The sequence below is a fragment of the Streptomyces sp. AM25 genome (assembly GCF_058146165.1).
Genome location: NZ_JBKIWN010000001.1, coordinates 55544 through 113214, shown reverse-complemented (window position 1 = coordinate 113214; position 57671 = coordinate 55544). Strand labels below are relative to the sequence as shown.

Sequence of the window (57671 nt, the reverse complement as noted above, 5' to 3'; positions counted from 1 at the left end):
ACTCGAACCCTGGCCCGCCACCGACCGGGTGCGCCGCGCAGCCGTCTCCTCCTTCGGCATCAGCGGCACCAACGCCCACGTCGTCCTCGAACAGGCACCCCCGCGCGAGACCGAGCCGGCCCCCGCAGCGCCGGCCGCCCCGCCCGGCGCCCTGCCCTGGATCCTGTCCGCGCGCACCGGTACGGCCCTGCAGGCCCAGGCCGCGCGGCTCGCCGGCCACGTCCGCACCCGTGCCGGCCTCGAACCGGCCGACGTCGCCCGCTCCCTCGCGGCCACCAGGTCCCTCATGGAGCACCGCGCCGCCCTCGTCGCCGACGACCGCGACACGTTCCTCGCGGGTCTGGACGCCCTCGCCGAAGGCCGCACCGCAGCCGGCCTCGTGACCGGCGCCGCCGCCAAGGCGACCACCGCCTTCCTCTTCACCGGACAGGGCTCCCAGCGCCCCGGCATGGGACGCGAACTCCACGAGACCCACCCCGAGTTCGCCAAGGCCTTCGACGCGGCCTGCGCCGAACTCGACCCCCACCTCGAACTCCCCGTCCGCGACGTCGTCTTCGCCGAGGAGGGCACGCCCGAGTCCGCCCTGCTCGACCGCACCGTCTACACCCAGGCCGCGCTCTTCGCCTTCGAGACCGCCCTGTACCGGCTCGTCGAATCCTGGGGCATGACACCGCAGTTCGTCGCCGGCCACTCCATCGGCGAGCTCGCCGCGGCCCACGTGGCCGGAGTCCTCTCCCTCCAGGACGCCGCACGGCTCGTCGCCGCACGCGGCACCCTCATGCAGGCGCTGCCCGCCTGCGGCGCCATGCTCGCCGTCGAGGCCACCGAGGACGAGGCCCGCGCCGCCCTGGCCGACCACGCCGACCGCGTCGCCGTCGCCGCCGTCAACGGCCCCCGCTCCACGGTCCTCTCCGGCGACGAGGACGCCGTCTCCCGCATCGCCGCCCACTGGGAGGAGCAAGGACGCCGCACCAAGCGGCTGCGGGTGAGCCACGCCTTCCACTCCCCGCACATGGACGGCATGCTGGAGGACTTCCGGCGCGTCGCCGAGAGCCTGGAGTACCAGGCCCCCCGCATCCCCGTGGTGTCCACCGTCACCGGCGAGACCGCCACCGGCGAGGAACTCCGCTCGCCCGAGTACTGGGTGCGGCAGGTCCGGGACACCGTCCGCTTCTGCGCAGGCGTGCGCACCCTCGAAACCGAGGGCGTCACCGCCTTCGTGGAGATCGGCCCCGGCAGCGTGCTCACCCCCATGGTCCACGACTCCCTCGCCGGCCCCGAACAGCCCGTCCTCGTCAGCCTGCTGCGCACCGGCCGCCCCGAGACGCACGCCCTCGCCGAAGGCATCGCCACCGCCTTCGTGCACGGTGCCGCCGTCGACCGCGCCGTCTGGCTCGGCACGCCCGGCACCGCCCGCGTCGAACTGCCCACCTACGCCTTCCAGCGCCAGTGGTACTGGCTGGAACCGGACGGGCCGGCTGCCGACGGACCGGCCGCCACCGAGGCCTTCGAATCCGGATTCTGGGAAGCCGTCGAACGAGAGGACCTCGAAGGACTCTCGGCCGTCCTCGCCATCGACGGCAGCGACGCCGACTCGCTCGGCAGCCTCCTGCCCACCCTCTCCGCATGGCACAGGAAGCGCAGGACCCAGGCCACCGCGGACAGCTGGGGCTACCGCACGCACTGGACCCCCCTCCCGGCCCCCAACACCCTGATGACCAGCGGGAACTGGCTCGTCGTACTCCCCGAGAGCGCCGCCGGCGACCCCTGGACCACCCGGCTCCTCGACACCCTCCGCGAACAGGGCCTGCGCACCGAACAGTTCGTCCTGCCCGCCACCGACGAGACCGCCGCCACCCTCCCGCAGCCCGGCACACCTGTCGACGGCGTCCTCTCCCTGCTGGCCCTCGACGAACAGCCGCACCCCCACCACCCCTCCGTACCGCGCGGCGTGACCGCCACCGCGGCCCTGCTGCGCGCCCTGGAGACCTCCGGCATCCAGGCCCCGCTGTGGTGCGCCACCCGCGGCGCCGTCGCCGTCGACCGGCGCGAGACGGTCACCAGCCTCGCGCAGGCCCAGGTGTGGGGCCTCGGACGGGTGGCCGCACTGGAATCCCCGCACAGCTGGGGCGGGCTCGTCGACCTCCCCGAGGACATCGACGCCCGGATCGCCGCCGGCCTCCTGGGCACCCTCGCCGCACGCGAGGACCAGGTCGCCGTCCGCCCGGCCGGCCGCTTCGCCCGCCGCCTGGCACGCATCGCCCCCGGCGGCGACACCGGAACCGAATGGACCGCCCACGGCACCGTCCTGGTCACCGGCGGCACCGGCGCACTGGGCGCACACGTCGCACGCTGGCTCGCCGACGCCGGAGCCGAACACCTGGTGCTCACCGGCCGCCGCGGCCCCGATGCCCCCGGCGCCCGGGAACTCGCCGCCGAACTCACCGAACGCGGCACCCGCGTCACCGTCGCCGCCTGCGACGCCGCCGACCGCGACGCCCTGGCCGCCGTCCTCGCCGCCATCCCCGCCGACCTGCCCCTGACCGGAGTCGTGCACGCCGCCGGCGTCCTGGACGACGGCGTCCTGGACGCCCTCACCCCCGAACGGTTCGAAACCGTCCTGCGCCCCAAGGCCACCGCCGCACTGCACCTGCACGAACTCACCAGCGACCTCGGCCTGGACATGTTCGTCCTGTTCTCCTCGGTCACCGGCGTCCTGGGCAACCGCGGACAGGCCAACTACGCCGCCGCCAACGCCCTCCTGGACGCCCTCGCCGAACAGCGCCACCGCCAGGGACTGCCCGCCACCTCCGTGGCCTGGGGCCCCTGGGCCGACCACGGCATGGCCACCGGCGACCTGGCCGACCGGCTCAGCCGCGACGGACTCGTCCCCATGGCCGCCGTCCCCGCACTCGCCGCCCTCCGCCAGGCCCTCGCCCAGGACACGCCGAACGTCACGGTGGCCGACATCGACTGGGCCGCCTACGCCCCCGCCCTCACCGCCGTCCGCCCCAGCCCCCTCATCGGCGACCTGCCCGAAGCACGCCGCGCCCTCGACACCGGCGACGGCCCGCGCGCCGCACGCTCCCCGCTGAGCGAGCGGATCGGCGCCCTCCCGGCCGCCGAGCAGGAACGGGCCCTGCTGGACCTGGTCCGGGAAGAGGCCGCCAAGACCCTCGGCCACAGCTCACCGGACACCATCGACGCCCAACGCCCCTTCCACGCCCTGGGCTTCGACTCGATGATGGCGATCGACCTGCGCAACCGCCTGTCCGCCACGACGGACCTGCTGCTGCCCGCCACCCTGCTGTTCGACCACCCCACGCCCACCGCGATCGCCGCGTACCTGCACGCCGAGGTCCTGGGCACGGCCGCCACCGCAGTCGCCGTGCAGCAGGCCGCCGTCGTCCTCGACGAACCGGTGGCCATCGTGGGCATGGCCTGCCGCTTCCCCGGCGGGGTGAGCTCGCCCGAGACCCTCTGGCAACTGCTGGCCGACGGCACCGACGGCGTCTCCGACTTCCCCGGCGACCGCGGCTGGAACCTCGACCGTCTCTACCACCCCGACCCCGACCACCACGGCATGAGCTACGCCCGCACGGGCGGCTTCCTCGCCGACGTGGCCGGCTTCGACGCGGACTTCTTCGGCATCTCCCCGCGCGAGGCCCTGGCCATGGACCCCCAGCAGCGGCTGCTGCTGGAGACCGCCTGGGAGGTCCTCGAACGGGCCGGCATCGCCCCCGCCTCCCTGCGCGGCAGCAGCACGGGCGTCTTCGCCGGCACCAACTCCCAGGACTACCGCACCGTCCTGGACGCCGCACAGGACGAGGTCGCCGGCCACGCACTCATCGGCAACGCACTGAGCGTGGTCTCCGGCCGGGTGTCCTACACCTTCGGCTTCGAGGGCCCCGCGGTGACGGTGGACACCGCATGCTCGTCGTCACTGGTGGCCCTCCACATGGCCGTGCAGTCGCTGCGCTCGGGCGAGTGCTCGCTGGCGATGGCCGGCGGCGTGACCGTGATGGCCACCCCCTCTTCCTTCGTGGAGTTCTCCCGGCAGCGCGGCCTGGCCCCCGACGGCCGCTGCAAGCCGTTCGCGGCCGGCGCGGACGGCACCGGCTGGAGCGAAGGCGTCGGCCTGCTTCTCGTGGAACGGCTGTCGGACGCCCGCCGCAACGGCCATCAGATCCTCGCGGTCGTCCGCGGCTCGGCCGTCAATCAGGACGGCGCCTCCAACGGCCTCTCCGCCCCCAACGGCCCCTCGCAGCAGCGCGTCATCCGCCAGGCGCTGGCCAACGCAGGCCTGTCGGCGTCCGACGTGGACGCCGTCGAGGCCCACGGCACGGGCACCGCGCTCGGCGACCCCATCGAGGCGCAGGCCCTGCTGGCCACCTACGGCCAGGACCGCGACCCCGCACGTCCGCTGCTGCTCGGATCGGTGAAGTCCAACCTCGGGCACACGCAGGCCGCCGCGGGCGTGGCCGGCGTGATGAAGATGGTCCTGGCCATGCAGCACGGAGAGCTGCCCGAGAGCCTGCACGTCGACGAGCCCACCCCGCACGTCGACTGGACCGCGGGCGCGGTCGAACTGCTCACCGAACGGACCGGCTGGCCCGAAGCGGACCGGCCGCGCCGCGCCGCCGTCTCCGCCTTCGGCATCAGCGGCACCAACGCGCACGTCATCCTCGAACAGCCCGAGCCCACGGCCTCCGAGGCCCCGGCCGCACCGGTCGACGGCACGCTGCCCCTCCTGCTCTCCGGCAGGAGCACGAACGCCCTGCAGGACCAGGCCGCCCGGCTGCTGACCCGCCTCCAGGACGACCCCACCACCCGGCTCGCCGACCTCGCGTACACGCTGGCGACGCGCACGGCCTTCGATCACCGCGCGGTCGTCCCGGCCGACAGCCACGCTGCCGCGGTGCGCGCCCTGACCGCCCTGGCCGAGGGCGAGAGCGACGCTTTCACGGCCACGGGCACCGCCCACGAGGGCAAGGACGCCGTCCTCTTCACGGGTCAGGGGTCGCAGCGGCTGGGCATGGGCCGCGAACTGCACGCCCGCTACCCGGTGTTCGCGGAGACGTTCGATGCGGTGTGCGCGGCCTTGGACGAGCACCTGGAGCGTCCGCTGCGGGACGTGGTCTGGGGCGAGGACGCCGAGCTGCTGAACCAGACCCTGTACGCACAGACCTCGCTGTTCGTCATCGAGGTCGCCCTGTTCCGACTGGTCGAGTCCTGGGGCATGCGCCCGCAGTACGTCGCCGGCCACTCGGTCGGAGAGATCGCCGCCGCGTACGTGGCCGGTGTGTTCTCGCTGGGGGATGCGTGTGCGCTGGTGGCGGCGCGTGGCCGGCTGATGCAGGCTCTGCCTGCGGGTGGCGCGATGGTGGCCGTGCAGGCCACTGAGGAAGAAGTGCTGCCGCACCTGACCGACGACGTTGCGATTGCTGCAGTCAACGGTCCGCAGTCGGTGGTGGTTTCCGGCACGGAGACCACGGTCGAGGCGGTGCGCGCCCACTTCGCGGCTGAGGGGAGGAAGACGAACCGGCTGCGGGTCTCGCACGCCTTCCATTCACCGCTGATGGAACCGATGCTCGAAGACTTCCGCGCCGTCGCCGAGCGCGTGTCCTACGCCGAGCCGGAACGCACCGTCGTCTCGAACGTGACCGGCCGCCCCGCCACCCTGGGCCTGTTGTGCACCGCCGCATACTGGGTGACCCATGTCCGCGAAGCCGTACGCTTCGCCGACGGCGTACGGGCCCTGCACGAGGAAGGCGTCACACGTTTTCTGGAACTGGGCCCCGACGGCACGCTCTCGGCCATGGCCCGCGAGTCGGCACCGGAAGAGATGCTGTTCGCCCCCGCGTTGCGCAAGGACCGCCCCGAAGAGACGACACTGCTCGCCGCCATGGGTCAACTGCACGTACACGGAACCGTGTTCGACTGGCCCGGCTTCTTCGCCGGCACGGGCACGCACCTCGTGGACCTGCCGACGTACGCCTTCCAGCACGAGCGGTACTGGCCGACCCCCGACCCCGCCGGCGCCGGGGACATCGGCGCCGCCGGCCTCGACGCGGCCGGACACCCGCTGCTGAGCACCGCCGTGGAACTCGCCGACGACGAGGGTCTGTTGTTCACCTCGCGCCTGTCCCTCCACTCGCACCCCTGGCTGGCCGACCACGTGGTGATGGGCTCGGTCCTGCTGCCGGGCACGGCATTCGCCGAACTCGCCGTCCGCGCCGCCGACGAGGTCGGCTGCGACCGGATCGACGAACTGACCCTGGCCGCCCCGCTCGTCCTGCCCGACCACGGCGGTGTGCAGCTCCAGTTGCGCGTCGGCCCCGCCGACGAATCCGGCAACCGCACCCTCACCGCCCGCTCCCGCCCGGAGGGCGAGGGCGACCGGCCGTGGGTCCGGCACGCCACCGGCATCCTCGCGACGGGCGACCGGCCGGCCGGCCCCGGCCACGACTTCCACACCGAGGCCTGGCCGCCCGCCGACGCCGACCCCGTCGACCTGACCGGCATCTACCCGGACCTGGCCGAGAGCGGCCTCGCCTACGGACCGCACTTCCAGGGCCTGCGGGCCGCGTGGCGCCGTGGCGACGAGGTGTTCGCCGAGGTCGCCCTGCCCGAAGCCGCCGAGGACGACGCGTCCTCCTACGGCCTGCACCCGGCACTGCTGGACGCGGCCCTGCACGTCTGCGGCTTCAATGGAGTGGACCGGGGCGCCGTCCCGTTCTCCTGGGAAGACGTCTCGCTGCACGCATCCGGCGCCTCGGCCATACGGGTCCGGGTCGTCCGGCACAGCGCCGACACCATCTCCGTCGATGTCGCGGACACCACCGGCGAGCCGGTCGCGACCGTGGGCACCCTGGTCCTGCGATCGGTCTCCGCCGAGCAACTGGCGGGCGGCACGGGCCCGGCCGGGCGCGACTCCCTCTTCCGCCTGGACTGGACGCCCGTACGCCTGCCGTCGGCCGCTGCGGCCGAGACCGTCGTGACACTGGATACCCATACAGACCTCGCCTCGCTGGCCGAGGACCGGCCCCTGCCGGGCGCGGTGCTGGTGCCGGTCGACGCCGACCGGGGCGAGGGCACGGTGGAGTCCGTGCATGCTGCTGCTGCCTGGGCGTTGGAGCTGGTGCAGTCGTGGCTGGCGGAGGAGCGGTTCGCGGATGCGCGTCTGGTGTTTGTGACGCGGGGTGCGGTGGACGGTACGGACCTTGCCGCCGCTGCGGTGTGGGGGCTGGTGCGGTCGGCGCAGTCGGAGAACCCGGGCCGGTTCGCCCTGGTCGATCTGGGCGGTGACGCCGATGTGAGCGTGCTGCCGCGGGCGCTGGCCACGGACGAGCCGCAGTTGCTGGTCCGTGGTGGCGAGGCGCTGGCGGCGCGGCTGGCACGTACCCGGGCGCAGGGTGCTGTTGCCTGGGGCGAGTCGGGCACGGTGCTGATCACTGGTGGTACGGGTGGTCTGGGCCGTGTGGTGGCGCGGCATCTGGTGGCCGAGCACGGGGTGCGGAGTGTGCTGCTGGTCAGCCGTCGTGGCTCGGAGGCCGAGGGCGCCGCGGAGTTGGTGGCCGAGCTGGCGGAGCATGGTGCCGAGGCGGTCGTCGAGGCGTGCGATGTGACCGACAGTGCGGCGGTGGCGGACCTCATGTCGTGGCACGAGATCACTGCCGTCGTTCACACGGCAGGCGTTCTCGACGACGGTGTTGTGGGTTCGCTGACGCCGGAGCGGCTCGCTGCCGTCCTGCGCCCGAAGGTGGATGCGGCCTGGAACCTGCACGAGGCCACCAAGGACCTGGACCTCGACGCGTTCGTCGTGTTCTCCTCCGTGGCGGGCACGCTGGGGAGCGCGGGCCAGGCCAACTACGCAGCCGGGAACGCCTTCCTGGACGCCCTGGCGCAACACCGACGCGCGCAGGATCTCCCTGCGGTGTCGCTGGCGTGGGGTCCGTGGTCGCAGGACGGCGGCATGACCGGCACCCTCACCGAGGCCGACCTCCAGCGCATCGCGCGCATGGGCATGCCCGAACTCACCCCCGCAGAAGGCGTCGCGCTCTTCGACGCGGCGTTGGCCGCCGACGAAGCACGTGTTCTCCCCGTGCGCTTCGACCTGGCCGCGCTGCGCGAGCAGGGGGACGTCCCCGCACTGATGCGCGGACTGATCAGGACCCGTGCCCGACGCTCCGCGGTCGCCGGTTCGGCCGTGGCGGCGGGCCTGGTGGGACGTCTGTCCGGGCTCGGGGCGGTCGAACGACGCGAAGTGCTGCTCGACCTGGTCCGGGCCCAGATCGCGGTCGTCCTGGGCCACGCGAGCCCGGACGGCGTCGACCCGACCCGGGCGTTCCAGGAACTCGGCTTCGACTCCCTGACAGCAGTGGAACTGCGCAACCGGATCAACAAGGCGACGGGGCTGCGCCTTTCGGCGACCGCCGTCTTCGACTACCCGACGGCGGGCGCACTGGTCGACTTCTTGCTGGACGAGCTGTTCGGCGGGGAGGCGGAGACCGATGAAGCGGTGCCGGTTCCGGTGTCGGTGGCGGACGATCCGGTGGTGATCGTCGGGATGAGCTGCCGCTACCCGGGTGGTGTGGCGTCGCCGGAGGACTTGTGGCGGTTGGTGTCGGACGGCGTGGACGCGGTCTCGGACTTCCCGGCCGACCGTGGCTGGGACGTGGAGTCGCTCTACAGCTCCGACCCCGATGCGCTCGGCACCTCGTACACCCGCAGCGGTGGGTTCCTCCACGACGCGGGGGACTTCGACCCCGAGTTCTTCGGGATGAGCCCCCGGGAGGCGCTGGCGACGGACTCGCAGCAGCGCCTGCTGCTGGAGACCACGTGGGAGGCGATCGAACGGGCCGGCATCGACCCGGCCGCGCTGCGCGGCAGCCGGACGGGCGTCTTCGCCGGCGTGATGTACACCGACTACAGCGAGATCCTGGTCGGTGACCAGTTCGAGGGCTATCGCAGCAACGGCAGCGCGGCCAGCATCGCGTCGGGCCGGGTGTCGTACACCTTCGGCTTCGAAGGCCCTGCGGTCACGGTGGACACGGCGTGCTCGTCGTCGCTGGTCGCCCTGCACTGGGCGACGCAGGCGCTGCGCTCGGGGGAGTGCTCGCTCGCTCTGGCCGGCGGTGTGACGGTGATGTCGACGCCGACCACGTTCGTGGAGTTCTCGCGGCAGCGCGGGCTGTCGGCGGACGGACGGTGCAAGGCGTTCTCGGATGCGGCCGACGGTGTCGGCTGGGGCGAGGGCGTGGGCATGCTGGTGCTGGAGCGCCTGTCGGACGCGCGCCGGAACGGTCACCGGGTGCTGGCCGTCGTACGTGGCAGTGCGGTCAACCAGGACGGTGCGTCGAACGGTCTGACCGCGCCGAATGGTCCGTCGCAGCAGCGGGTGATCCGGCAGGCGCTGGCCAGTGCCGGGCTCTCGGCTGCGGATGTGGATGCGGTGGAGGCGCACGGTACGGGTACGACGCTGGGTGACCCGATCGAGGCGCAGGCCTTGTTGGCCACCTACGGCCAGGACCGTCCGGAGGACCGTCCGCTGCTGCTGGGCACTGTGAAGTCCAACATCGGCCACGCACAGGCCGCCTCGGGCGTTGCCGGTGTCATCAAGATGGTCATGGCGATGCAGCACGGTGTCCTGCCGAAGACCCTGCACGTCGACGCGCCCTCGACGCACGTCGACTGGAGCGCCGGCGCCGTCGAGCTCCTCACCGAGTCGGCCGAGTGGCCGGTGTCCGAGCGCCGCCGTGCGGGTGTCTCGTCCTTCGGCGTGAGCGGGACGAACGCGCACGTCATCCTTGAACAGCCGGACCGCGAGCCGGTGGCCGCCGCCGAGCCCGAAGCGGCTGCCTTCGACGGCCTGGTGCCGCTGCTGCTCTCCGGCCGGAGCGAGGAGGCCCTGCGGGCCCAGGCGGCCCGCCTGCTGTCGCACGTCCAGGACAAGCCCGGGCAGCGGCTCGTGGACGTCGCGTACTCGCTGGCGACGGGCCGTTCAGGGTTCCAGCACCGCGCGGTCGTCCTGGCCGCCGAGCGGGACGGTCTGCTCGGGTCCCTGTCGGCGCTGGCCGAGGGCCGGAGCGATGCGGGGATCGCGGGGGAGGGGCAGGTCGGTTCGGGCCGGCGTGCGTTCTTGTTCTCGGGGCAGGGTTCGCAGCGGCTGGGTATGGGCCGGGAGTTGCATGCTCGCTATCCGGTGTTTGCGGAGGCGTTCGATGCGGTGTGTGCGGCGCTGGATGAGTATGTGGCGCGTCCGTTGCGGGGTGTGGTCTGGGGTGAGGATGCGGAGTTGCTGAATCAGACCGTGTATGCGCAGGCTGCGCTGTTTGCGGTCGAGGTGGCGTTGTTCCGGCTGGTGGAGTCGTGGGGTGTGCGTCCGGACTTTGTGGCGGGGCATTCGATCGGCGAGGTCGCGGCTGCGCATGTGGCGGGTGTGTTCTCGCTGGGGGATGCGTGTGCGTTGGTGGCGGCGCGTGGTCGGCTGATGCAGGCTCTGCCTGCGGGTGGTGCCATGGTGGCTGTCCAGGCCACTGAGGATGAAGTGCTGCCGTTGTTGACCGGCGATGTTGCGGTTGCGGCGGTCAACGGGCCGCGGTCGGTGGTGGTTTCCGGTACGGAGGCTGCTGTCGAGGCGGTGCGGGTGCACTTCGAGGGTGAGGGGAGGAAGACGAACCGGCTGCGGGTCTCGCATGCCTTCCACTCGCCGCTGATGGAACCGATGCTCGACGACTTCCGCGCCGTGGTGGAAGGCCTGTCGTTCGGTGCGCCGGTGGTACCGGTCGTGTCGAACCTGACGGGCCGGCCGGCCACCGGGGAGCTGCTCTGCTCGGCCGATTACTGGGTGCGCCATGTCCGCGAGGCGGTCCGCTTCGCCGACGGGATACGTGCGCTGCGGGCAGAGGGCGTGACACGGTTCCTGGAGCTCGGCCCGGACGGCGTGCTGTCGGCCATGGCCCGCGAGTCGGCACCGGAAGAGACACTGTTCGCCCCCGTGCTGCGCAAGGACCGGCCGGAGGAGACGACCGTACTGAGTGCCCTGGCACACCTGCACGTCCATGGCGTGTTGGTGGACTGGGCAGCGGTCTTTGCGGGTTCCGGTGTCCGACGGGTGGATCTGCCGACGTATGCGTTCCAACACGAGCGGTTCTGGCCGTCCGGTGGGCCGGTACGTGCGGGGGACGTGCGGTTCGCGGGTCTGGGCTCTGCGGAGCACCCGTTGCTCGGTGCTGCGGTGGAACTGGCCGGGTCCGGTGGTCTGTTGTTCACTGGTCGGCTGTCGACTGCGTCGCATGCGTGGCTGGCGGACCATGTGGTGCTGGATTCGGTCCTGGTGCCGGGTACGGCATTGGTCGAGTTGGTGCTGCGGGCGGCCGATGAGGTCGGCTGCGACGTGCTCGAAGAGCTCACGCTCGCCACGCCGTTGGTGCTTCCTGCCTCTGGGGCGGGTGTGCAGGTGCAGGTGTGGGTCGGTGAACCCGATGCATCGGGTCGCCGGTCCGTGGCGGTGCACTCGCGTGAGGGGGAAGAACCGTGGACCCTGCACGCGAGCGGTGCCGTGACCACGGGCGCGGAGCCGCCGGTGTCCGACGCGTTGGTGTGGCCCCCGCAGGGTGCTGAAACCCTTGATGTGGCGGGCTGCTACGAGCAGTTCGCAGCGGCCGGGTTCGCGTACGGGCCGGCGTTCCAGGGCCTGCAAGCAGCCTGGACGTCCGGCGAGGACATCTTCGCCGAGGTCCGGCTGCCGGAGGGCATGGACGGTGCTGCCTACGGTCTGCACCCGGCGCTCTTCGATGCCGCACTGCACGCGGCGCGATTGCGAGACTTTGACGAGACGGGCGTCCCGTTCTCGTGGAACGGTGTCTCCCTGCACGCCTCCGGTGCCTCGCGCGTCCGCGTCCGTATCCGCCCCGTCGACAGCGGCCTGGCGATCGCCATCACCGACCCGGCCGGCACGCTCGTGGCTTCGGTGGATTCGCTCGCTGTACGTCCCATCTCCGCCGACCAGTTGCAGGCCGGCAACCGCGACTCGTTGTTCAAGCTGGACTGGACTCCCGTCCCGCTCACGAACGAGAGCGTCGACCTTGCCGCAGGCGCGGACGGGGGGCCGTTCCGGATCGGCTCGGACGTGGAGTTCCCGACCGGAGCCGATGTCCGCGAGACCGTGCTGGTCGCGCCGCCGACCGGTTCCTCCGACGTGGTCGAGTCCGTGCATGCTGCTGCTGCCTGGGCGTTGGAGCTGGTGCAGTCGTGGCTGGCGGAGGAGCGGTTCGCGGATGCGCGCCTGGTGTTCGTGACGCGCGGTGCGATTTCCGGCGGCGATCTGGCCGGTGCTGCGGTGTGGGGACTGGTCCGTTCCGCACAGTCGGAGAGCCCGGGCCGGTTCGTCCTCGTGGACCTGGACGGTGACGCCGATGTGAGCGTGCTGCCGCGGGCGCTGGCCACGGATGAGCCGCAGTTGCTGGTGCGTGGTGGCGAGGTGCTGGCGGCGCGGCTGGCACGTACTGAGGCGCAGGGTGTTGTTGCCTGGAGTGAGTCGGGCACGGTTTTGATCACTGGTGGTACGGGTGGTCTGGGTCGCGTGGTGGCCCGGCATCTGGTGGCCGAGCACGGGGTGCGGAGCCTGGTGCTCGTCAGCCGTCGTGGCCCGGAGGCCGAAGGCGCCGCGGAGTTGGTGGCCGAGCTTGCCGAGCACGGCGCCGAGGCGGTCGTCGAGGCGTGCGATGTGACCGACAGCGCGGCGGTGGCCGCCCTGGTCGCCCAGCACCCGATCACCGCCGTCGTCCACACGGCCGGCGTCCTCGACGACGGCGTCGTGGGTTCGCTGACGCCGGAGCGGCTTGCCGCTGTCCTGCGTCCGAAGGTGGACGCGGCCTGGCACCTGCACGAGGCCACCAAGGACATGGACCTCGACGCGTTCGTGGTCTTCTCCTCCGTGGCGGGCACCTTCGGCAGTGCAGGTCAGGCCAACTACGCAGCGGGCAACGCCTTCCTGGACGCCCTGGCGCAACACCGCCGGGAGCACGGCCTTCCGGCGGTGTCGCTGGCGTGGGGTCCGTGGTCGCAGGACGGCGGCATGACCGGCACCCTCACGGATGCCGACCTCCAGCGCATCGCCCGTTCCGGGATGCCCCCGCTCTCCGCCGAGGAAGGCGTGGCCCTCTTCGACGCGTCCCTCGCCGCCGGAGAGCCCATGGCTCTTCCCGTCCGCCTGGACCTCACGGCCCTGCGTGCGCAGGGCGACCCCCTGCCGCTGCTGCGCGGCCTCATCCGCACGCGCGCCCGGCGCTCGGCGGCTGCCGGTTCGGCCACGGCGTCCGGGCTGGTGCAGCGTCTGGCCGGGCTGGCCGCGGAGAACCGGCGCGCAGCACTGCTGGACCTGGTGCGCGAAGGGATCGCGGTGGTCCTGGGCCACGCGCTCCCGGAGACGATCGATCCGTCGAAGGCCTTCCAGGACCTCGGCTTCGACTCCCTGACCGCGATCGAACTCCGCAACAAGCTGGGCAAGTCCACCGGTGTGCGGCTGCCGGCCACGGCCGTTTTCGACTACCCGACGGCCGACGCGCTGACGGACCACCTCCACGACGAGCTGTTCGGCACGGACACCGGGGAGTTGCTCCCCGTGTCCGCCCTCCCGTCCTTGGCGGACGACCCGGTCGTCATCGTCGGCACGAGCTGCCGCTTCCCCGGCGGCGTCAGCTCGCCCGAGGACCTGTGGCGGCTGGTGTCCGAGGGCGGCGACGCCGTCTCCGGCTTCCCGACCGACCGTGGCTGGGAGATCGACGACACCTACGACCCCGACCGCGAAGGCGCCATCGCCACCCGCTCCGGCGGATTCCTCCATGACGCGGCGGAGTTCGACCCCGGCTTCTTCGGGATGAGCCCCCGAGAGGCCCTGACCACCGACGCCCAGCAGCGGCTGCTGCTGGAGACGTCCTGGGAGGCCCTGGAGCGCACGGGCATCGACCCGGCCGTCCTGCGCGGCAGCCGTACCGGTGTCTTCGCGGGCGTCATGTACCACGACTACGCGCAACTCCTGGCCGGGCGCGAGTTCGAGGGATACCAGGGGAGCGGCAGCGCGGGCAGTGTGGCGTCTGGCCGGGTGTCGTACACCTTCGGTTTCGAGGGTCCGGCCGTGACCGTGGACACGGCGTGCTCGTCGTCGCTGGTCGCTCTGCATCTGGCTGCGCAGTCGCTGCGGTCCGGTGAGTGCTCGCTGGCGCTCGCAGGCGGTGTGACGGTGATGGCCACCCCGCTGACGTTCGTGGAGTTCTCCCGCCAGGGCGGACTTTCCGAGGACGGCCGCTGCAAGGCGTTCTCGGACGCGGCCGACGGTGTCGGCTGGTCCGAAGGCGCCGGCATCCTCGTACTGGAGCGTCTGTCGGATGCTCGTCGGAACGGGCACCGGGTGCTGGCCGTCGTACGCGGCAGTGCGGTCAACCAGGACGGTGCGTCGAATGGTCTGACGGCGCCGAACGGTCCGTCGCAGCAGCGGGTGATCCGGCAGGCGCTGGCCAGCGCGGGCCTGTCGACGGCGGATGTGGATGCGGTGGAGGCGCACGGTACGGGTACGACGCTGGGTGACCCGATCGAGGCGCAGGCCTTGTTGGCCACCTACGGCCAGGACCGTCCGGAGGACCGTCCGCTGCTGCTCGGCTCGGTGAAGTCCAATATCGGCCACGCACAGGCCGCCTCGGGCGTCGCCGGTGTGATCAAGATGGTCATGGCCATGCACCACGGCGAGCTTCCGCCCACCCTGCACGTCGACGCGCCCTCGACACACGTCGACTGGAGCGCCGGCGCAGTGGAACTGCTGTCGCGGGCCGAGACCTGGCCCGAGACCGGTCGGCCGCGGCGCGCAGGCGTCTCCGCCTTCGGCATCAGCGGGACGAACGCGCACGTGATCCTGGAGCGCCCGGAGCCGGTGACCGCGGAGCCCGAAGCGGCCGCTCCCGAGGGCCCGGTGCCCGTACTGCTCTCCGGCCGGAACGACAAGGCCCTGAAGGCGCAGGCGGCACAGCTGCTGGCGCACCTCGAACGCGAGCCCGGACAGCGGCTCGTGGACGCCGCCTACTCGCTGGCGACGGGCCGCTCCGGCTTCCAGCACCGCGCGGTTCTCCTGGCCTCCGGCCGCGACGCCCTGCTGCGCTCCCTCGCCGCGCTCGCCGAAGGCGGGAGCGACACGGACATCGTCGCGACGGGCGAGGCCGGTTCGGGCCGGCGTGCGTTCCTGTTCTCGGGTCAGGGTTCGCAGCGGCTGGGTATGGGCCGCGAACTGCACGGCCGTTACCCGGTGTTCGCAGAGGCGTTCGATGCGGTGTGTGCGGCGCTGGACGAGCACCTGGAGCGTCCGCTGCGGGACGTGGTCTGGGGTGAGGACGCCGAGCTGCTGAACCGGACCCTGTACGCGCAGACCTCGCTGTTCGCGATCGAGGTCGCCCTGTTCCGGCTGGTGGAATCGTGGGGCATCCGCCCGGACCAACTGCTGGGGCACTCGGTCGGTGAAATCACGGCTGCGCATGTGGCGGGTGTGTTCTCGCTGGGGGATGCGTGTGCGTTGGTGGCGGCGCGTGGCCGGTTGATGCAGGCCTTGCCTGCGGGTGGCGCGATGGTGGCCGTACAGGCCACTGAGGATGAAGTGCTGCCGCTGCTGACCGGCGATGTTGCGGTTGCGGCGGTCAACGGGCCGCGGTCGGTGGTGGTTTCCGGTACGGAGGCCGGGGTCGAGGCGGTGCGGGTGCACTTCGAGGGTGCGGGGAGGAAGACGAACCGGCTGCGGGTCTCGCATGCCTTCCACTCGCCGCTGATGGAACCGATGCTCGACGACTTCCGCGCCGTCGCCGAGAACGTGACGTACGGCACGCCGGGCATCCCGATCGTCTCGAACCTCACGGGTGAACCGGCCACCGCGGAACAACTCGGCTCCGCCGACTACTGGGTGCGCCATGTCCGTGAGGCCGTACGGTTCGCCGACGGCGTGAGCACGCTGCGGGAGCAGGGCGTGTCCGTGTTCCTGGAACTCGGTCCCGACGGAGTGCTCTCCGCACTCGCCGCGGAGTCCGTTCCGGACGAGGCCGCCTTCGCGCCGGCACTGCGGAAGGGACGTGCCGAGGAACCGACCTTGCTCACGGCCCTGGCACAGCTGCACGTTCACGGTGTCCCCGTCGACTGGGCGGCATACTTCGCGGGCTCCGGCGCACGGTGGGCCGATGTGCCGACGTACGCGTTCCAGCGCGAGCGGTTCTGGCCCCCGGCCGCGGTAGCGCGGTCCGGCGATGTGCGGTCTGCGGGACTCGGCTCGGCGGAGCATCCGTTGTTGGGCGCTGCGGTGGAACTGGCCGGGTCCGGCGGGCTGCTGTTCACGGGCCGCCTGTCGACTGCGTCGGCCGGATGGCTGGCGGACCATGTGGTGCTGGATGCGGTCCTGGTGCCGGGTACGGCGCTCGTCGAGCTGGTGCTGCGGGCGGCTGACGAGGTCGGCTGTGGTCTGCTCGAAGAGCTGACGCTGGCCGCGCCGCTGGTGCTTCCGGCCTCCGGGGCGGGTGTGCAGGTACAGGTGTGGGTCGGCGAACCCGATGCATCGGGTCGTCGGTCCGTGGCGGTGCACTCGCGTGAGGGCGAGGAACCGTGGACCCTGCACGCGAGCGGCGCGCTGGCCACGGGTGAAGCGGAGCTGCCCGTGTTCGACACATCGGTGTGGCCCCCGGCGGGTGCCGAGCCCTTGGCCGTGGCCGGCTGCTACGAACAGTTCGCCGATGCCGGGTTTGCGTACGGGCCGGCGTTCCAGGGCCTGCAAGCAGCCTGGACGTCCGGCGAGGACATCTTCGCCGAGGTCCGGCTGCCGGAGGGCACGGACGGTGCTGCCTACGGTCTGCACCCGGCGCTCTTCGATGCCGCACTGCATGCGGCGATGTTGAGCGGGTCCGACGAGACGGGCGTCCCGTTCTCATGGAACGGCGTGTCCCTGCACGCCTCAGGCGCCTCGCAGCTACGGGTCCGGCTCCGGCCTTCCGGAGAGGGCACGTCGATTGCCCTGGCCGACGCCGCCGGCGCGCCCGTGGCCTCGGTGGAGTCGCTGACTGTACGACCGATCTCTGCCGAGCAGTTGCAGACCGGCGAGCGTGACTCGCTCTTCACGCTCGACTGGGTGCCCGTCCCGCTCACTGATGAGCACGTCGTTCTTGGCACGCTGAGCGACGCAGATGTCCCCGAGGCCGTACTGGTCGAGTACAGGGCTGAGGATGCCGGCACGGTGGAGTCCGTGCATGCTGCTGCTGCCTGGGCGTTGGAGCTGGTGCAGTCGTGGCTGGCGGAGGAGCGGTTCGCGGATGCGCGTCTGGTGTTTGTGACGCGGGGTGCGGTGGACGGTACGGACCTTGCCGCCGCTGCGGTGTGGGGGCTGGTGCGGTCGGCGCAGTCGGAGAACCCGGGTCGGTTCGTCTTGGCCGACCTCGACGGTGACACGGACACGACCGTGCTGCCGCAGGCCCTGGCCTGTTACGAGCCGCAACTCCTGCTCCGCGACGGCGAGGTGCTCGTTCCGCGCCTTGCCCGTATGGACTTCTCCACGGCAGCGGAGTTCGCCTGGGGCGAGTCGGGCACGGTTTTGATCACTGGTGGTACGGGTGGTCTGGGCCGTGTGGTGGCGCGGCATCTGGTGGCCGAGCACGGGGTGCGGAGTGTGCTGCTGGTCAGTCGTCGTGGTTCGGAGGCCGAGGGTGCCGCGGAGTTGGTGGCCGAGTTGGCCGAGTATGGTGCCGAGGCGGTCGTCGAGGCGTGCGATGTGACCGACAGCGCGGCGGTGGCGGACCTTATGTCGTGGCATGAGATCACTGCTGTGGTGCACACGGCGGGTGTGCTTGATGACGGTGTTGTGGGTTCGCTGACGCCGGAGCGGCTCGCTGCTGTCCTGCGTCCGAAGGTGGACGCGGCCTGGCACCTGCACGAGGCCACCAAGGACATGGACCTCGACGCGTTCGTGGTGTTCTCCTCCGTGGCGGGCACGCTGGGGAGCGCGGGCCAGGCCAACTACGCAGCCGGCAACGCCTTCCTGGACGCCCTGGCTGCTCACCGGCACGCCCAGGGTCTCCCGGCGGCATCGCTCGCCTGGGGCCCGTGGGCCCAGGACAGCGGCATGACCGGCACCTTGACCGACGCCGACGTCGAACGGATGGCACGCTCCGGCATGCCGCCTCTCTCGGCGGAACAGGGACTGGCCCTCTTCGACGCCGCCCTGCGCGGGGCGGAGGCCCCGGCGGTCCTCCCCGTGCGCCTGGACCTTGCGGCGCTCCGTGCGCAGGGCGAGCCCCTGCCGTTGCTGCGCGGCCTGGTCCGTACCCGTACGCGCCGGTCCGGCGCAGCCGCGGTGTCCGGGCTGGTGCAGGGGCTGACCGCCCTGTCCCGTGAGGGCAGGCGCGAGCACCTGCTCGACGTCGTTCGCGCAGAGATCGCCACGGTTCTCGGGCACACCGGGACCGAAGAGGTCGACTCCTCGCGGGCCTTCCGCGACCTCGGCTTCGACTCCCTGACGGCGGTCGAACTCCGCAACCTGCTGAGCACGGTGACCGGTCTGCGGCTGCCGGCGACGGTGGTCTTCGACTATCCGACGGCGGACGTGTTGGTCGACTACCTGCTGGACGAGCTGTTCGGCACGGAGAAGCAGACCGGCGAGGCCCTGCCGATGCCGGTTTCGATGTCGGTGGCGGATGACCCGGTGGTGATCGTCGGGATGAGCTGCCGCTACCCGGGTGGTGTGGCGTCGCCTGAGGACTTGTGGCGGTTGGTGTCGGACGGCGTGGACGCGGTCTCGGACTTCCCGGCCGATCGCGGCTGGGACGTGGAGTCCCTCTACCACCCCGACCCCGACCACACGGGAACCAGCTACACCCGTGCGGGCACGTTCCTCCGGGAGGCGGCGCAGTTCGACCCGGGCTTCTTCGGGATGAGCCCCCGGGAGGCGCTGGCGACGGACTCGCAGCAGCGCCTGCTGCTGGAGACCACGTGGGAGGCCATCGAGCGGGTCGGCATCGACCCGGTCACGCTGCACGGCAGCCGTACCGGTGTCTTCGCGGGCGTCATGTACAACGACTACATCAACCTTCTGACCGGCCCCGACTTCGAGGGACACCAGGGCAACGGCAGCGCCGGCAGTGTGGCGTCGGGCCGGGTGTCGTACACCTTCGGTTTCGAGGGTCCGGCCGTGACGGTGGACACGGCGTGCTCGTCGTCGCTGGTCGCTCTGCATCTGGCTGCGCAGTCGCTGCGGTCCGGTGAGTGCTCGCTGGCGCTCGCCGGTGGTGTGACGGTGATGTCGACGCCCAGGACGTTCGTGGAGTTCTCGCGGCAGCGCGGGCTCTCCCCGGACGGACGCTGCAAGGCGTTCTCGGATGCGGCCGACGGTGTCGGCTGGGGCGAGGGCGTGGGCATGCTGGTGCTGGAGCGCCTGTCGGACGCGCGCCGCAACGGGCACCGGATCCTGGCGACAGTCCGTGGCTCGGCGGTCAACCAGGACGGTGCGTCCAATGGCCTTACGGCACCGAACGGTCCGTCGCAGCAGCGGGTGATCCGGCAGGCGCTGGCCAGTGCGGGCCTGTCGACGGCGGATGTGGACGTGGTGGAGGCGCACGGTACGGGTACCACGCTGGGTGACCCGATCGAGGCGCAGGCCCTCCTGGCCACCTACGGCCAGGACCGTGACCCGGCACGTCCGCTGCTTCTCGGCTCGATCAAGTCCAACATCGGCCACACGCAAGCCGCGGCGGGTGTCGCAGGTGTGATCAAGATGATCATGGCCATGCACCACGGTGAGCTTCCGCGCACCCTGCATGTCGATGCGCCCTCGTCCCGCGTGGACTGGTCGGCCGGCGCCGTCGAACTGCTCACGGAGCGGACCGCCTGGCCCGAGGGCGACGGCCCGCGCCGTGCGGGAGTCTCGTCCTTCGGCATCAGCGGGACGAACGCGCACGTCATCCTGGAGCGACCCGAGCCCGAACCGCAGCAGCCCGCCGATGCGTTGGAACCCGTGGCGGCATCCGAAGTTCTCGTACCGCTGGTGCTGTCCGGCAAGTCCGCGAACGCGCTGCGCGCCCAGGCGGCCAGGTTGCTGTCCCACATCGACCGCATGTCCGACGCAAAGGCCACGGACCTGGCGTACTCGTCCGCCGTGGGCCGGTCACGCTTCGCGCATCGCGCGGTGGTGTGGGGCGCCGACCGGGATGCCCTGGAACAGGGCCTCAAGGCGCTCGTGGCCGGTGAGGCCGGCACGGGCCTGGCCGAAGGAGCGGCCCGACCGGGGAAGTCGGCGTTCTTGTTCTCGGGTCAGGGTTCGCAGCGGCTGGGTATGGGCCGGGAACTGTACGGCCGTTACCCGGTGTTCGCGGAGGCGTTCGATGCGGTGTGTGCGGCTCTGGACGAGCATGTGGAGCGTCCGTTGCGGGGTGTGGTCTGGGGTGAGGATGCGGAGCTGCTGAACCAGACCGTGTATGCGCAGGCGGCGTTGTTTGCGGTCGAGGTTGCTCTGTTCCGGCTGATGGAGTCGTGGGGTGTGCGTCCGGACTTCGTGGCCGGGCATTCGATCGGCGAGGTCGCGGCTGCGCATGTGGCGGGTGTGTTCTCGCTGGGGGATGCGTGTGCGTTGGTGGCGGCGCGTGGCCGGTTGATGCAGGCTCTGCCTCCGGGCGGTGCCATGGTCGCAGTCCAGGCCACTGAGGATGAAGTGTTGCCGCTGCTGACCGGCGATGTTGCGGTTGCGGCGGTCAACGGGCCGCGGTCGGTGGTGGTTTCCGGTACGGAGGCCGGGGTCGAGGCGGTGCGTGCGCACTTCGAGGGTGAGGGGAGGAAGACGAACCGGCTGCGGGTCTCGCATGCCTTCCACTCGCCGCTGATGGAACCGATGCTCGACGACTTCCGCGCCGAGGTGGCCCGGCTGTCGTTCGGCACGGCGACGGTGCCGGTGGTGTCGAACCTGACCGGTGCACTGGCCGGCGGGGAGCGGTTGGGCTCCGCCGACTACTGGGTGCGTCACGTCCGCGAGGCGGTGCGTTTCGCGGACGGCATACGGGCCCTGCAAGCCGAAGGCGTGTCCCGGTTCCTGGAACTCGGGCCGGACGGCGTGCTGTCGGCCATGGCCCAGGAATCGCTGACCGAGGATGCCGTTCTCGTTCCCGCCCTGCGCAGGAACAGGGACGAAGAATCGGCCGTCGTGAGCGCACTAGGCCAGCTGTACGTCCGTGGAACGAGCGTCGACTGGGCACCGTTCTTCACCGGTACCGGCGCGCGGCAGGTGGATCTGCCGACGTATGCGTTCCAGCACGAGCGGTTCTGGCCGTCGGCGTCCGTGGGGCGTGCGGGGGATGTGCGGTTCGCGGGTCTGGGCTCTGCGGAGCATCCGCTGTTGGGTGCTGCGGTGGAACTGGCCGGGTCCGGTGGTCTGTTGTTCACTGGTCGGCTGTCGACTGCGTCGCATGCGTGGCTGGCGGACCATGTGGTGCTGGATTCGGTCCTGGTGCCGGGTACGGCATTGGTCGAGTTGGTGCTGCGGGCGGCCGATGAGGTCGGCTGTGGTCTGCTCGAAGAGCTCACGCTCGCCGCGCCGTTGGTGCTTCCCGACTCGGGGGCGGGTGTGCAGGTGCAGGTGTGGGTCGGTGAACCCGATGCATCGGGTCGTCGGTCCGTGGCGGTGCACTCGCGTGAGGGCGAGGAGCCGTGGGCGCTGCACGCGAGCGGCACGGTGACCGCGGGCGCGGAGCCGTTGGTGTCCGACATGTCGGTGTGGCCCCCGCAGGGTGCTGAAACCCTTGATGTGGTGGGCTGCTACGAACAGTTCGCAGCAGCCGGGTTCGCGTACGGGCCGGTCTTCCAGGGCCTGCAAGCAGCCTGGACGTCCGGCGAGGACATCTTCGCCGAGGTCCGGCTGCCGGAGGGCACGGACGGTGCTGCCTACGGTCTGCACCCGGCGCTCTTCGATGCCGCACTGCATGCGGCGATGTTGAGCGGGTCCGACGAGACGGGCGTTCCGTTCTCGTGGAACGGCGTGTCCCTGCATGCCACAGGGGCTTCGCACGTCCGTGTCCGTATCCGCCGTCTCGACAGCGGCATATCGCTTGCTGTCGCCGACGCTGCCGGCGCGCCGGTGGCCTCGGTGGAGTCGCTGACCGTACGCAAGCTGTCTGCCGAGCAGTTGCGGACCCGGGACCGTGACTCGCTCTTCACGCTCGACTGGGTGCCCGTCCCGCTCACTGATGAGCACGTCGTTCTTGGCACGCTGAGCGACGCAGATGTCCCCGAGGCCGTACTGGTCGAGTACAGGGCTGAGGATGCCGGCACGGTGGAGTCCGTGCATGCTGCTGCTGCCTGGGCGTTGGAGCTGGTGCAGTCGTGGCTGGCGGGGGAGCGGTTCGCGGATGCGCGCCTGGTGTTCGTGACGCGCGGTGCGATTTCCGGCGGCGATCTGGCTGGTGCTGCGGTGTGGGGACTGGTCCGTTCCGCACAGTCGGAGAGCCCGGGCCGGTTCGTCCTCGTGGACTTGGAAGGCGACGCCGAGGCGGAAATGTTGTCCCAGGCGCTGGCCACGGACGAGCCGCAGTTGCTGGTGCGTGGTGGCGAGGTGCTGGCGGCGCGGCTGGCACGTACTGAGGCGCAGAATGCTGTTGCCTGGGGCGAGTCGGGCACGGTGCTGATCACTGGTGGTACGGGTGGTCTGGGTCGTGTGGTGGCGCGGCATCTGGTGGCCGAGCACGGGGTGCGGAGTGTGCTGCTGGTCAGTCGTCGTGGTTCGGAGGCCGAGGGTGCCGCGGAGTTGGTGGCTGAGCTTGCCGAGTACGGTGCCGAGGCGGTCGTCGAGGCGTGCGATGTGACCGACAGTGCAGCGGTGGCCGCTCTGGTCGCCCAGCACGCGGTAACTGCCGTCGTTCACACGGCCGGTGTTCTCGACGACGGCGTAGTCGGTTCGCTGACGCCGGAGCGGCTCGCTGCTGTCCTGCGGCCGAAGGTGGACGCGGCCTGGCACCTGCACGAGGCCACCAAGGACCTGGACCTCGACGCGTTCGTGGTGTTCTCCTCCGTGGCGGGCACCTTCGGCAGCGCAGGTCAGGCCAACTATGCGGCCGGCAACGCCTTCCTGGACGCCCTGGCTGCTCACCGGCACGCCCGGGGCCTCCCGGCGGCATCGCTCGCCTGGGGTCCGTGGGCCCAGGACAGCGGCATGACCGGCACCTTGACCGACGCCGACGTTCAGCGGATGGCGCGTTCCGGGATGCCCCCGCTGTCCGCGGAGGAGGGCACGGCGCTCTTCGACGCCGCGCTCGGCGCCAACGAACCGGCGGTACTCCCTGTCCGTCTCGACCTCGCAGCGCTGCGGGCCCAGGGCGAGCCCCTGCCGCTGCTGCGCGGCCTGATCCGTACGCAGGTACGGCGCACGGCCGGGGCCGGTACGGACAGTGCGGCGGCGGAGGGTCTGGTGCAGCGCCTGTCCGGGCTGTCCGCGGAAGAGGGACGCGAGGCCGTGCTCGACGTCGTACGCGGCCAGGTCGCGCTCGTACTCGGTCATGACGGAGCTGCCGGGATCACCCCGGACCGGGCGTTCCAGGACCTCGGCTTCGATTCGTTGACCTCGGTCGAACTCCGCAACCGGCTCAGCGCGCTGACCGGCGTGCGGCTGCCGGCGACCCTGCTCTTCGACTACCCGACCCCCGGCGAGCTCGTCGGCCACCTCCACGGGCTGATCGCTCCCGAGGCGCCGTCCGGACCGGACCTGCTCCTGGGTGAACTCGAGAAGCTGGAGAAGGCGTTCGGCGGACTCGAGGTCACCGAGGAGGTCCACGAGCAGATCGCGGGCCGTCTCGAAGTGCTCAGGGCGAAGTGGGGTGCCCTGCGGGACACCGCCGGCACCGGAGCCGACGGTGAGGGTTCCTCGGACGAGGAGGGCTTCGACTTCGACTCCGCCTCCGACGAAGACGTCTTCGACCTCCTCGACAACGAGCTCGGCCTCTCCTGACCCCGGCCGCCGGCCCGCACCGGGTGAACCCCGGACCCTGCGGGCCGGTCCGGGCCCACGGCGTCGGCCCCGGGATCCGTTCGAGGATTCCGGGGCCGAGGTCTGCCGACGGATGACCGGCGATCGGCACGGTCAACGCAGGGAGCGCATCGCCGGGCTCGTGGCGACCAGACCGGCGCACGCCAGGACGGCGCTGCCGGAGACCAGGAACAGCGTCGTCGTGCCGTACGGGAGCAGGACGCCGGCGATCACGTAGGAGAACGGGTCGAACGCCACCGTGGCCAGGACGACGAGGCTGAGCACCCGGCCCAGCAGTTGCCTGGGCACGCGCTCCTGCAGAGTGGCCACGATGACCACTCCGAGGAACCCGGACCCGAGGCCGACGAGAGAGACGACCGCCGTTGCGGCGACGACATGGGTGACGGCGGCGAGTCCGGCCATGCCCGCGCCGATCGCCGCGACCCCGCCGACCACGGTCCAGCCGCGCCGGGCGGGCGGCCGCCACCCGGCCGTCAGCGAGCCGGCCAGTGAGCCGGCACCGAAACCGGAGAGCACCACGCCCAAGGATCCCGCGCCACCGAGGCGTTGATCGGCGAGCACCGCGCCGCCCACGAGCACGGGACCCACGACCGCAATGTTGATCAGGCCGATGGCTGCCAGCATTCCTCGCACCGGCGGGTCGTGCCAGGCGTATCCCAAGCCCGCGCCGAGGGCACGTGCAAAGCCGAGTTGCTCACCGTCGACGGCGTCCGGACCTTCGCCACGTCGTACCACGCGGACGAGCGTGCTGAGGGCGACGGCGGCCAGCGCGGCCATCGCCACGATCACACCGAGCGTCGCATCGAAGCCGACCGCGGCGATGGCTCCGGCGGCCACCGCCGGGCCGACCAGATCGCCCCCCGACTCCGCGCCCTGCACCAGCGCGTTGACCCGGGAGAGCTTCTCGACCGGCACGACGACGGGCAGCAACGCCAGGGCCGCCGGGAAGTATGCGGCGTCGGCGGCGCCGAGCAGCCCGCCGAGCAGCGCAACCGTCGTCACCGATGGTGAGGTGAAGGTGACCAGTGCGCCGAGGGCGAGCAGGACGGCGACCCGGAGCCAGGAGGCGCCGGCCACGACACGGGTGGGACCGAGGCGGTCGACCAGCACTCCTCCGGGAAGCAGGAGCGCCGCTCGCGGCAGTGCCACGGCCACGAGAACGAGCCCTGTGGCGATCCCGGGTTCCGACAGTTCGAGCACGAAGAGCGTGAGCCAGATGACGAACAGCGCATCGACCACGGCCGCCAGCCCTTGGCCCACGACCAGGCGGAGCAGGTGCGGATCGCCGAGCGGTTCGCGTGGAAGAGAACGGGCGGTCGGCTCCGTCGTCATGGCAGGCCCCCCGGGCCGCCGAGTGGCTCACTGATCAACACCATGAACACATCCGCTCGCAGATTCCGTTGGGGACGCGCTGCTCGGCCGGAGGAGACCGCAGCCGCGAGGTCCACGCCGCGTGTCACTACGCGATGTGTGTGCCCCCGTCGACCGTCAGGGTGGTGCCGGTGATGTAGGACGCCGCGTCGGAGACGAGGAAGACCAACGCCGCAGCGAGCTCCGCGGGTTGCCCGATGCGGCCCGAGAGCACCCGCGGCATCATCGCCTCGACGTAGCCCTCGGCGTAGCCGTCGGTCATCGCGGAGGTGAAGAGGCCCGGCGCGAGGGCGTTCACGCGGATGCCTTTGCCGGGCGTCCACTGCTGGGCGAGATCGCGGGTGAGCCCGAGGATCCCGGCCTTCGACGCCGAGTAGGCGGCCTGCGGCAGTCCGCCCGTGACCAGCGCGAGGATGCTGGAGACGTTGACGATGGCGCTGCCGGGCGGCATCACCGCTCCCGCGGCCTGGGCCATCCAGTAGGAGCCGTTGAGATTGGTGTCGATGACCTCGCGGAACTGCTCCGCCGTCTCCTCCGTCGCGGGTTGTTCACTGCTGATCCCGGCGTTGTTGACAAGAATGTCCACACGCCCGAATGCGTGCACGGCTGCGTCGATCAGCGCCCGGCAGTCCTCCGGCCTGGCGACGTCGGTACGCACCGCGACGGCCCGGCGGCCGAGCCTCTCGACGGCCGTGCGCGTGGCCTCCAGCCTCTCGGTGCGCCGCGCCCCGAGCACGACATCGGCGCCGGCCTCGGCCAACGCGGTGGCGAAGGCGATCCCCAGCCCGGAGGAAGCGCCGGTGACCACGGCGACGCGACCGTCGATCCGGAAGCGGTCCAGGACGCTCAAGGTCGTCTGGCCTCAAGGTGGTTGGCGACGTAGCTCACCGCGTCGCCGACGGTCTTCAACTCCGCGACCCGGTCGTCGGGGATCGTCACCTCGAAGCTGTCCTCGATCTGCACGGTGATCTCCACCATCGACAGGGAGTCGATGTCGAGATCGTCGGTGAAGGACTTCTCGGTGGTCACCTCGGCGGAGTCGACGCCGACGACCTCTTCGACGATCCCGGCAATGGCGTTGAGGATTTCGGTGCTGTTCACCACGGGGTTTCCTTCTCGGGACGGGGGCGGCGGACGAGGGCGTCAGAGCCCGAGGCGCCGTCGGTAGGTGAGGAGGGTGCGCAGGAAGCCGTCCATCTGCTCCTCGGTGTGGCCCGCGTGCGGGAACAGGCGCAGGAGCGCCTGGTTGCGTGAGACGGCCGGGTAGGAGAAGACGGGTACGAGGTAGCCGTCCTCGACGAACCACTCGCGCATCTGCAGGGCGGCGGCGTCGTTCCCGATCGGCACCGAGAGCATGTACGACTCGGTCGGCGTCGTCGGCGTGCCGGCTTCGTGCATCTGCCGGCGAAGGCGGGCGGCATGCGCCAGGTAGTCGTCGACGATCTTCGGGTTGCCGGCGAGGGCGTCGATCGTGCGCTTGGCGGTGTAGGCGGTGGGCGGCTGGATGGCGGCCGTGAACATCGAGGTGCCGGAGAGCAGTTCGAAGGCGTCGACGGCCTCCGCCGGCCCGGCGATCGCGCCGCCTTCCAGACCGATGGCCTTCGACAGCGACACCATGACGAAGTCGGCCCGCTCCCGGATCGCAGCCGCCTCCCGGGCGTACGGACGGTTCTCGGGGCCGTAGACCATGAAGCCGTTCGCGTCGTCGATCATGCTGATGGCGCCGTGGCGGTCGCACTCGTCGAGAATCTCCACGATCGGCCCCATGGTCCCGTCGGCCGAATAGATGCTCTCGGCGATCACCACGGTCTTGCCGGCCCGGGTGCGGTCCAGGACGCGTGCCAGGTGGGAGACGTCGTTGTGCCGGAACGCGTGGACGTTGCGGCCGTAGCCGAGTCCCTCGACGCCCTTCCAGATGCTCCAGTGGACGTCACGGTCGACGACGAAGACGGTGTCGCGATTGCGCACCTCGATCCCGGTGTCGAAGTGTGCGGAGCTGCTCATGGCGTGGACGAACCCGATGTTGGCCAGCAGCCCCGTGGCGAAGCTGATGGCCCGCTCCTTGCCGGTGTGCAGGGCGATCGTCTCCTCCAGCATCTGGTGCGGGCGGCAGATCCCCTGGGTCATCCTGGATCCGCTGGTGCTCAGGCCGTGGGCGAGCGCCCCCTCGGCGAAATGGCGTTGCAACGGGATGTGGCGCTCCAGATCGAGAAAGCTGATGCTGGCGAAGTTCACCAGCTCGCGGCCGTTGCGGACGATGGTCGGCCCGACGGGACCGTCCACCACCGGCGGGCGGTACGCCGTTTCGTGCGTGTTCGCCTCGACGAAAGCGGCGAAGGCCCACGGGGCCAGGCGGTCCGCGGACGGTGCGCGGGTGCGGGGCGCGGTCATGGTGAGGTCTCTCCTCCACGAGGGGCGCGGGGCGGTAGGGGCTCCAGGGCTGCGGCGAGGTGGCCGAGCGAGGCCGTTCCGGCCAGCTCGTCCGACGCGATCCCGGTGAAGCCGGACTGCTGGAGCAGCGCCAGCAGACGGGGGACGGCGACCAGGGTGACTCCGTGGTCGGCGAGGCAGCGGTTCATGTCCACGGCGACAGGGCTGTCGAAGGGGCCGGCCGGCGGGCCGCCGGGGCCGACGGCGGCCACGGCGGCGGCCAGCACCCGTTCGGCGCCCGTCGCGGGCGGTCGCGACGGGACCTGCAGGGTTCCCGCGCCGCCGGTCGCGGTGCAGAACCGGCCGGACACACGGCCGGATGCGCAGTCGGCCGGGGACAGGACGTAGCGGCCCGGGGCCAGCAGGCCGGGCACTTCACCGAGGTGGTCCAGGACGTGGCGGTGCACATCGCCGGGGGTGACATCGGGGGCGGTGCGGGCGTGCACGACGAGGTGCGGTTCGTCGCCTTCCCCCGCGGCGTCCCCGCTGGGCGCCACCGACACGTCGAGCACTCCGGGGTGGCCGCGCAGCACGTCTTCGACCGTGGCCAAGCACACCCATCCCTGCGGAGCACGCCACCATCCGGGGGCGGCCGGTGCGAGCGGGTGCGCCGGAACCGGGCACTCGGCACCGCCGGCGAGCGTGCGCAGGAGACCGCACAGACGGGCGGGCAACGCCACGGCCTGCCCGGCGTCGAGCAGGTGATCCCCGACGGTGACATCGAGGGTGACGAACCCCGCGTCGCGGCTGAAGTCGACGTAGAGCGTCTCGCAGGGCTCGTCGGGCGCGCTGCTGATCCAGGTGGCGGACCCGTCCGGCAGAGTGTTCTGTACGGGGACCAGGTAGTCGCGCGGCCACGAGTAGCAGTTGTACTCGATGGTGGGCACGGTCACGACACCGCGGCGACGGTCCATGCGGGCCTGGGCGGCGACCAGTTCCGCGGGACGGTACTGACCGTGCCGGTAGGCCGCGGCGGAGGCGGCGACGACCGAGGCGACCACCTCGCCGAACGCCGCACCCGGCCGGAGATCGATCTGTACCGGAACCGTCAGGGCCCGGACGCCGATGCTGTTCCGCAGAGCGGCCCGGGCCCGGTTGGAGACCACCACCGACGCGAGGAACCGGTGTTCGCCGGTGCGGGTGGCGACGTCGTGGGCCAGCGCCGCGAGCACAACGGCCTCCGGGCTGACCCGATAGCGCCGGGCGACGCGGTCGAGGTCGTCGTACGCGCCCACCGAGCGGTGCTGGAGACGGTGGCGCCCGTTGCCGTCGCCGGTCCCGCCGAACGGGGCCAGCACACCGGTCGGATTGCCCGCCAGACGCACGAGCCACTCACGCTCCGCCGCGCGGGCACGCTCCGGCGGCTGGTCGGCGACCGTGTCGAGCAGATGCACGGGTGCCTCCGACGGTGCGTCGTCGCCGCGCAGTTGACCGTGCAGCTGGTCGATCAGCACCGCCAGCCCCCACCCGTCGATCACCACGTGGTGGGCGGCCACCAGGACCGCACGCGGCTTTCCCGCCTCGAGCAACACCCGCGCGCGCCAGGGCGGATGTCGCTCGGGATCGATCGGGCAGGCGGCCAGCGCCGCCGTGGCGGCCTCCAGGGTGCCGGCATCGACGACCGGGACGTCGACGCAGTCGAGCGGCAACGGGGCCCAGTGCGCGCGGTGGACATGTTGGATCGGGCGGAGCGGGTCGACCGTGGTGCGCAGTGCCTCGTGGCGGGCGGTGAGGGACGCGAGCGCCTCGTGGACGTCGGCGACGGTTGCCGAAGGCGGGACGTGGCAGTGGTCGGCGAGCGGCGTCGGGTTCACCCGCCGTGGCGAGGGAATGGTGCGTTCGAACCAGTGCCACCGCTGCACCCAGGTCAGCGGCCCGCTGCGGGTGACGGTGGCGGGGCTCGGGGCCGGTTCCGGAAGGTGACTCACGGCCGGGACCTCATACGGCCCGGACCACGAGAGCGGCATTGTGGCCGCCGAAGCCGAACGAGTTGCTGAGCGCGATCCGCATGCGCTCGTGGTGCTGCGCCCGGTGCGGCACGAAGTTGATGTCCGGGTCGATCGGCTCGTCGCAGTTGATGGTCGGCGGGACGTCACCCGTGCGGAGGGCCTGGATCGACGCCACGAGCTCGACCGCCCCGGCGGCACCGATCATGTGCCCGGTCATCGACTTGGTGGAGCCGACCGGGATCCGGGTGACACGATCACCCAGCACCTTGCGCAGGACGGCCGTCTCGACGGCATCGTTCAGCAGCGTTCCGGTGCCGTGCGCGTTGACGTAGTCCACGTCCGACCCCGCTATCCCCGCGTCGCGCAGTGCCGCCTCGACGGCAAGGCACGCGCCCCGCCCCTCCGGATGCGGGGCGGTCCAGTGATGAGCGTCGGAACTCGCCCCGTAACCCGCGAGTTCGGCCAGGGCCGTCGCCCCTCGCCGGTCGGCCACCTCGGCGGCCTCCAGCACCACCACGGCGGCTCCCTCACTCATCACGAACCCGTCGCGGTGCACGTCGAACGGCCGGCACGCCGCGGTCGGGTCGTCGTTGCGCCTTGACAGTGCGCGGGCGTTGCCGCTGCCCGCGAGATCGACGGTCGTGACGCAGGCGTCGGCGCCGCCGGCGAGGACGATGTCGGCCTCCCCGTTGCCGATCATGCGCATCCCCGCGCCCACCGCGTCGGCGCCGCTGGCGCACGCCGTGCTCTGGGCACGGCTGGGCCCTTGTGTGCCGAGACGCATGCTGATCTCGCCGGCAGCGCTGTCCATGGCGGTCGTGACCTGGGTGAACGGGCTGATGGCCCGTGGCCCTTTGTCGCGCAGGGTGTTGGCGGCGCGGTAGATCGACCCCACCGGGCCGTAGCCACTGCCGATGATCACGGCGACCCGCGGCGCCAGGCGGTCGTCGACGACGAGTCCGGCGTGCTCGCAAGCCTCCAGCGCCGCGGCGAGGGCGTACTGCGCGTACGGGTCGGCGCGACGGCTGACCGTCGGGGGCATGTAGCGGCCGGGCGTGAATCCGCGCACCTGGCCGCCGATCCGGACTCCGAGACCGGTCACGTCGATCGCGTCCACGGTGTCGATGCCGCTGCGCCCGGCCAGCATCGCCGTCCACGTCTCGCCGACGCTGTGACCCAGCGGCGTCACCGCCCCGTACCCCGTGACCATCACCCGGCGCCGGGCCCGGCTGCGCCCCGCGTCACCTCGCTCTCCTGCGTCCGTCACTGGGGAACCGCCTCGGCGTCGCGGAGGGCCGGGAGGATGTCGTCGGGGGCGACCGGCACCATGAGCACGGCTGTGCCTCCCCCTGAGCAGAACCGCCGCGCGGCGAGAATCTCCTCGGTCAGCGCGGCCTTGTCGCGCAGTACTCGACAGTGGACGCCCGACTCGTCCATCACGGGCGGCGGCGTGCCCGGGCGGGCGAAGGGGTAGCGTTCGGCGTCGAGTCCGAGGCGGGCGCGCTGGGCGTCCAGCCAGCCGTAGCCGCCGTTGCACAGCACCACGTACAGAACGCCGCCGTGGGCCGGAGCGGTGACGGCGATCTCCGCGCGGCCCGCGAGGAACGCTCCGTCCCCGATGAACGCGGTGACCTCGTGGTCCGGGGCGGCCCGCTTGACCCCGATGGCCGCGGCCGCTCCGAAGCCCAACGGGGTTTGCTCCGACGGCACGATGGACCCGCCACCCACGTGGAAGGGGAAGCCGTAGGACCACATGTCCTGCAGCCCGTTCTCCTGGACCAGCACGCGGGGCTCGCCGGCGGTGGCGTCGAGTGCGGCGAGCAGCTCGGCGATGCGGATCCCCGGCAGCGTCGCCGCACGGGCCAATTCCGCTTCCGCTTCGAGTGACATGGCCTTGCGGGCGGCGGCGATCTCGTTCGTCCACGCCTCGGCCGCGTCCGCGCGCTCGGCCTTGCCGTCCTCGTCCAGTGCCCGCGCCCAGCCGAGCACGGCGTGCCGGGCGTCGCCGAGCACGCGCGGGCCCGGGAACTCGGCCGACAGCCCGCCCGGATCGATGTTGACCTGCACCACCGCGACCGAGGGCCAGGGCGTTCCGCCTTCGACGACCGTCTCCTCGAGCCGCCCGGCGAGCGACACCACCAGGTCGCAGGACGACCACAACCCACGGGCGGGGGCCGCGGCGTAGAGGCCTGCCAGGCCGCAGAACAGCGGGTGGCGTTCGTCGACGGCACCGCGGCCGGACGCGGTGGTGAAGAGCGCCGCGCCGAGGCGTTCGGCGAAGCGCTCGACCGCACCGTCGTCGTTGCGGTGCCGCATTCCGCCGCCCACCAGCACCACCGGACGTCGGCTCGTGCGGATCGCCGCCAGTGCCGCTCCCGGCGCCACGGGGACGGGCTCGAGGACCAGCGGTTCGGGCAGTGTCGGCTGCGGTCCGGTGACGAGGATCTCCGCCGTGCGGACGTCGTCGGGTACCTCCAGGTACACGGGTCCGGACGGCGGCCCCACGGCCCGGGTCAGCGCCGTCACCGTCGCGGGGACGACCCGGTCGGGATGACCCACCCGGTGCGCCCACCGCACGAGGGGCGCTGTCACGGCGACCTGGTCGACTTCCTGGAATCCGCCGCTGCCCCGGCGCCGTTCGGGCACGCCGGCGGCGAGCACGAGGACCGGTGCACCGGACTCCCGCGCCTCGAGCAGCCCCGTGGTCGCGTGTGTGACAGCCGGACCTTTGCCCAGGGCGCATACGGCGAGCCGGCCCGACTGCAGCGCGTAGCCGGTCGCCATGTACATCGCGTTGCGCTGGTCACGGCACGGCACGAGGTCCAGGCCGGCGGCATCGAGGGCGCGGAGCAACTCCAGGTCGTCGCCGGGCAGTCCGAAGCAGGTGTCCACCTCGTTCGCCACCAGCAGGTCGACGATCGCCGACCACGCGTCGGCGTACCGTTTGCTCACCCGGGTCACTCCCCACGCACCGCGACGGGGACGGCCGTCGGTAGATTCTGTGCCACGGCCTGCGACATGAGCAGCGGTTCGGCGTGCCGCTCGCCGTCGTAGGAGAGGTAGTTCGCCCTCAGCCCGAATCCGCCGAACGGGCGGTTGCCGTCGTCGGCGTCGAGCAGCGTGTGGCCGACACAGGTTTGGTGACGCTTGGACAGAACGTTCACCGTCTCCGGATCGTTTCCGTAGACCATCGCTCCCAGCGCGCGTTCGCTGAAGTAGGGGCTGGACAACCGTTCACGCAACCGCCGCGCACTGGGATAGGCCACGACGTTGAACACCGGGGCGAACATCTCGGCAAGGGGGATTTTGTCGTCGAAGCCCCACAGCAGCACGGTCGGTTCGATCCTGCGGGACAGCAGATCGATGCGCCCGCCGTGCCGGATGCGGCTCACATGACGCACCAGGTAGTCCGAGCAGCTCACCAGTGCCGAGTCGTAGTGGATCGGACCGTAGTCGACGGCAGGGTCGCTGTTCTGCCCGAAACGCAGCGAACTCAGTTTGCCGGCCAACAGATTGACGAATTCCTCGGTGCGGCCCTGCGGCGCGAACACGACGTCGGGACCGAAACAGTCCTGGCCCGAATTGTGGAGCCGGATCCTCGTGACGTCGTCCACGGCGCGCGTGAGGTCGGCGTCGGGTGCGATCACGAAGGGGTTGATGCCGTGACCGAAGAAGAGGAAGAGCTGATCCTCCGCCAGCCCTTCGCGAATGGTCTCGGCATTGGAGTATTTGCCGGTGAAGACGATGAGGTCCGCCTCGCGTACCGGCCCTGTCACGAACTTGCGCTGGCTGAGTTCGAAGAGCTCGATGGGTAATCCGTGAACCGGCGCCAGCAGGGCGTGCAGGCGTCGCATCTGGTCATTGATCTCGGAGGACGGCCGGAAGGCGATCCTGTCGGTGTAAAGGGATGCCACGAGCATGTACAGCGCATAGGAATAGAGCGGGATGTTGGAGGGCATGAACACCGCGGCCCGGGGCACGCAGCCGGGCCGGACCCGGCGTATCTCCTCCTCCGCTCCGTCGAGAGTGGCGAGGAACGAACGAATCTCCGCGTCGGCGGTGTGGTGGGGTGAGATGTCGGTGAGAATCCTCATCACCGCGTCCTCATTGTCGGCCACATAGCGGCGCACTGCGCGTAGCGCATCGACACGGTCGGCGAAGGGGATGCGGTAGTCGGTCGCACTGACGGCCGAGCCGAACGCGGCTGCGTCGGTGGCCGTGTGGTGCGACACGGGCAGCGAGGTCATGGCGATCTTCTCCAGAACGGCCAGGTCGGGCTTTCCCGTGTGCGTGAGAGGCAACGCGGGAAGCACGACGATGTGGTCGGGCTGCTCGTAGCGGGCGAGCACAGAGCGCAACACCCGTTTCCAGTGCGCAGGTTCGTGACCGTCCGGGTCCGCGATCACGAACACCAGGCGACAGCCCAGACGCTCGTCGGGGACGGCGACGACCTCCGTCTGCGCGCCGGCCGACTCGGCCCGCTCGGCGAGATGGTCGGGATAGAGCGTGTGGCCGTCACGGTGCACGGCGTGCTTGCGCCCGACCGGGAAGACGCGGCCGGCGGCGTCGAGCAGGCCGATGTCGCCGGTGCGGTGGACGGGGCCCGAAACCGGAACGATCTCGCCGTCATCGTCCAGACAGCCGGTCATCAGGCCGTCACTGCGTACGACGAGTTCGCCGAGCCGGCCGCTGGGAAGCGGCCTGCCGTGGTCGTCGTGGACTTCGACGACCACCCCGGGCAGCGGTGTGCCGCACCCGACCGGATCGGCAGGGGGCGCCAGCGCGATGTTTCCCACCTCGGTCGCTCCGTAGCCGTCGAGCAGGTGCCGGCCTGTGCGGGCGTGGAACCGGGCCGCCAGGTTGCGCCCCAGCGGTGCGCCGCCCACACACCAGGCCCGTACCGTCTTCAGCGCGTCGGCGAGAGCGAGACGGCGGTCGAGCAGGTTGAGCAGGCTGTAATAGGTCGACGGGGCCCCGTCGACGATGGAGAGGCCGTGGTCCACGCCGACTTCAAATGCGCGGTCCAGGCGGGTGGTCGGCCCGTAGACCACCAGCGTGCCTCCGTTCAGCCACCAGCACAGGACCAGCGACAGACCGTATTGGTGGGAGTACGGCAGGACGGGCAGGAAGACGTCGTCGGGCCGGTACCCCATGCGTTCCGCGCTGAGTGCGAGGTTGTCCAGAATCGAGCGACCGGAGCGGACGATGCCCTTGGGGCTGCCCGTCGTACCCGACGACCAGGAGATCGCGGCGTCCTGGCGCCGCGCCCAGGCCGCGACATCGGGCACGGCCGCCGTGTGCGATGCGGGGCGTGGCGCCGCGGTGTCGCCCGTACCGTCGCCGATTTCGAGCACCACGCGCGCCTGTGCGCGGATCTGTAATCGCTGTGACGGGGTGGCTCGGTGATCGGCCAGGACCACCGAAGCGCCGAGGTGAATGAGTGCGAGCAACTCGACGACCCATTCCGGGGAATTGGCCCCGCTCATCATCGCCCGAGAACCGGGTTCGATGCCTCGCTGTGCAAGAAATTCGGTGGCACCGCATATGCGCGCCACGATTTCGGCTGTCTCCCAGGTGCGTCCCTCGGGCGAGACTAAGCGCCTTAAAACGGGCAACTCGTGCTCCTTGAGGCCTACTTCGCGGGCCCGCCCGAGCGCGCTTCAGAAGGGCTGTGGCCTGCCGCGATGCGGGGTTTCAGCGTTCTGTCCCGGAGGTACACGTTCGTCAACCCGTAATCGCGCGACAACGTCTGATTCCGCTCAAGAATGATTCGTTTTGAACGACTATCCCATGCCTGTAGGCCGGTGTCGAGAGGTCCTGTGGCTCACCGCCGATGAGGCCTATTGATCCGAATCGCCGTGCCCCCGCCGGGAACCCGACGGGGGCACAGGAGCAGCAGGAATGGAGTGCGGAATCAGAGCGGGCGGCGGAACCCCGTCACCGCAAGCAGCCCGCCCGCGGCCGCGATGCACACGCTGATGATCACTGCGGGGATCACGGCCCCGACGCCGGGCAGGTCGAGTGCGAGGGCGCGCGTCGCATTGATCGCGTACGTCAGCGGGTTGGCCTTCGCGATCGCACCCAGCCATGTGGGCATGTCCTCGATCGGGACGTAGGCGCTCGACGCGAACGTCAGGGGGATGAGCACGACGACCGCGAGGTTCTGCATGGGCTCCGCGCGCCGCAGCCACGTGGCCGCGGCGATGAACGCCCAGCCCAGGGTCCAGGTGAGGAAGAGCGCCAGCCCGGCTGCGGCGAGGAGCTTGAGCGCCCCGCCCCTGGGGGAGTACCCGAGCACGACGACGGCCAGCACGATGACGATCGCGATCTGGGCCGCGGCGCGGACCAGGTTCGCCAGGCTGCGGGCGACGAGCAGTGACGCGGGGTGGACGGGCATCGAGCGGAGCCGGGCGACCATGCCGTTCTTCAGGTCGTCCACCACCCCGATCCCGGACTGGATCGCGGACTGCACCGCGTTGTCCACCAGGACCGCGGGCAGGACGAAGCCGAGGTAGTCGACCCCTTTGGGGAAGTGGGCCGAGGTGTTCATCCCCCGGAAGACCTGGGTGAAGACGAACAGGATGATCACCGGCTGGAACAGGCCGAAGAGGATCACGCCGGGGTCGGTCACCAGTGCCCGCAGCGACCGGCCGGTGAGCACGCGGATCTGGGTCGCCGTCGAACTGCCGCACCAGGCGGGTGCCGGCCCCGCGAGGTGATCGGGGGCCGGCGGCGCCGGGTCGGTACGGCCGGCGAGTTGTTGTGTGGTCATGGGGTCTCCACGGTCTGGACGCTGAGCACGGTGCAGGGGAGGGTCATACGGCGGAACCCGCCGGGCCGGCGGTGTGGCCGGCGAGGGTGAGGTAGACGTCGTCGAGGCTCGGTTCTCCGAAGGTCAGTTCCGTGGCCTCGATCCCTGCGTGGTCGAGGGCCCGGATCACGACGGCGATGTCCTTCGAGGTCTCGATGAGGACGACGACGGTGCCGTTCTCGTGGTCCCAGACCGGTTCCAGGCCCGCCTGCCGCACGGCGGCGCAGGCCGCGTCCGGGTCGGCGGCGGCGTCCGGGGTGACCGTCACCGTGCGCTGGCCCACCGTGGCCTTCAGCTCGGCGGCGGTGCCGCTGGCGATCACCGCCCCGGCCGACAGGACGGTGATGGAGTCCGCGAGCCGGTCCGCCTCGTCGAGGTACTGCGTGGTGAGCAGGACCGTGGTGCCCTCGGCCACGAGACCCTCCACGATCTCCCAGAGGTTGAGCCGGCTCGACGGGTCCAGGCCCGTGGTCGGCTCGTCGAGGAAGATGACGTCCGGGTGGCCGACCAGGGAGGCGGCCAGGTCGAGCCGCCGGCGCAGGCCGCCGGAGTAGGTGCCCGGCCGGCGCGTGGCGAACTGCTGCAGCCCGAACAGCTCCAGCAGCTCATCGGCCCTGTTACGGGCCGACTTGCGGTCCGCGCCGAGCAGCCGGGCCAGCAGCACCAGGTTCTCTCGCCCGGTGAGCTGAGCGTCGACCGAGGCGAACTGGCCGGTCAGGCCGATGTGCCGGCGCACGTCGGGCGCCTCGCGCACGACGTCGAAGCCGGCGACCGCCGCGCGCCCCGCCGTGGGCGGCAGCGCGGCGGTGAGGACGTTGACGAGCGTGGTCTTGCCGGCACCGTTGTGCCCGAGCAGGGCCAGGACGGTGCCGCGGCGAGCCGAGAGGCTCACCGAGTCCAGGGCGCGCAGCGGTCCGAAGACCTTGCTGACGTTGTCCGCCTCGATCATGATGTCGCCGCCCGTCCGGGCGGCGGTGGGCCGAACGAGCCCGTTCATGGGTGATCTCCTGCAGTTGAGCCGAGCTGAGTCGAGCGGTGTGTAGTCGCGTCGAGACGCGAGTGCCGGGCCGACGCCGGGCGGGTGCGGGCCGTCGAAGGGAACGGCCCGCACCCCTGGCGTCAACTCCGCGTGTCCAGCAGCCGGAACAGGTCTTCGTCGCTGGCCGAGTCCAGGTCCACGGCGCTCTCGGCAGGACCGCTTGCCGCGGTCTGCCGCCCCGCCGTCAGCGCCTTCAGCCGCGACACCGTCTCCGCCGAGAGCTCCGTGCCCGTAGCGACCAGGGCCTCTAGCTCGGCCACGACGGAGTCCGCGTCCCGTGCCGGCGCCGTCGCCCGGGCGAGCCTGTCGCGCACCAGGCGGACGACGCCGTCCGGCGTGGGGCGGTCGTAGACGACGGTGGCGGGAAGGTGCATGCCGGTGGCGGCGATCAGCCGGTTGCGCAGCTCGACCGCGTGCACCGAGCTGATGCCCATGTCCTTGAACGGCCGCTTGCGCTCGTCGCTCCCCAGCTCCAGGCCGAGGACGGCCGAGACCTCGGCGAGGACCAGGTCCAGCACCAACGCGTCCTGTGCAGGGTCGTCGAGACCGGACAACCGGGCGGCCAGCTCCGGCAGTTCGTCCCCGGGCCCCGCCGTGTCGCCGCCGACGGTCCCGGTGTCCTCGGTGACCGCCGACCCCGCAGGCCCGGACGCCAGCCAGAACCGCCGCCGTTGGAAGGCGTAGGTCGGCAGGGGAACGGGCCGCGCCCCGGGCAGTACCGCCCGCCAGTCGACGGGAACGCCGTGGGCGTGCATCCGGGCGACCGCCCTGAGCACCGAGTGCCGTTCACTCTCCCCGGTGCGCATCGTCGGCACCACGGCGGCCGCGTAACCGGGATCGGCGGACTCCAGGCACTCGTCGATCATCGGGGTGAGGGCAGGGTGGGAGCCCAACTCCAGGAATCCGGTGATGCGTTCGTCCCGGAGCCGGTCGATCGCGTCCTTGAAGCGCACGGAATCCCGCAGATGCCGTACCCAGTAGTCGGGATCGTGGGCGTCCTCGGCGGTCATGTGCCTGCCGGTGACGGTCGAGACCACGGGGATGACGGGCGTGGAATAGGTCAGCGTGCGGGCGACTGCGCCGAGCTCCTCCAGAATGGGGTCCATGAGCGGCGAGTGGGCCGCCACCTTCACCGCGACCCGCCGGGTCTTGTGGCCGGCGGCGTTGAGCCGGTCCGTGAGCAGGGCCAGCGGCGCCTCCGCACCCGAGAGCACGAGGGAGTGCGACCCGGTCACGGCGGCGATCGCCACAGGATCCGGCAACTCGGCGAGGTACGGTGCCACTTCGCTCTCCGAGATGCGCACCGCCACCATCGCCGCACCGGCCGGCAACGAGCCCATCAGCCGGCCCCGGGCAGCCGTCAGCGTGCACGCGTCCTCAAGGCCGAGCCCGCCCGCGACGTGAAGGGCGGTGGTCTCGCCGGCGGAGTACCCCACCAGACGGTCCGGAACCACGCCCCAGGACTCGAAGAGCCGGTACAGGGCGAGCTGGACGGCGAACAGCGCCGGTTGCATATAGGCGGAGTCGTCGAGGAGCGCCGCCTCCTCGGAGTCCGGATCCGCCCACATCACCGAGGTGAGGGGCCGTTCCAGCAACGGGTCCATGACGGCGCACACCTCGCGCAGCACGGCGTCGAACACGGGGAACGCCGCGGCCGCCTCGCGCCCCATGCCGAGCCGTTGTGAGCCCAGCCCGGGGAAGAGGACGGCCAGCTCGCCGGGCGAGGAGTCCTCGACGGCGACCCCCGCGGCCCGCTTGCCACTGGCGAACCGGGCCGTAGCGGAGAGAAGTTCCGCACGGCCGGAGCCGCTGACGACAACCCGGTGCCGGTGCGTGGCGCGCGTGGTGGCCAGCGAGTAGGCGACGTCCCGTGCGGACAGACCGGGGTCGTCCTGCACGCGCTCGGCCAGCCGCTGCGCCTGGGCGCGCAGCGCCGCCCGGCTGCGGGCCGACAGGATCCAGGGCGCGGTCACTTCGCCGGCCTGCTCCGGGCTCCCGGTGCCGGCCGCGTCGTCCGTGCTGCTCGCCTCGTTCCCGGAGGGCGCTTCCTCCAGGATCACATGGGCGTTGGTGCCGGCGATCCCGAAGGAGGACACGCCGGCCCGGCGCGTGCGTCCGTTCTCCCGCGGCCAGGGCCGGGCCTCGGTCAGCACCCGCACCGAGCCGGAGGACCAGTCCACCCGGGACGACGGCTCGTCCACGTGCAGGGTCCTGGGCAGCACGCCGTGGTGCAGCGCGAGCACCGTCTTGATGACCCCGACGACGCCGGCCGCCGCCTGCGTGTGCCCGACGTTCGACTTCACCGAGCCCAGCCACAGCGGTCGTTGCCGCGGGCGCTCCCTGCCGTACGTGGCCAGCAGCGCCTGGATCTCGACGGGGTCCCCGAGGGGGGTGCCGGTGCCGTGGCCCTCCACGGCGTCGACGTCCTGGGGCGCCAGCCGGGCGTCGGCCAGGGCCTGGTGGATGACGCGCTGCTGTGCGGGGCCGCTCGGTGCGGTCAGCCCGTTGGAGGCGCCGTCCTGGTTCACCGCGGAGCCGCGCACGAGCGCCAGCACGGGGTGCCCGTTGCGCCGGGCGTCGCTCAGCCGCTCCAACAGCAGCAGCCCCGCGCCTTCGGAGAAGGCGGAGCCGTCGGCGGAGTCCGCGTAGGCCTTGGCCCGGGCGTCGGGGGACAGCGAGCGCAGCCGGGAGAACTGCGTGAACGGCGCGGGGGAGGCCATGACGGTCACGCCGCCGGCCAGCGCCAGGTCCGACTCGCCGGACCTGAGCGACCGGCACGCCAGGTGCAGCGCGACCAGGGACGACGAGGAGCCGGTGTCCACGGTCAGCGCGGGGCCCTCCAGACCGAAGGTGTAGGCGATGCGCCCGGAGACGGCACTGTCGGAGGACCCGGTGGCGAGCATGCCCTCCAAGTCGCCCTGGGAGACGGCCGTGTTGGCGGCGTAGTCGCGGTGCATCGCGCCCGTGAAAACGCCGGTGCGGCTGCTCTTGAGGCTCGTCGGGTCGATGCCTGCGCGTTCGAAGGTCTCCCAGGCCGTCTCCAGCAGCAGCCGCTGCTGCGGGTCGGTGGCCGTGGCCTCCCGGTCGGAGAAGCCGAAGAATCCGGCGTCGAAGCCGCCCGCGTCGGCCAGGAAGCCGCCCTCGCGCGCATAGGTGGTGCCGGGCCGGTCGGGATCGTCGTCGAAGAGCCGGTCGAGGTCCCAGCCGCGGTCCTCGGGGAAGCCGCCCATCACGTGCGCCTCGTCGGTGAGCAACCGCCACAGGGCGTGCGGGGAGTGGGCGCCGCCGGGCAGCCGGCAGGCCATGCCGATGACGGCCACCGGCTCGTCCTGCTCCGGTGCACGGTGCGCGGCGGTGTTCCCGGCGCCGTCCTCCTGGCCGGCCAGCACCCGTGCGACGGCCTGCGGGGTGGGGAAGTCGAAGGCCAGGGTGGTGGGGAGGGGCAGGCCCGTCTCCTCGCGCAGCAGGTTGCGCAGCCGGACCGCGCGGATGGAGTCGAGGCCGAGCCGGCGGAAGTCCTCGCCGGGGGAGAAGGGGACCGCGGTGCCGTCGGGCCCGAGCACCCTGGCGACGCACGTGCGCACCAGCTCCAGCGCCTCACCGGGCGTGCGCGGCGGGACGGAGCCGGGGCGGGCCGGGGCGGGGGCGATCTCGCCCCCGGCGAGCAGGCGTTCCAGGGCCCTGCGGTCGAGCTTCCCGGCGGGCGTCCGGGGAAGGGCGCGCACCGTGACCAGGTCGAGGGGGATCTTGTGGTCGGCGACGCCGAGTCCGCGCAGGAACGCGGTGACCTCGTCGAGGCCGGTCGCCGGGTCGGCGCGGTCGGTCACCACCAGGCAGGGGTACTCCCCGAGCCGGGGGTCCGCCGCGCCGACCACGGCCAGCGGGCCCAGCCCCGGCAGGCCGGCGAGCAGGGCCTGGACCTCGGTGGCGCTGAACTTCCGGCCGCCCACGTTGATCAGCTCGGTCGCCCGGCCGTGCAGGACCACCACCCCGTCCGTGCCGATGCAGGCGAGGTCGCCGGTGCGCAGCCAGCCGTCCTCGGTGAGCGCGGCCCGCGTGAGCTCCGGTTCGCGGAAGTAGCCGCGGAGCAACCCGGGCCCGCGGTACTGGAGTTCACCGGTCTCGCCGGGCCGGCACTCCGCGCCGTGCTCGTCGACGACGCGCACCCGGGAGCCGTTGACCGGCCTGCCCACGCTGCCGTCGGGGTCGTCGGTCCGCGCGCAGGTGCCGGTGCCGAGCTCGGACATCCCCCACACCACGACGACGCCGCAGCCGAGGGCGGCGCGGACGTCCGCGGCGAGCGCGGGCGGCACGGGCGATCCGGCCGTGCGCACTTCGTGCGGGCGGAAGCCGGCCGGCTCCCGCGTCACGGCCAGGCGGTCCACGACGTCGTGCAGCTGTGCCGGCACGGCGAAGACGACGCGCGGGTCGTGCGCGCGGGCCAGCTCCAGGAAGCGGTCCGGGTGCCATTCGGCGAGCAGGACCTGCGTGCCGGCGGTGAACAGGGCCGTGTGCAGGCACTGGAGGCCGAACAGATGGGTCGGCGGGCAGGCCGTGAGGATGGTGCCGTGGAAGGTGCCGGGGGCCTCGGCGGTGACGGCGGCGGTGTTGGACAGGAGCCCGTCGTGGCTGTGCACGCACAGCTTCGGCCGCGCCGAGGTCGTCCCCGAGGAGGGGAGGAGCAGCAGGGGCATGCCGGGGGTGATCTCCACGGGCCGGGGTGCCGTGCCCGCCCAGGCCGTCAGCATGTCCGCCAGCAGGGCGACGCCTTCCGCCCCGCAGGCCGGGGAGTCCCCGACGAGCAGGACGGTGTGCAGTGACGGTATGGCGTGGAGCAGCGAACGGGCCGTGTCCGCGGCCTTGTTGTCGCCGTGGCCGTCGTTGCCGTCGTGTCCGAGGACGAGGAGGGCGGGTTCGGCGCGGGTGAGCAGCGCGTGGAGATCGGTGTCGGTGGTGCCCTGGTGGACGGGCAGCAGCACGGCGCCGACAGCCGCGACGGCCAGGTGCAGGGTGGCGAACTCCCAGCGGTTCGGCAGGCGCACCGCGACCACGTCGCCGGGCCCTGCGCCCGACTCCTGCAGGCCCCGGGCGAGCGCGGCGACGTCCGCCTGCCACTGCCGCCACGTCCACGAGCGGTCCCCGTCGACGACGGCCACGGTGTCGGGGGCGGAGTGCACGGCGGCTGCGAACACGGCGGGGAGCGTGAAGCCGCCCAGGACCTCGGCCGTATCGGCGGGTGGGTCGATCGTGTAGTCATCTGTGTGGACGGGCACCATAACTCCCGGATCTCTTCAGCACTTTCATCGGTGGGGGGCGCGGCCGGCGGATCGCCCGGGCTGTCGTCAGTCCTCGTGCACGGTGAGCGAGCGGGACGGGCACAGACCGGCCGCCAGGCGGATCCGGTCCTCGTGGCCGGCGCCGGTGCCCAGGAGGGTCACCAGTCCGTCCTCGTCCTGGTCGAAGACCTCCGGAGCGGTCAGCACGCACTGACCTGCTCCCACACAGCGGCCGGTGTCGGCGGTGATACGCATCGTGCATCTCTCCTGCGGTGGAACGGGGCCCGCCGGACGGTGCCCGGACCGTCCGGCGGGCAGGCCTGATGAGGGGCTGCCGGCGGACCTACCAGCGGACGGGCAGTTCGCTGAGGCCGTAGAGCACGCCGTCGTACTTGACGGCCAGTCCGTCGAGGGGCACGGCGAGTTCGAGCTGCGGGATGCGCTCGAAGAGCTTGCGGTAGGCGATCTCCATCTCCGTGCGCACCAGGTTCTGGCCCAGGCACTGGTGCACGCCGTAGCCGAAGGCCACGTGGTGGCGGGCGGAGCGGGAGGGGTCGAACCGGTGGGGGCACTCGAAGGCGGTCTCGTCGTGGTTGGCCGCGGCGACCAGGGGGATGATGCCCTCGCCCGCCTTGACGAGCTGCCCGGCGATCTCCACGTCCTCGACCGCCACCCGCAGCGACACCAGATCGGCGACCGAGTGGAAGCGCAGCGTCTCCTCCACCGCCCGGTCGTCACCGATCCACTGAGGGTTCGTCAGGAGCGTGACCACGCCGAGCGCGATGTTGTTGGCGGTCGTCTCGTGCCCGGCGATGAGCAGGAGCATCAGCACGCCCGGCATCTCGTGCGGGGCGATCGTGCCGGTGGCCAGCAGCCTGCTGACCAGGTCGTCGCCGGGCCACTTCGCCTTGATCTCCACGAGCCGGCCGACATAGCGCAGGAGGTCCTTGGCGGCGGCCTCGCGCTGCTGGTCGGTCGAGGCGCGGATGGCGACCAGGGTGCGCGTCCTGGACTCGAAGAAGTCGCGGTCGGAGGGCGGCACGCCGAGCAGCGCGGAGATCACCAGGGAGGGGACGGGCAGCGCGAAGTCGGCGACGAGATCGGCCGAGTTCCCGGCGGCCAGCATCTCGTCGAGACGCTTCTCCACCGTCTGCTCGATCGCCGGCCGCATCGCCTTGACGCGGCGGACGGTGAACTCCGGGATGAGCGCCTTGCGGAACCGGTCGTGCTCGGGGGAGTCCATGCCCACGAACCAGCCCGGAATCTGGTCCTGCTTGGGCACGCCCAGGGTGGCCCCGACGTTCGGGAAGCCCTCGTGGGCCGGGTTGGAGCTGATCCTGGGGTCGGTCAGGACGGAGCGTACGTCCTCGTGCCGGGTGACCAGCCAGACCCGGTCGCCGTTGGGCAGGTGCGAGAGGACCAGCCCCTCGTGCTGCCGGTAGTCGGCGTAGCCGGGCGGCGGGAAGGGTACGCCGGGCTTGCGCAGCGGGAAGTCGACCACCCGCGGTTCGGTGTGCGTCATGTGCGGTTGTCCCCTTTCGGACGGGCCGGTCAGCCGACGCCGTAGAAGGCGCGGACCTTGCTGATCACGAAGTCCTGGTCGGCGGTGGTCAGTCCGGTGTGCGTGGGCAGGTACAGCCCGTCCTCGGCGAAGACGTTCGCCTTGAGCGAGGGCCAGTCGGGGTGGAAGTACATGGGCTGCCGGCTCATCGGCTTGAAGAACAGCCGGGTCTCGATGGACTCGCCCGCCAGAAACTCCTGCAGCTCCGTGCGGCGTTCGGCCCGGAGGTCGTACATCCACAGCACGTCGCGCGGCGGCATCAGCGTGATGCCGGGGACGTCGGCGAGGCCCTCGTCGTAGCGCTTCTCGATCGTGCGGCGCGTTTCGAGGATCTCGTCCAGCCGCTCGACCTGGCCCAGCGCGACGGCGGCCTGCATGGCCGTCATGCGGTGGTTGTAGGCGACCTTCTTGTGCAGGAAGCTGTGGTCCCTGGTGAAGGCCATGGCGCGCAGGTGCTCCATCTGCCCGGCCAGCCTGGGGTCGTCGGTGAGGCAGATGCCGCCCTCGCCCGAGGTGATGATCTTGTTGGCGAAGAGCGAGAAGCAGGCGATGTCCCCGACCGGGCGGATGCCGTGGGCCTCGGCCGAGTCCTCGACGACGCGCAGGTTGTACTGGAACGCGATGTCCATGATCGCATCCATGTCGCAGCGCCGCCCGTAGATGTGGACGGGCATGACGGCCTTCGTCCGCGGGGTGATCTTCTCCTCGATGCGGGTGACGTCGATGTTGAGGTCGTCCGCGCAGTCGACGAAGACAGGCGTCGCGCCGGTGTAGGTGACCGCCCAGGCGGAGGCGACCATGGTGAACTCGGGGACGATCACCTCGTCGCCCGGGCCGACGCCCAGGGCCCGCAGGGCGAGGGTGAGCGCGGCGGTCCCGGAGGAACACGCGACGCCGTGCGCGACGGCGTTGCAGTCCGCGAAGGCGCGCTCGAAGCGCTGGATCATCGGCCCTTGGGAGGATATCCAGCCGTCGCTGACGGTGGCGGTGACGTACTCGAGCTCCCTGCCGTCCAGGGCGGGCCTGGACACGGGGTACTTGAACGGCATCGTCGGTTTCTTCCTTGTCGTTCGTGTCGTTGTGGTGCGGGTACGCGTGCGGCTCAGGCCAGGACCGGGAGTTCGAGGATCAGGTTCGCGGCGGTCTCGCGGCCGCCCGCGGCACGCTGAAGGGCCCCGAGCCGCTCGGCGTTCTTGCGGAAGGAGGGGGTCTCGAGCACCCGGGTGAGCTTGTCGACGACGTCGTCGGCGGACAGGGACCGCGGCCGGTCCAGGGTCAGGCTGATACCGAAGTCCCGGCCGCGGACGGCCTGGTCGTAGCAGTCCACCCACAGCGGCCGGGTCACGAGCGGCTTGCCGAAGTAGACGCCTTCGTTGAACCCGTTGCCGCCGCCGTGCGTGAAGAACACCTTCACGTTCGGGTGGGCGAGGACGTCGTGCTGGGAAGGGACCCAGCTCTCGATGCGGAGGTTGGCCGGCAGCGACTCCGCGGGCGGCAGCAGGTGCTGCTGCTCCTCGGCCAGCTTCCACAGCACCTGGTGCCGGCCCTGGAGCCGGTGGGCGACCTCGACGACGGAGGCGACCTCCGCCCGCGTCAGCCGGGTGATGGTCCCGAGCCCTATGTAGACGACGGACGACTGGGCGTCCAGCCAGCCGGAGAGGTCCTCGTCGTCCGGCGCCTCCGGCAGCGACGGGACCATCGCGCCGACCAATTGCATCTTCTTCGGGATGTCGAAGGGGTAGTCCAGCTCGGCGATCGAGTTGCACAGGACCATCTCGGCCTTGTCGATCCTCGTCATCGGACTGACCGGCGGGATGCCGAGCGCCTTGCGGCGCCGGTTGTCCTCGGCGAGGACCTTGCCCATCCCGGGCGTGCAGAACATCGCGACGGTCCGGAGTTTGAACAGCTCGTTGCTGATGCGCTGGGCGAGGTTCATCCTGGCCGGCAGCCCGGTGTGGGGGACCGGGAAGCCCTTCGGGGTGTAGCTCTTGCCGAACGGGGTGTAGGCCGTCAGCACGTTGCTGGGCAGGAACGGCACGCTCAGCACGAACGGGATGCGGCGGGCGACGGCGAGGTCGATCGCGAATCCGCTGATGCAGTCGATGACCATCAGCGCCGGCTGCACCTCGTCGACGATGGCTTCGAGCCGGCGGAGCTTCATGTCCTGGACGCCGGGCTTGTAGGACTGTCTGATGACGGCGCGATGAGCCTTGAACCGCGAGGACTGGGTGACCTCACGGTAGACGTCGTCGCTCCAAGTCACCGCGGACAGCTCGGAGATGACCTCGCCCAAGGAGGCGAACTCCACCGGAGAGCGCTCCGCGATCCGCTTCACGTCGTCGCGCCGCGGCTCGTCGGTGGCGAACCAGAGATCCTCCACCCCCTGACGGGAGAGCTCGCCCGCCAGCACGAGCAATGGGTTGAGCAGGCCGCTCTCCGGAAGACTGACGAAGAGGATCGGCCGTCGGGCGGAGTCCATGGGTTCCCTTTCGGCGGTGGCGGGCGGGCCACATCGAGCACGCCCCCGGGTGGATCGGCTGGCCGTACCCACCTTTGATCTCACGCCGGATACCGGGAAATCCGTAGACTTGGCCCCTGCCGGTCGGCCCCCTAGCGGCTGGTGACCGCTGTGTGCGTGGGCGGGGGGCGATGCGCGATCTCGCGCGCGCAGGGAATTCTTGACGGTTCTTCATTCGCATGCGCATTGCGGTTCGGCGCCCGTGATCACGGGGCGAATCGCGGCCCTGGGCGGCTACGAATCCGGCCACGAATCCGGCCACGATGCCGACAACCCCTGTGACGCCACCACCGCCCTTACCTGCTCCGCGAGGCCGCGGCCCACGAGGGCTGTGCCGAGCGCGTCACCTGGCCGGAGGTGCGTTGCTGCAGGGGCGTGGGGGGTGGCGGGGGCAGCCCGGCCCCGCGAAGTCGTGGTTTTCCACGATGCCCGACGTGGTCGTCCCCCTGCGAGACTCGTGCCACCGCCGCCCCCTGCCCCTGGACAAGGGAACGATGAATTCAAGAATCGCCACCGGAAACCGGTGCCGAGCCGGTGAGTGATCCCGTCGATCACATGCCGGTGGCCCCGCCATCGGCCGCACCGGTTGTTATCCGGTATCCCAATGAATCTCACATTTCACTTTGCACGTGAAGTTCGATGAAAGGGCATTCCCTTGCCGAATGCAGCCCCCACACTCGTTGATTCGGCCCGGCTCGTGGTGCACGGCAATCTGTTGGACCAGGTCGGGGACGCGGACGGGCAGCTGTCCCAGCAGACCGGCGTGTGCATGGCCAGCCTCGACGCGTCCCTGACCTTCCAGCGGGCGAACCAGGAGTTCTTCCGGCAATTCAACGTCACGTCCGAGGAGTTGTCCGGCCGTAGCATCCGTGACGTGGTGCACCCCAGCGTCCTGCAGCCGCTGATGCGCCAGTTCGCGCACCTGCTGGAGGGCAAGCGCCAGCGTTTCGTCACCCCCGTCATCGCCATGTGCCGGGGCGAGGAGCCCGCGTTCACCGTTCCGCTCACGGCGGTTGCGGTGAGCGGTGGCCTGCCCGGCACGACGGCGATCGTGATCATGATGCCCACGACACGGAGTACGGAAGGAGCGCGCGTGGTCTCCAACCGGAAGAAGCTCCTGTCCGAGATGGACGCGCGCATCCTCGAAGGCATCGCCGCCGGCATCTCCACCGTCCCCCTGTCTTCGCGCCTGTATCTGAGCCGGCACGGCGTCGAGTATCACGTGAAGTGCCTGATGCGGAAGTTGAGGGTGCGCAACCGTGCGGCGCTGGTCTCCCGCGCCTATTCCATGGGTGTGTTCAAGGTCGGTGTCTGGCCGCCCGAGGTCGTGGACGACTTCGTGAAGTAATGGGGTGCGGGGCGAGGCGCCGTACCCGATGGCAATCCCGTCCAATGATGGGAGAGTAGTGGGGAGTTGGCTGGTTGCGCGGAAGCTCAGGCGAGGGGGTGGGCGTCCACGTCCTCCAGCCGGACTCCTGAGCACCGGGCAGGGATGCCCGCCCGCAATTGTTCGGCCCACTGGGGGTCAAGGCGGCTCAGCAGCTCGATCTGCTGGTTATCGTCATGGCGACGATTATTGCATGGGATCTCACCGCCGCGGCAGCGCGAATCGGCTGACACCGCGTACGTGGCGGCTGCGGGCGGGTCGCCCGGATGGCGGAGCCGGGCGGGACGCAGCAGTCCCGTCATGAGTTCCTGGGAAGCGCGACAGCAACCACTCCCGGGAGGCATGCCATGGGTGCCGGAGACCAGTTCAAGGACAAGGCCAAGCAGCTCGAGGAAGAGGCGAAGAAGAAGGCGCAGCGCGCACAGGACGAGGCTTCGGAGCGCGGTCGGCAAGCCCAGGACGCGGCAGAGAAAGCGGCGCAAGAGGCACGGGACCGATTCGACCAGGACTACGACGCCTGAGCCCCGCACAGCATCCGAGGGGGCGCCCCATGTAGCCCGGGGCGCCCCCTCGGCGCGAAGACGCCGGCCCTTCCGGGACCCCCTCGAGGTCCACGCCTTGAATGCGGCCTCTGAGCGCCGCAGCAGAACACAGGCCGCCTGAGCCGCCACCGCCTCATCCCGGACAGGTCAGGAATCGGCGATGCAGTCACGCAGCGTGACCGATCTCCTCTGCTGGAGACAGGTGGCCCCTCGCGCGGCCCGATCGATGTCAAATTATCAATCAAGATGTGACATCAGGTCCTCGCGCCTTGCGTAGCGTGCCCGCTTTGGTCAAGCTTTCACGCATTCATCCCACGCGAAACCTCCTCCTGGGTCTCGGGTGAGGGTGAGAGATATAACGGGAAGGATTAAAAATCACGCCATGGGTGTTAACTTAACGGCGTTGCAAAGTGGCGCCCAGGGAGTGTGAAGTGATGTCCCCAACCCCCCGCGGTCTCGGGTACGACGCCGGGGCCTTCCGTGAGGACTGGCTCGAAGGCTTGACGGACGCGTACGCGCGCACCGTCCGCCGTGTGCCCGGTGCCTTCGGTGTGATCGGCCGGCACGCGCCGCGCCCCGGCAAGGTCTCCGTCGTGATCGGCGGCGGCTCCGGGCACTACCCCGCCTTCGCCGGTCTGGTCGGTCCCGGTATGGCGGACGCCGCGGCCGTCGGAGACGTGTTCGCCAGCCCGAGCGCCGAGCAGGTCTACCGCACCGCCCGCGCCGCCGACGGTGGCGCGGGGGTTCTCCTGGCCTACGGCAACTACGCCGGTGACGCCATGCACTTCGGCCTGGCCGCCCACCGCCTGGCCGCCGAGGGCATCGCGGTCCGTACCGTTCCGGTCACCGACGACGTGGCCAGCGGTCCGCCGCCGGTGGAGGGCGCGAAGGCCGACCCGTCGCGCGACCGGCGCGGCGTCGCAGGCATGTTCCTCGTCTTCAAGGCCGCCGGTGCGGCCGCGGCGCGCGGTGACGACCTGGACACCGTGGCCCGCCTCGCGGGCAAGGCCAATGCCATGACCCGCACCTTCGGCGCGGCCTTCGCCGGCTGTACGTTGCCGGGCGCGGCCGAGCCGCTGTTCACCGTGGATCCGGGCACCACCGAGCTGGGCATAGGCATCCACGGCGAGCCGGGACTGCGCACCACCTCCCAGCTCACCCCGCGCGAACTCGCGGACGAGCTGGTCGCCGAACTGCTTCCCGAGCTGCCCCAAGGAGGCGACGGCCGGGTTGCCGTACTTCTCAACGGACTTGGCGCGACCAAGGGGGAGGAGCTGTACGCTTGCTACCGCCACGTCGACGAGCGCCTCCGGCGAGCGGGCCTGCGGCCCTTCCTGCCCGAAGTCGGCGAGTTCGTCACGTCCTTCGACATGTCCGGGCTCTCGCTGACACTGATGTCCCTCGACGACGAGCTGGCCGAACTGTACGCCGCACCGTGCGACACCCCGGCCTTCCGTCTGCTGTCCGATACGCCCACCGAGGCCGCTCCGGCACCAGTAGCCGCCGACACCGCCGACTCCACGTCCTTCGTGCCGGAACCCAGCGCGGACGACGGGCCCGTCACCACCGCCCTGCAGGCCGCTCTCGACCTGATCGCCGCGAACGAGGACGAGTTGGGCCGCCTGGACGCGGTCGCGGGCGACGGCGATCACGGCCGGGGCATGGTGCGCGGCCTGAGCGCCGCCGTCGCCAGGGCCCGTGCCGTGGAGTCCGACGCCTCCGGAACCCCCCGCACGGCCGGCGCCACGCTCATGGCCGCGGGGCTCGCACTGGCCGACGCCTCCGGGGGCGCCTCCGGCGCCCTGTACGGAGCCCTGCTCGCCGAGACGGGTGCCGCCCTCACCCGCGCCGCAGCCGCAGGCGAACTCCGCATCACCACCGCACTGTTGGCCACCGCAGCCGACGACGCCCAGCAGACCGTCTCCGCACTCGGCGGCGCCCAGGTCGGCGAGAAGACCCTGCTCGACGCCCTCGACCCGTTCCGCACCGAGCTGCACGCCCAGGCCGAACAAGGCAGCACGCTCGCCGAGGCGTGGCGCACAGCCGCGCACGCCGCGACGCGCGCCGCCGCCGACACCGCCCATCTCACTCCGGCCCGCGGCCGCGCCGCCCGCATGGGCATGCTCGGCCTCGGCCACCCGGACGCGGGCGCCACCTCGCTCGCGCTGCTCCTGACGGCGGTCGGCGACGAACTGCGCCGACGAGGATGTGAGGCACGATGAGCCCGATACGCACACGGCGCCCCGTCGTCGGCGTCTCGCTCAAGCTCTACATGGGCGTGGCGCAGACAGCTGCCTGGCTGACCGAAGTCGCAGCCGTCGCGGGGGAGTTCGAGAACCGCCCCATCGACCTGTTCGTCCTCCCCTCCTTCCCCTCCCTGGCCGACGCCAGGGAACGGCTCGCCGGCACGTCCGTCGGATACGGCGCGCAGACCGTCCACTGGGCCGACAGCGGCCCGTGGACCGGTGAGGTATCCGCCGCGCACCTGGCCGAACTCGGCGCCCGCTACGCCGAGGTGGGGCACGCCGAGCGGCGCCGCCACTTCGGCGAGACCGACCGGATCGTCACCGCCAAGACCGAGGCGATCACCCGCAACGGGCTGGTCCCCGTCATCTGCTGCGGCGACATGGCCGAACGCGACCCGGTGGCCGCCGTCGACCAGACCCTGCGCCAGGCACGGGCCGGACTGGACGGTGCCCTGCCGGGCAGCGAGGTGATCGTCGCCTACGAACCGGTGTGGGCGATCGGCGCCGAGCGCCCGGCGCCGCCCGAGCGGGTGGCCACGGTCACCACCGCCCTCGCCGAGTGCCTGGCCGCGTACGACGTGACCGGCCGCATCCTCTACGGCGGGACGGCAGGCCCCGGAACGTACACCGAACTCCTCGAACACGGCGCACCGGTGGACGGCCTCTTCCTGGGCCGCCGCGTCCACGACCCGGCCGAACTGCGCAAGGTCCTCGACGAGGTGGACCACCACCTCTCTCCCCACGCCCCCGCCCATGACAGCGCATCGGAGTGATCCTGATGTCCGCCACCCCCACCAAGCCCATCGCCATCGGCTGTGACGACGCCGCCTTCGCGATGAAGGACGAGCTGGCCGCGTTCATGACCGAGCGCGGGTACCGGGTCGTCGACCTGTCCGCGGCTCCCGACGAGGACTACCCGGACGTCGCCTCGCGCGTCGCGGAGGCCGTCGCCGCCGGTACGTACGACCGGGCCGTCCTGGTCTGCGGCACCGGCATCGGCATGGCGATCACGGCCAACAAGGTGCCGGGCGTGCGCGCCGCGCAGATACCCGACACGTACTCCGCCGAGCGGGCCCGCAAGTCCAACGACGCGCAGATCGCCTGCTTCGGCACCCGCACCATGGGTGTCGAGACCGCCAAGCTGTGCCTGGAGCACTGGCTGGACTCCGAGTTCGCGGGAGGCAACAGCGCCCCCAAGGTCGAGAAGATCAAGCAGGTCGAATCGCGCTTCGCAGGAGCGGCCTGATGTCCGCCGCCGTGACTGCCCTCGACCGGACCGGCCTGGACCGCCGTGCTGTCGACCACGCCCCGGACCGGGCGGGCCGCGACCGCGGAATCACGGCCGAAGCCGTGGCGGAAGCCGCGCGATCCTCCCTCGACCCCTCAAGCAGCCAAGCGCAGCAGTGACAAAGGAGTCATCATGCGTGCCGTCGTCATCGAAGCCCCGAACCAGCTGAACATCACCACCGTTCCCGACCCGACGCCCGGCCCGGACGACGTCGTCATCAAGGTCGCGGCAGTCGGCCTGTGCGGCACCGATGTGCACATGCTGGCCGGGGAGTTCGGCCCCACCGCCTACCCCGTCGTGCCGGGCCACGAGTTCTCCGGCGAAATCGTCGAGGTCGGCAGCGAGGTCACCGGCCTGTCCGTCGGCGCCCGGGTGGCCGCCGACCCGGCCGTCTACTGCGGAAGCTGCCACTTCTGCTCCATCGGCCGTGGCAACCTGTGCGAGAACTGGCGCACCATCGGCATCACCCAGGACGGCGCCTGTGCCGAGTACGTCAAGGTGCCCGCCGCCAACGTCCACCGGCTCCCGGACAGCCTCCGGCTCGACCACGCCCCGCTGATCGAACCGCTGTCGACCATCGTGCACGGCGTCGACGTCGTGAACCCGGCGGTGGGCGACCACTTCGCCATCTACGGCGCCGGCACCATGGGCCTGCTCTACCTGCAGGTCGCCCGGCGCATCGGGGCCGCGTCCGTGTCCGTCGTCGACTTCAACAAGGACCGGCTCGCGGTGGCCCGCACGCTGGGAGCCGACCACGTCGCCGTCGCCTCCAGGCTGCTGCCGCGCGCCGCGACCGGCTGGGAGGTCGTGGTCGACTGCACCGGGGCCGTGCCCGCCATCGAGGACGCGTTCAGACGGGTCCGCCGCGGCGGCACCCTGCAGCAGTTCGGCTGCGCGCCCGATCAGGAGCAGGCGGCGTTCTCGCCGTTCCGCATCTACAACGACGAGATCCGGATCGTGGGCGCCATGGCCATCCTGAACAGCTACGGCCGGGCCATGGAGTTGCTGGGGAAGGGGTGGATCGACTGCGAGACCATGATCACGCACCGCTTCGGCCTCGACGGCTACGAGGAGGCCCTGGCGACCTTCCGCACGGGCAGCGGACGGAAGATCCAGATCGTGCCCGGCCTCACCGCGGGTGCGTAGACTCGCCGTACCGGCAGCACGACGAAACCGAGGAGCCAGCAGTGACCAGCAGCGGCGGCAGGACCAGCAGCCCCAGGGCCCGGCGCCGCCGTATCGCCGACCAGGTCCTCGAACAGGGCCAGGTCACCATCGAGGAGCTGGTGGCCGCCTTCGAGGTCAGTCAGATGACCATCCACCGGGACCTGGACGAGCTGGAACGCCAGGGGTGGCTGCGCAAGGTGCGCGGCGGCGCGACCGCCGCGCCCAGCGCGGTGTTCGAGCCCAACGCCCGGTGGCGCGGCTCCACCATGCTGCAGGAGAAGCAGGAGATCTGCGATGCGGCCCTGGCCACGCTCGAACCGGGCCAGGCCGTCATCGTGGACGATTCCAGCACGGTGCTGCCCCTGGTCCTGGGCCTGCCGGGCCGCGGCGCCTTCACGGTGATCACCAACTCCCTGCAGGTGATCAACAAACTGTCCGACGAGCCCGAGATCCAGGTGATCGGTCTCGGAGGCGTCTACAACGCGTCGTACAACGCCTTCGTGGGGATGGTCACGGCGGACATGGCGCGGGGACTGCGTGCCGACGTGGCCTACATCTCCGCCTCCTCGGTCGACAACGGCCAGTGCTACCACCAGTCCCAGGAACAAGTCCTGGTCAAGCGCGCCCTGTTGCAGGCGGCCCGCAAGCGGGTCCTGCTGGTCGACCACTCCAAATTCCGCCGCCAGGCCCTCTACCAGCTCGGCCCGCTCACCGACTTCGACCTGGTGATCTCGGATCACCAGCTCCCGCAGGAGCAGCAGAGGGAACTGCGAGCGCTCGGGGTCCGGCTCGAGCTGGCGCCGACGGAGTCGCAGAGCCAGGGCTGAACGAGCCGGGCTGAGCGAAAACGGAGCGGCTGCTCCTGCAGGCTGTTACATAACGGTCATGACCTGACAGTGAACGCAATTTTGGTGATCTGACTCTCTCGGGACGTATCAATACCTTCCGGAGAAGAGCCACCGTCATGATGCGTGCCCGGTCCACCACCGCCGATCCGTTCGCCCATGCCGAACGCCGCCGACTGCGCACGGTCCGGCTGTCCGCCGTCGCGGGCGCCGGCCTGCTCCTGCTCACGGCCTGCGGCGGCGGGAGCGGAGACGACAAGGCCGCGGGGAAGACCGAGGCGGTACAGCAGCAAGCGGCGGCCGCGCCGAAGAAGGTCACCGCCGGCCCCCTGCTGGACTTCGACCTGACTCCGGGAGCGGGAAAGAAGGTGGGCACCGGGCAGCCGGTGTCGCTGGAGTTCTACGAGCCGGTGAAGAACAAGGCGGCCGTGGAGAAGGCACTGACCGTCACCACGTCGAACGCCACCGAAGGCTCCTGGGGCTGGGTGACCACCACGACGGGACGGGACCGGCTGGACTGGCGGCCGAAGGACCCCTGGAAGCCGAACACCGATGTCACGGTCAAGGGCACGCTGACCACGGTCGACCCGGGCGGCGCGCACTTCGAACGCGACGTCGACCGGACGTTCACGGTGGGACGGGACCAGCAGCTGACCGCCGACCTGGACACCCACCGGCTGATCGTCAAGCAGGACGGCAAGCAGGTGAAGTCCATACCCATGTCCGGCGGCGAACCCGTCCAGGGACGCGCGTCACGACGTGGCACGTTCGCCATCAAATCCCAGGAACGCACCGTCCACATGACGTCCGCGTCCGTCGGCGGCCCGAAGAAGTACGACGTGACGGTGAACTGGGGCATGCGCTTCAGCGATTCCGGCGGCTTCCTCCACCAGGCCACGGACGACGCACAGCAGTACGTCGGCAACACCAACCACAGCGCGGGCTGCATCGGCATGACCCCCGAGGACGCCCAGTGGCTCTTCGAGAACACGCTCCTCGGAGACCTGGTCACGGTCACGGGCGAGGAGGCCACCGGCGAACTGGGCGGGCCCGGCAACGGCTTCGCCGACTGGAGCATCTCCTACGACCAGTGGAAGGCGAAGAGCGCAGCCAAGTGAGACAAGAGCCGCCGACGCGCCCCGGCAGGCCCGTGGATCAGGAGACAGGCCGACCGGGCGCCGCGCCGCCCGGCCCGGTCGGCTGCTGAGGGGCTCGCAGTGCCCGATGGGTGCGGGCCAGGTGGTCCTGGAGGCGGGCGTGGCGGAACTGGTAGACCGCGCCGGCCTGGCGGAGCACGCCCCGCCGGTAGGCGTCTTCGAGGAAGGCGACGACCGGCCAGGGCAGCCGGCCGGTCAGCGGCAGCCAGATCCGGGAGAAGACCAACCACTGGCCGAAAGCCGTGAAGGTGAACGCATAGCTGAGGACGCCGCCGAGACCGGTGGTGACACCGACCTGGACCGAGGACAGGAGGTTCCAGTTGATCGGCCCCAGGAGTGCGGACAGAGGACGCATCATCACCGCGGCCCCGGAGCCGACCAGGAGCCCGAGGGCGGGGACCCAGAGGAGGAACTGGGAGGTGATCGTCCGGCGGTTCGTGCGCAGCAGGCCCAGCGGATTGACGGCCGACTCGATGTCGAGCGGTGATTCGAGGAGGGCCTGGAGAGCGAAGGCGGGGCCGGATCCCAGGGCGAAGACGACCCCGAAGAGGACACCGTCCTTGAAGCTGATGGTCAGGGACTCGGGGGAGCCGGTGCGCAGGAGGACGCAGTTGAGCATTCCCCAGACGAAGCCGTAGCCCAACCCGTAGGAGACCCCGCAAGCCAGTCCGATCACGAGCCGGGAGGAGACGCTTCGCCCGGCCTTCCGGACCCCGCCGAACACCTTCAAGCGCGTGCCGGAGGGCGGCACGGCGCTGTCCTTGGCCGCGAACATGAACCAGTACGTGGCCCCCAGGGCGAGCCCGGTGAAGAGCCCCGCGGCCGCTGCGTTCACGAGCTGGATCACGATGTCGTGCCAGGAGCCGGCAATGCCGCCGGCCGTCCAGGTGAGGAGCACCATGGCCAGACAGACCGCCGTCGCGGCCACCAGTGCGGTCACCAGCGCGCGCGTGCGGCGCCGCAGCCCCGAACCGAGGCGCCACCACTCCAGGTTGGGGGTGCCGAGCCGGGTCAGGTGATCGGCGAGGTAGCCGAGCCAGTACCGGGCGCGTTCCGCGTCGGCGTCCGGACGCGGCCCGCTGCGCGGCAGGTGCCCCGGCCGGGCACGGTAGGCGGCGGTGACGAAGTTGTCGAGGAAGTGCTCCTCCAACTGCTCGGGGCCGTCGAACCGCCGGGTGTCCAGGAGCGAGGCCGGGTCGTGGCCGGGGGTGTCGCTGTAGACGGCGCGGGCGAGCGTCACCATCAGCGGGGTGGTCAGCACGGTGGCGAGGTCGGCGCAGGCCCGGCTGTCCGGCCGGTCGCGCAGTGCGGCCAGGACGGGATCCCAGGCGGTTCCCGCGAGGTCCGTGCCGCGGGCCTTGCGCGTGGTGCGCGGCAGGTAGTCGGCCAGGTCGTCCAGGGTGAGGTCCGTCAGCTCCACCGCGGCGGCGGAGGTGAGCACATCGGTCTCCGCCACGGCGGCGGCGTACTCCGCGGGCCGGCTCGTGAGCAGCAGGGGCAGGGTGGTGGAGTTGAGCGCCTCCAGCGCGGGGCGGCGCAGCCCGTCGGCGATCTCGTCGAAACCGTCCAGCACGGGGAGCACCCATCCGGACTCCACCAGCGCGGCGGCCAGTGGGGACCCGCCGGGTCCCGGGGCGGTGAGACCCGGGTGATCGCGCGTCAGTTGCGCGGCGAGCCAGTCCCGGAAGGCGACGGCGGTGGGGTCCCACGCGCCGATGCTGAAGATCACCGGGACGGTCTCGGTACGGGCCCTCGACTTCAGACGGTCGAGGACGAACCGCACGGTGAGGATGGTCTTCCCCGAGCCGGCCCGGCCCAGCACCGCCAGTCGCCCGGACGGGATCCGCCGGTACACACTCACGACCTCGTCCAACTGTCCGCTCAGGTCCAGCGGGCCGCGCGTGCTCCCTGCAGGCAGGCGGCGGATGTTGGCCCAGTGGTCGATCAGCTCCTCGGGCGCCGGCCGCCAGCGCACCGGCAGCGGATACGGATCGTGGACCTGCCGCTGCTCCTCCTCGCGCTGCCAGCGGGCCGCCACCGACTGCGC

26 protein-coding genes (2 of these 26 running past the window's edge) are annotated in these 57671 nt (G+C 71.4%); 10 read left to right on the top strand and 16 right to left on the bottom strand.

Going from position 1 to position 57671, the window contains the following annotated elements:
• Nucleotides 1-23998 carry the 3' portion of a type I polyketide synthase gene (locus ACLHRZ_RS00450; protein WP_490416127.1) on the top strand. 1283 nt of this gene lie to the left of the window's left edge, so the window shows 23998 of its 25281 coding nt (coding positions 1284-25281); its start codon lies beyond the left edge, outside the window; its stop codon occupies nucleotides 23996-23998.
• Nucleotides 23999-24130: 132 nt separating this feature from the next.
• Here the strand turns inward: ACLHRZ_RS00450 and ACLHRZ_RS00445 are convergent, their stop codons facing one another.
• The 15 genes from ACLHRZ_RS00445 to ACLHRZ_RS00375 all read right to left on the bottom strand — a co-directional run bounded on the left by ACLHRZ_RS00445 (nucleotide 24131) and on the right by ACLHRZ_RS00375 (nucleotide 46953).
• Nucleotides 24131-25369: an MFS transporter gene (locus ACLHRZ_RS00445; RefSeq protein WP_490416126.1), complete on the bottom strand. Its 1239-nt coding sequence runs from the start codon at nucleotides 25367-25369 to the stop codon at nucleotides 24131-24133.
• A 127-nt stretch (nucleotides 25370-25496) separates the two neighbouring features.
• A complete protein-coding gene (locus tag ACLHRZ_RS00440) occupies nucleotides 25497-26258 on the bottom strand; it encodes an SDR family NAD(P)-dependent oxidoreductase (RefSeq protein WP_490416125.1) in 762 nt (253 codons plus the stop codon).
• On the bottom strand, nucleotides 26255-26512 hold the full coding sequence (locus ACLHRZ_RS00435; protein ID WP_490416124.1) for an acyl carrier protein: 258 nt from the start codon (nucleotides 26510-26512) through the stop codon (nucleotides 26255-26257). Before ACLHRZ_RS00435 ends, ACLHRZ_RS00440 begins: the two co-directional genes overlap by 4 nt.
• A gap of 39 nt (nucleotides 26513-26551) precedes the next feature.
• On the bottom strand, nucleotides 26552-27799 hold the full coding sequence (locus ACLHRZ_RS00430) for an aminotransferase class I/II-fold pyridoxal phosphate-dependent enzyme (protein ID WP_490416123.1): 1248 nt from the start codon (nucleotides 27797-27799) through the stop codon (nucleotides 26552-26554).
• Nucleotides 27796-29766, bottom strand: a complete 1971-nt coding sequence (locus tag ACLHRZ_RS00425) for a condensation domain-containing protein (RefSeq protein WP_490416122.1) — start codon at nucleotides 29764-29766, stop codon at nucleotides 27796-27798. Before ACLHRZ_RS00425 ends, ACLHRZ_RS00430 begins: the two co-directional genes overlap by 4 nt.
• 10 nt (nucleotides 29767-29776) lie before the next feature.
• Entirely contained in the window at nucleotides 29777-31054 is a 1278-nt protein-coding gene (gene fabF, locus ACLHRZ_RS00420) for a beta-ketoacyl-ACP synthase II (RefSeq protein WP_490416121.1), read from the bottom strand.
• On the bottom strand, nucleotides 31051-32739 hold the full coding sequence (locus tag ACLHRZ_RS00415) for a thiamine pyrophosphate-binding protein (RefSeq protein WP_490416120.1): 1689 nt from the start codon (nucleotides 32737-32739) through the stop codon (nucleotides 31051-31053). Before ACLHRZ_RS00415 ends, fabF begins: the two co-directional genes overlap by 4 nt.
• Nucleotides 32740-32744: 5 nt before the next feature.
• Nucleotides 32745-35402, bottom strand: coding sequence for an aldehyde dehydrogenase family protein (locus ACLHRZ_RS00410; RefSeq protein WP_490416119.1), 2658 nt, complete (start codon nucleotides 35400-35402; stop codon nucleotides 32745-32747).
• A 299-nt stretch (nucleotides 35403-35701) separates the two neighbouring features.
• A complete protein-coding gene (locus ACLHRZ_RS00405) occupies nucleotides 35702-36559 on the bottom strand; it encodes an ABC transporter permease (RefSeq protein ID WP_490416118.1) in 858 nt (285 codons plus the stop codon).
• 43 nt (nucleotides 36560-36602) lie between these two features.
• On the bottom strand, nucleotides 36603-37595 hold the full coding sequence (locus tag ACLHRZ_RS00400; RefSeq protein WP_490416117.1) for an ATP-binding cassette domain-containing protein: 993 nt from the start codon (nucleotides 37593-37595) through the stop codon (nucleotides 36603-36605).
• Nucleotides 37596-37717: 122 nt separating this feature from the next.
• Nucleotides 37718-42913, bottom strand: coding sequence for a type I polyketide synthase (locus ACLHRZ_RS00395; protein WP_490416116.1), 5196 nt, complete (start codon nucleotides 42911-42913; stop codon nucleotides 37718-37720).
• A 66-nt stretch (nucleotides 42914-42979) separates the two neighbouring features.
• Complete coding sequence (locus ACLHRZ_RS00390; RefSeq protein WP_490416115.1) at nucleotides 42980-43168, bottom strand: ferredoxin; 189 nt, start codon at nucleotides 43166-43168, stop codon at nucleotides 42980-42982.
• Nucleotides 43169-43256: 88 nt separating this feature from the next.
• On the bottom strand, nucleotides 43257-44435 hold the full coding sequence (locus tag ACLHRZ_RS00385) for a cytochrome P450 (RefSeq protein ID WP_490416114.1): 1179 nt from the start codon (nucleotides 44433-44435) through the stop codon (nucleotides 43257-43259).
• Nucleotides 44436-44464: 29 nt separating this feature from the next.
• Entirely contained in the window at nucleotides 44465-45523 is a 1059-nt protein-coding gene (locus ACLHRZ_RS00380; RefSeq protein ID WP_490416113.1) for a DegT/DnrJ/EryC1/StrS family aminotransferase, read from the bottom strand.
• Between the two features lie 53 nt (nucleotides 45524-45576).
• Nucleotides 45577-46953, bottom strand: coding sequence for a glycosyltransferase (locus ACLHRZ_RS00375; RefSeq protein WP_490416112.1), 1377 nt, complete (start codon nucleotides 46951-46953; stop codon nucleotides 45577-45579).
• Between the two features lie 751 nt (nucleotides 46954-47704).
• On the opposite strand from ACLHRZ_RS00375, the gene ACLHRZ_RS00370 reads away from it, so the two are divergent.
• From ACLHRZ_RS00370 to ACLHRZ_RS00330, 9 genes are all read left to right on the top strand, one after another.
• The gene (locus ACLHRZ_RS00370; RefSeq protein WP_490416438.1) at nucleotides 47705-48340 is read left to right on the top strand and encodes a helix-turn-helix transcriptional regulator; all 636 of its coding nucleotides are present in this window, start codon (nucleotides 47705-47707) and stop codon (nucleotides 48338-48340) included.
• A gap of 386 nt (nucleotides 48341-48726) precedes the next feature.
• Nucleotides 48727-48900, top strand: coding sequence for a hypothetical protein (locus ACLHRZ_RS00365; protein WP_490416111.1), 174 nt, complete (start codon nucleotides 48727-48729; stop codon nucleotides 48898-48900).
• Nucleotides 48901-49355: 455 nt separating this feature from the next.
• On the top strand, nucleotides 49356-51143 hold the full coding sequence (locus tag ACLHRZ_RS00360) for a dihydroxyacetone kinase family protein (RefSeq protein WP_490416110.1): 1788 nt from the start codon (nucleotides 49356-49358) through the stop codon (nucleotides 51141-51143).
• On the top strand, nucleotides 51140-51940 hold the full coding sequence (locus ACLHRZ_RS00355; protein WP_490416109.1) for a triose-phosphate isomerase family protein: 801 nt from the start codon (nucleotides 51140-51142) through the stop codon (nucleotides 51938-51940). Before ACLHRZ_RS00360 ends, ACLHRZ_RS00355 begins: the two co-directional genes overlap by 4 nt.
• 5 nt (nucleotides 51941-51945) lie before the next feature.
• Nucleotides 51946-52413: an RpiB/LacA/LacB family sugar-phosphate isomerase gene (locus ACLHRZ_RS00350; RefSeq protein ID WP_490416108.1), complete on the top strand. Its 468-nt coding sequence runs from the start codon at nucleotides 51946-51948 to the stop codon at nucleotides 52411-52413.
• On the top strand, nucleotides 52413-52574 hold the full coding sequence (locus ACLHRZ_RS00345; RefSeq protein ID WP_490416107.1) for a hypothetical protein: 162 nt from the start codon (nucleotides 52413-52415) through the stop codon (nucleotides 52572-52574). The genes ACLHRZ_RS00350 and ACLHRZ_RS00345 overlap by 1 nt, the downstream gene beginning before the upstream one ends.
• 13 nt (nucleotides 52575-52587) lie before the next feature.
• Complete coding sequence (locus tag ACLHRZ_RS00340; RefSeq protein WP_490416106.1) at nucleotides 52588-53601, top strand: zinc-dependent alcohol dehydrogenase family protein; 1014 nt, start codon at nucleotides 52588-52590, stop codon at nucleotides 53599-53601.
• A 41-nt stretch (nucleotides 53602-53642) separates the two neighbouring features.
• Nucleotides 53643-54449 carry a DeoR/GlpR family DNA-binding transcription regulator gene (locus ACLHRZ_RS00335; protein ID WP_490416105.1) on the top strand — a complete coding sequence of 269 codons (807 nt, stop codon included), beginning with the start codon at nucleotides 53643-53645 and terminating at the stop codon, nucleotides 54447-54449.
• Between the two features lie 137 nt (nucleotides 54450-54586).
• Complete coding sequence (locus tag ACLHRZ_RS00330; protein ID WP_490416104.1) at nucleotides 54587-55585, top strand: L,D-transpeptidase; 999 nt, start codon at nucleotides 54587-54589, stop codon at nucleotides 55583-55585.
• 37 nt (nucleotides 55586-55622) lie between these two features.
• Here ACLHRZ_RS00330 and ACLHRZ_RS00325 read toward each other — a convergent pair whose 3' ends face one another.
• A protein-coding gene (locus ACLHRZ_RS00325) for a helix-turn-helix domain-containing protein (RefSeq protein WP_490416103.1) crosses the window boundary here: on the bottom strand, nucleotides 55623-57671 show its 3' portion. It continues 330 nt past the right edge of the window; 2049 of the gene's 2379 nt are visible here — the last part of the coding sequence; its start codon lies beyond the right edge, outside the window; its stop codon occupies nucleotides 55623-55625.

Coding starts and splice junctions, on each gene's coding strand:
- ACLHRZ_RS00360 (WP_490416110.1), top strand. CDS start 49,356: ATGTCCCCAACCCCCCGCGGTCTCGGGTACGACGCCGGGGCCTTCCGT.
- ACLHRZ_RS00385 (WP_490416114.1), bottom strand. CDS start 44,435: ATGACGCACACCGAACCGCGGGTGGTCGACTTCCCGCTGCGCAAGCCC.
- ACLHRZ_RS00395 (WP_490416116.1), bottom strand. CDS start 42,913: ATGGTGCCCGTCCACACAGATGACTACACGATCGACCCACCCGCCGAT.
- ACLHRZ_RS00400 (WP_490416117.1), bottom strand. CDS start 37,595: ATGAACGGGCTCGTTCGGCCCACCGCCGCCCGGACGGGCGGCGACATC.
- ACLHRZ_RS00405 (WP_490416118.1), bottom strand. CDS start 36,559: ATGACCACACAACAACTCGCCGGCCGTACCGACCCGGCGCCGCCGGCC.
- ACLHRZ_RS00350 (WP_490416108.1), top strand. CDS start 51,946: ATGTCCGCCACCCCCACCAAGCCCATCGCCATCGGCTGTGACGACGCC.
- ACLHRZ_RS00380 (WP_490416113.1), bottom strand. CDS start 45,523: ATGCCGTTCAAGTACCCCGTGTCCAGGCCCGCCCTGGACGGCAGGGAG.
- ACLHRZ_RS00330 (WP_490416104.1), top strand. CDS start 54,587: ATGATGCGTGCCCGGTCCACCACCGCCGATCCGTTCGCCCATGCCGAA.
- ACLHRZ_RS00340 (WP_490416106.1), top strand. CDS start 52,588: ATGCGTGCCGTCGTCATCGAAGCCCCGAACCAGCTGAACATCACCACC.
- ACLHRZ_RS00430 (WP_490416123.1), bottom strand. CDS start 27,799: ATGACCGCGCCCCGCACCCGCGCACCGTCCGCGGACCGCCTGGCCCCG.
- ACLHRZ_RS00445 (WP_490416126.1), bottom strand. CDS start 25,369: ATGACGACGGAGCCGACCGCCCGTTCTCTTCCACGCGAACCGCTCGGC.
- ACLHRZ_RS00355 (WP_490416109.1), top strand. CDS start 51,140: ATGAGCCCGATACGCACACGGCGCCCCGTCGTCGGCGTCTCGCTCAAG.
- ACLHRZ_RS00390 (WP_490416115.1), bottom strand. CDS start 43,168: ATGCGTATCACCGCCGACACCGGCCGCTGTGTGGGAGCAGGTCAGTGC.
- ACLHRZ_RS00375 (WP_490416112.1), bottom strand. CDS start 46,953: ATGGACTCCGCCCGACGGCCGATCCTCTTCGTCAGTCTTCCGGAGAGC.
- ACLHRZ_RS00365 (WP_490416111.1), top strand. CDS start 48,727: ATGGGTGCCGGAGACCAGTTCAAGGACAAGGCCAAGCAGCTCGAGGAA.
- ACLHRZ_RS00345 (WP_490416107.1), top strand. CDS start 52,413: ATGTCCGCCGCCGTGACTGCCCTCGACCGGACCGGCCTGGACCGCCGT.